Here is a 57671-nt window from a genome sequence, read left to right as displayed (position 1 = left end):
AGCTAACCGCAAATTCCATGATTTGGTTCTAACCTGTGCCCGGTCTCCACGTTTGAGCAAGCTATTGCCGGCGCTGGTTGAGCAACCGGTAGTTCGCAAGACTGCGCATCAATATTCAAAGGCGCAACTGGACCAGTCCGCTCAAGATCATGATGAACTGATTGCCGCTTTTGCGGCCAAAGACGAACGTTGGGCAAAATCGGTTATGACCAGCCATATCCGGCGCGCCTTTCATACGTTCAGCGTTGCCGCCAATCGTAATGACTAGATAACCCCGCGTTTTTCAAGATCGGCCATTTTCGTGCTATCCATGCCGAGCAGCTCACCATAAATGGCCTCATTGTGCGCGCCCAACTCCGGTCCGATAGATTCAATATGCCCGGGCGTTTCCGACAATTTGGGCGCAACATTTTGCATGACGAAATTCTCGTGCTGCGGGTGATCAAATTTCACCAATGCCTCACGCGCCTGATAATGCGGATCAGCTAGCATCTCCGGCGCACGGAACATTTTGCCCGCCGGAACGCCATGCTTTTCACAGAGTTCCAGCACCGCGTCGCTCGATAGCGTCTGCGTCCAGAGGTTTATCAACTCATCCAGTTCTGTCTGGTTTTCGCCGCGCGCCACATGGGTGGCATAGCGCGGATCTTCCGCGAGCTCCGCTTGCCCCATCATGTCCGCCATACGCTTCCACACGCTATCCTGATTGCCGCCAATCAGCACGCTGCCGTCAGTTGTCGTATAGACATTTGAAGGCGCAATTTTTGGGAGGATGGAACCGGTTCGTTCACGAATGTGACCGGCGACGGAATATTCCGGCACGGTCGATTCCATATTCGCCAGCACCGCCTCATAGATCGCCGAATCCACCACTTGTCCCTTCCCTGTGAGATGGCGATGGTGGAGCGCCATCATTGCGCCCAAGCAAGCATAGGTTGCAGCAAGCGAATCGCCAATGGAGAGCCCGACTCTGCTCGGCAGGCGATCCGGTTCGCCAGCAATATAGCGCATGCCACCCATCGCCTCGCCAATGGAGCCATAGCCTGCGCGGCTTGAATAGGGCCCGGTCTGGCCATAGCCCGAAACCCGGATCATGATCAGTGCTTCATTGATCGTGCTTAACCTGTCATAGCCCAGACCCCATTTTTCCATGGTTCCGGGGCGAAAATTTTCTAGCAGGAAGTCACTTTTTGCGACCAGCTGCCGGACGATGTCCTGCCCTTCCTTCTCGCGCAAATTCAAGGTGATCGACTTTTTATTGCGGCCAACAACCGAGAACCACAGCGGAATACCTTGCCCCCAACTGCGCATTGCATCACCGATTTTCGGCGGTTCGATCTTAATAACCTCTGCGCCATGATCACCCATCAGCTGGCCGCAGAAGGGGCCTGCAATAAGCTGCCCCATTTCAATTAATCGCAGTCCGGTTAATGCCCCTTGCGCCATGTTTATCACTCCCGCATGTTGCTTATAGCTATACAAAGCGGAATATGAATTGTATACAATTTATTAATCTGTAAAAGCTTGGTTGAATGGCAAATTAGAGAGAATATCTTATGGGGTACCGATTGGGCGTTGATGTAGGTGGTACGTTTACGGATTTACTATTGTTTAATCAGGACAGCGGCGCGTTTTGGCGACACAAGACGCCATCGACACCCCACGATAGCAGCGAAGGCATATTACACGGCGTCAATGCGCTTTGTGACGAGGCTGGTGTTGCGGCGAGCGATATCGAATATCTGCTACACGGCACGACAGTCGCCACCAATGCAGTTCTGGAAGGCAAAGGCGCGCGGGTTGGTCTGGTCACGACCGAGGGCTATCGCCATGTCATGCAGATTGCGCGGAGTTACGTGCCCGGCGGCCTTGCCGCCTGGATCATCTGGCCCAAACCCCAACCGCTCGCGGCGCTGGAAGATACGGTAACGATCAAAGGCCGGATGGATGCGGATGGTAATGAGTTCCGTCCGTTCGACGAAGATAGCGCACGCGCCGCGCTGACAACACTCAAGGACCAGGGCGTTGAGGCGCTGACGGTCTCACTAGTGAACGCCTATGTGAACGGCGATCATGAGCGCCGTGTTGGCACATTAGCAGCAGAGATACTTCCTGATGTGCCGGTTTCCCTCAGCCATGAAGTGCTGCCGGAAATGCAGGAATATGAGCGCACCTTGACGACGGTAGCCAATGCCGCTGTCCGTCCGGTGGTGAGCAACTATATCTCCAACTTGCGTAACAAGCTGAATGACAAAGGCTTTGCGGGCCGACTTTCTTTGCTGCGTTCAGACGGTGGCTTGATGACGTCAAACAAGGCGGAAGAACATCCGGTCAATATCCTGATGTCCGGTCCGGCTGGCGGCGTGACGGGCGCATTGTGGGTTGGTAAAAATGCGGGCTACAAGAATATTCTCACACTCGACGTCGGCGGCACGTCAACCGATGTAGCGCTGATTGAAAATCTCGAACCGCGCCGCGTGCGCACGACCGAAGTCGGGCATTTGTCCGTCCGCGCCTCTTCGCTGGATGTGAAAACGGTCGGAGCGGGCGGTGGGTCGATTGCTTATGTGCCGGAGCTTACCGGCGCGCTGCGGGTTGGGCCCGAAAGCGCCGGGGCGGTGCCCGGGCCGGTCGCCTATGGCAAAGGCGGTGAAGCGCCAACCGTAACAGACGCCAATGTCGTGCTCGGTTATCTGCCCGAAAACCTGCTGGGCGGCAGTTTCAAACTGGACCGTGAGGGCGCAAAGAAAGCGGTGCAGACAATAGCAGATGCGCTCGGCATTGACCTGATGGCAGCGGCCCGCGGCATCATTGATATTGTGAACGAAAATATGTTTGGCGCGCTCAGAATGATCTCGGTCCAGCAGGGATACGACCCGCGCCACTTTGCGCTGATGGGTTTTGGCGGGGCTGGTCCGCTTCATGTCAATGCGGTGGCCAGGCTGATGAGCAGCTGGCCAGCCATTTCTCCGGTTTCTCCGGGCGTACTCTGCGCATTGGGCGATGCGACTACACGGATGCGGACGGAAACCGCACGCAGCTATTCGAAACTGGCAACGCAAACCGACGTCAACGATCTCACCGCCATATTGACCGAAATGGAAAAGCAGCTCCGCGCTGAATTGGCGCAAGAAGGCGTGCTCGATAGCGATATCGAAATGGAATTTGAAATTGATGTGCGCTATTCGGGACAAGCGTTCGAAGTACCGCTGACAATCACGATGGACGTTCTCAATACAGACGGCGTTCATGGCCTGCTCGACCGTTTTGACGCAGAGCATTTGCGGCTGTTCACCTTCAACATGGAAACACCGCACGAGATTGTGAACGTGCGCGCGGTGGCCCTGGGCAAAGAGCTGGATCTGCCAGCCGCACAATTGCCGAAAGGCAATGGCGATCCGATCGAAGCGAAGATGCGCGATCACACGCTCTGGATGGACGGCAAGGAACGAGCGGCGGTGATCTATGACCGCAGCAAATTGAGACAGGGCGATATTATTCCCGGACCCGCCATCGTGATCGAGATGGATTCCACCACTTTGATCGAAACGGGCTGCGTCGCAAATGTCGATGCAGTGGGCAATATCCTGATCAATCTGGCTGAAGGAGCTTAATCATGACCGCACAAATCATTCAGACAAACGATACGCCGTTCAAGAAGATTGATATCGACCCGGTCACGCTCGACATTATCGAAAACGCGCTCCGCAACGCCCGCATCGAGATGGACGCGACGCTGGTGCGTACCGCCATGTCACCGGGCATAAGAGAGCAGGGCGATGCTTTTCCGCTGATCGCCGATCACACCGGCAAGATGATTGTCGGCCAGTTCGGGAGCTTCATTGGCGGCTTCTTGCAGCAGTTTGACGGTACACTGGAAGACGGTGACATGATCTTCCTCTCCGATCCCTATAGCTGTGAAGGCGCGGTCAGCCATAATAATGATTGGCTGGTGTTGCTGCCGGTGTTCAAAGACGACCGGCTGATCGCCTATACCGCGATGTTCGGTCATATGTCCGACATTGGCGGCAATGTGGTCGGTTCGATGCCGATTGATTCCAAATCAATTTTTGAAGAAGGCGTCCGTATCCCCCCGGTGAAAATCTGGAAAAAGGGCGAATATAATGACGATCTGATGAAGCTTGTCATGCACCAGACACGCAAGCCCGACTGGTGTCAGGCCGATCTAAACGCACTGATCGCCTCCTGCCGTGTGGCCTCGCGCCGCGTTGTCGAAATGGCCGAGCGTTTTGGCGATGATGTCTATATTTCAGCCACGCAGGAATTGCTCGCCCGCAACCATCGCGCGATGAAATCGCTGATCGCGATGGCAATCGGCGAAGACAAGGTGATGTTCGAGGATTACATCTGCGACGATGGGGTCGGTTTTGGTCCTTATAAAATCAAATGCACCATGTGGCGCGATGGTGAGAAGGTCATTCTGGATTTTGACGGCACCGATCCACAAAGCCGGGCATCGATCAACTTCTTCCTGAACGAAAATATGTTCAAGATGTTCTTCGGCATTTACATGATCATGGTCTTCGACCCACAGATATTGTTCAACGACGGATTCTACGACCTTATCGAGGTACGCATTCCGGAAGGCTCTTTACTCAAACCAAGGTTCCCGGCTGCACTATCGGGCCGCACCCACGCATTGGGGCGCATCTTCGACATATTGGGCGGATTGCTCGGGCAGAAAACACCAGAGTTCCTGAACGCTGCTGGCTTCTCATCCTCGCCACATCTCTTTTATTCCGGCAATGACAACCGCGCGGGTAAAAACGGCGACTGGTTCCAGCTGTTCCAGATCGGTTTTGGCGGCATTCCAGGGCGTCCCATGGGAGACGGTCCGGATGGCCACTCCCTCTGGCCCGGCTTTACCAATGTGCCCAACGAGTTTCTGGAGCGTTATTTCCCGCTCCTGATTGAGCGTTATGATACCGCGCCCGATAGCGGCGGTGCCGGCCTGCACCGCGGCGGCAATGGTATTCACATGACGTACCGTTTTCTCGCAGCGGGAACCATCTCGATCCACGATGACCGCTGGTTTGTTCCACCTTGGGGCGTCAATGGCGGCGAACCGGGCGTGCGCGCGCGCAAGATACTGGAAAAGGCCGATGGCACGCAGACGATTCTCGGCAACAAGGTGGAAGAAGTGACGGTGGAAGAAGGCGATCTGCTCCACTTTATCACCTGGGGCGGTGGCGGCTGGGGTGATCCGCTTGAACGCGATCCTGCTTTGGTCGGCAAGGAAATTACACAGGGACTGGTCACCGCAGAGGGTGCCAAAGCTTATGGCGTGATCGCCAATGATGCCGGTGATGTTGACGATGCGGCGACCGCGAAGCTGCGCGATGATATGCGCGGCTCGAGAGGCGAGCTGCCCCTGTTCAACTATGGTCCCTCGATAGATGATTTGCGCAAAAACTGCGAGCAGGACACGGGTCTGCCCGCGCCTGCGCAACCGGTCTGGACCGCCGCATAGAACTGCGGTAGGGACTTGGCGGCCCCTAGCATTACGGCATTGCCATTGCTGCAAAGACTGTTAGACTTGTCCGGACAAATTATTGACCGACGAGGAGCGACGGATGTTATTTACGACCAGCCTGACTATGCTCGCGATGGTGGCGCATCACGAAGAGACCCCCAAGCTGGAAGACCTGTTATCGGGCATTTTCAGCAACGAAGAGCACGTATATTTCGAGAAGGATGCCGGGCGCGACACACCGCCCTGGATGTCCTTTAACATCAGCCATCAGGATGGCGAATGGGCGATCGTCCATATTGATGCCTTTGGCGCGGAAACCGGCAAACGGGAAAATGTGCGCATCACAAACGGCGAACCGCGCGCCATATTGACGGTGGAGAATTGCGCCCGAAATTTTGATCGCGCCACAGAAGGCTGGACCTATAGCGCGCTGCAAAACAGGAAACTCTGTCGACAGGACTATCCTCAATGTATTCTAGCGCCACCGACTCAAATGTATGTTCAGAACCCCGCTTTTCTGACGCCTTCTCTCGCTTACGTTCCAGAAGAGTGTTCCCCGTCAGCGATCGATAGACAGATTAGCGTCATATAATAAGGGAGTATTTTGGTTTCATTGCAGTGACTGTAAGGAACGAAGATGAAAGCAAAATACTCAAAAGCCTCCACAGAGCGGGTGGTGAAAGACATTCGCAGAGCGACCCGCAAGCAATATAGCGCTGAAGAGAAGATACGGATCGTGCTGGAGGGCCTTCGCGGTGATGATAGCATCACGGAGCTATGCCGGCGTGAAGGTATCGCGCAGGGTGTTTATTATAAATGGTCAAAGGACTTCATGGAGGCCGGGAAGAAGCGGCTTGCTGGTGACACGGCTCGCGCGGCAAACAATGAAGAGGTGACAGAGCTTCGCCGTGAGGGCCGTGATCTGAAGGAAGTTGTAGCAGAGCTAACACTTGAGAACCGGCTGCTCAAAAAAAGCATGATCGGGGATGGGGAGTTAGAGGAATGAGATACCCTGCCACTGAGAAGCTGGAGATTATCAAGCTGGTGGAGCGCTCACATCTGCCAGCGAAGCAGACGCTAGACAAGCTGGGCATTGCCCGGCCTACCTTCTACCGATGGTATGATCTGTATCAGCGGTTCGGCGAAGATGCGCTGGAAGACAAGCGCCCTGGACCGCGCCGTGCGTGGAACCGGATACCGGATGATATCCACGACCAGATACTGGAAATGGCGCTGGAACGCTGTGAGCTATCACCCAGAGAGCTTGCGGTGACGTTCACCGACACCAAGGGCTACTTCGTGTCGGAAGCCAGTGTTTACCGACTCTTGAAGGCCCACGACCTGATTACCAGCCCCGCCTTTATCGTGAGGAAGGCTGCAAGCGAGTTTAAGGACAAGACGACTGCACCCAATCAGCTATGGCAGACTGATTTTACGTACCTGAAGATCATAGGCTGGGGTTGGTATTATCTGTCGACCATCCTTGATGACTTTAGCCGTTACATCATCTCCTGGAAGCTGTGCACGACGATGAAAGCTGAGGATGTTACCGATACGCTGGAACTGGCATTAACAGCATCAGGTTGCGATCAGGCCCATGTGTTACATAAGCCCCGGCTGCTATCGGACAATGGTCCCAGCTATGTCGCGGGAGAACTGGCTGACTGGCTCAAAGACAGAAACATCCGCCATGTCCGCGGCGCACCCTTCCATCCACAAACACAGGGTAAAATCGAGCGTTGGCATCAGACCTTGAAGAACAGGATACTGCTCGAAAACTATTATCTACCCGGTGATCTCGAGAAACAGGTCGAGGCGTTCGTCGAGCATTATAACCATCAGCGCTATCACGAGAGCCTGAGCAATGTGACACCTGCCGACGCCTACTTCGGCAGAGCGCAAGCCATTATCAAGCAAAGAGAAAGGATCAAACGCAAAACCATCGAACATCGGCGCTTGCAATACCGCAAGATCGCCGCATAATATCAACCAACCAGATGGTGCCAAACACTCGCCGATCTTAACCGCCCATGTGTCTCAAATTATCTGACGACGGACACATACAACCAAAATCTCGGCTTCATTGCTCATTCGTTCCCACTGAGTTCGATTTCGTCCAACCCAAAGTGTGGGATTAACGCTAATCGACGGAGCTTTGAGTTCAATGTAACCTCTTTGCATTGTTGCGCCACCACGTGTAAGCAGCACTGCGAAATCAGGGCGCGTTCGGCCAAGCGGCGTTTCTCTTATCAAACGAAGCTGTCCCATCCCTTCTTGCAGGGCTAATCCAGTAAAGAGATTAGATACGGGCGTTGTAAGCTGAGCTTCTTGCTCGGCAGCAATCGCAGCGTTCTCCATAGCGTGAATGGCTGCATGATACTCATTAGCCAGTTGTTCAATTGTCATTATCAAAGTGTAACTAGATTTGATGAAATCACAAAGATTTTCCTAAATGAGTAAGCAATTTTGGTTATATTGATCGTAACGAATGACTGGGATGCTAGCCGTATTAATTAGGGTCCAGACCCATTAACGGGATTCCCAAAGTGATATAATTGTGATTCAATGTCTTGAGCAAGGAGGTATTGGATATGTCTGATTTCTTTTGGTTTTCGGATGAGCAGTGGGCGCGGATTGAGCCGCTTTTGCCGACGAAGACGCGCGGCATACTGCGTGTCGATGACCGGCGCGTGCTTTCGGGGATTGTCCACGCGTTACAAAGCGGCGGGCGCTGGAGTGATTGTCCGCCGGTTTATGGGCCGAAGAAGACACTCTATAACCGCTTCGTACGCTGGGCCGAGCGCGGGATATGGGAAGATATCTTCAGTGCTCTGGCTGGAGCCGAGGGCGTACCAGACAGGCTGTTCATCGACAGCAGTTGCATCAAGGTCCACCGGACTGCCGGAGGCGCAAAAGGGGGCCTTGGCCAATGGTATCGGCCAGACACGGGGCGGCCGGAACACCAAGCTCCACGCCATCTGCGATATAAAAGGAAGACCCTGTGTCCTCCTGCTAACGCCCGGGAACGTGCACGATATGAAGGTCGCCAAGCAGTGTATCGCGGCAATGCCACCGTCTGCTGAACTGGTTGGCGACAAAGGATATGACAGCAATGATCTGCGCGACTGGCTCGCCTCTCGTGGTACCACCGCCGTTATCCCGCCCAAGCGGCATCGCAAGGTCAAACTTGACTGCGATCCCGCCATCTACAAACAGCGCAATGTCGTCGAGCGCATGTTCTGCCGCTTCAAGGACTGGCGTCGTGTCGCAACACGCTTCGACCGCAATATCAAAACCTTTATGGCAACCATCGCCATAGCTGCTACCGTAATCTGGTGGCTATAATGAGTCTGGACCCTAGTATATCAGGTTTAATCGCGCTGGCTGTTTCGATTCCATCCCTGCCAGATGCCAGCTTGTTTGCGGAAAGTGGTGCAGCTTTGACCCCAAGGCTTATGACCCCTGCCAACCAGGCCCAGTTCGCGTTCTAAAGCCGCTGGGGCGCATTTAAGCATATAGTGGACCTTGCCCATTATTGCCGTCTCATAAGCCTCTGGATTGTTTACAGCGATATCACCGAAACGGATTTTCTGACACTGGAGAGTCTTGCGGACATAAGCACCCGGCAAACATAGCTTGGTCCATTTTGCGGGCATCGCTTTGAATATCGGATCGAGTTCCGGCGGGACATGCAAAATTAAATGAACATCCGCACCATTTTTCCAACCATGTTCCTGAACCCAAGCCCAAACCAGTCGATCGCCATGCCGCCTTGCCCAGTCGCTTGCCAACTTCACAAAACGTGCCGTCGTTTCGCCATTGCGCCGGGCATCAACCCCGCTCCGTTCCCAAAGTAGCGTGATGAACCGATTAAACGGACACCCGCTTTCCCATGCCACCATTGCTGCCCCGATCAAGTCTCGACATTGCTTTTCCGTAAGCTGATTGCTCGCAACATCGCGCTGTCTTCTGGAACCGCCATGCTGCAACAGCCTTTGCTTACTCTGGCGTCGCTGGATCATGTAATAACCGCCCTATAATAGGGATGCTTCGCAATTCAGGCACAAGCCGTTGAACGCATTCAGAAAGCTTGTGTTCCGGCTGGAACAAGCACGGACATCGGCAAATCGAACCGCGCAAGTTTCAAATGGACGCTGGGGGATATTAGCGAGCGGGTAGCAGGTCGAACCATTTCAGTGCATCGCTTTCCGCAATCCGAGTTGCGCGTCCGATCTTGCGAAAGGGCAAACGCCCTGCCTGATTTTCGCGATATACGGTCGACCGGCCAATGCCATAACGCCCGCAGAAATCTTTGATGGTGATGAGTCTATCCATGTTTGCTTCTCTTCGGTTAGTGATGCACCCCTCTAACCCATGGTAGTGGTTCATTTTTCTAACGCGAAACGAACCAGTCTCGAAAGTTAGCAACTTTAAGCGCGTTGCTTGCGAATTCTTCAGCCACAAGCCGCCAATTGGCGCAACGGATTCCATTCCCATTGCTTTTGCAGTTGAACATCAACTGACCGTGCGGACACGGCATTTCTGCCCAATAATTTTCAATGTGCCCTTGGACTTTCGCAAGCCGGTCATCTCTCTGGTATTCATAATCTAACCACCATCGCTGAACGTTGCGATGCGAAAACGGTCGTCCTTTTGAAGTCCGTCCAGATTCGGTCATGGCATTTGCCATATATTTATAAGCCTGATTTTTCCGATATCCGCCTTCAAGCAAAGACCAAACACCCATGACAATCCAAATCCGGACTTCGGTTTCGGCAACGGTTTCAGAATTTGTCCCGCCAAAGTTATTTGGTTTTGCCCAAGGGTGGCCACTACCGCTTTCCAGCGAATGGATGAAAATAAGGAGATCCTTAAAAGGCACGAGCAAGTCAGTGCCTTTGAACGGAGGGATTTCCTGCAAATGCCCAGCGATACTTCCCATATAGGCCGCCGCTTTATTACGTTTCAGTTCCACGTCCGGTTCAGCGTGATAAATTTTTATGCGTTGCTCCAATTCAGTCACAAGATCTTGCAACCATTCAGTTTGATCCCGCCAATCAGGATTGGAATCTTTGTTCATGGGGCCGTCGAGCCGTTCGCTGGAAAATCAAGTATTTCTGCACCTTTGCGCAAAACATCCAGATAATCACTCCACCATGACGCCATTTCAACGCGCTTATCCCAATATTTGGCTCGATTATATGTGCCGCGAATTTGGTTAGTATCTTTATGAGCTAGCGCCGTTTCAATGACATCATCATCCCATTTTCCGGCTTCATTGAGCAATGTTGAAGCCGTCGTTCTCAAGCCGTGGCCTGTCAACTCATCCTGCGCGTAACCCATGCGCCTGAATGCCGCATTGATTGTGTTTTCACTCATCGGCCTAAGCGGAGTCTGTAGTGAGGGGAATATATAACGTCCTGATCCGGTCAATTCCCGTATATCGGCCAAACTCGCAAGCACCTGCGCAGTCAACGGCACGTCATGGGGCCGCCGTGCCTTCATCTTTCCGGCTGGTATGTGCCAAATGGCATCATCAACGTCTATTTCCAACCATTCCGCGTGCCGCAATTCGCCCGGCCTGACGAAAACATGCGGGGCAATCTGCATGGCATATTTTGTTATGGGACTACCCGTATAACTATCGATCGCCCGCAATAGCTCCCCAACCTTGGCCGGATCGGTAATCGCGGCATGGTGCGTTACCTTTGGCGCTATCAACGCCCCTTGCAACAAGGCCGTTGGATCGGCTTTGCAACGCGCGGTAGCAACGCCAAATCGAAATACCCGGCTGGCAAACGCACGACAACGTTTTGCAGTTTCGAAATTACCTTTACGCTCTATCTTTTTGAGCGGTGCCAATATTTCCGCTGGTTCGATTTCAGCAATAGGCCGGAAACCAATCGCGGGCGTCAACAACTCCAGAAACCATCGCGCCTTAACCAAAGTCCCTTGCGCTTTTCTCTCTCGCACAAGCTTGGTTTCAATATAATCTTCCGCCACACCTGCAAAGGTATTGCCAGAATCCAGCACGGCCTGAATTTTGAGACGTTGCTTCTCCGCTGCCGGATCGACGCCATCTGCAATCTTGGCCCTCGCCTCATTACATTTGGCGCGCGCCTTAGCTAAAGTCACATCGGGATACTTACCCAATGCCAGACGCTTTTCTTTGCCGTTAGAGCGAAATTTGAGTCGCCAAAGCTTTGATCCATTAGGAAAAACTTCAATATACAGCCCTTTTCCGTCCGCCACTTTAAAGGGGGTTAACTTTGGCTGTAAGGCGCGTATTTCTGTGTCTTTTAGGGCCATTTGGGGGCATCACTTTTCGCTATGCCGTTTCATGCCCCCAATTATGCCCCCAAATTAGTCGGATTATGGGGGCATGATGAGAAACACCCTCGGCTGTTGAGAGACACAAAATGCTCTATAACTAGCAGAAAATCAAGCTTTAAGGGACTTTGAGAAACAGTCTAATGGTGCCCAGAAGAGGACTCACACCAATTTTCCCATAGCTGAACATATCCGAATATTTTCCTGTTATATCATAAGGGTATAAACGATCTGAGGTGAACATAGTTGAGCATTGATTTTCACAGTTTCGCATGTCAAAAGGTGGGCTATAGGGTGACCTATATTGTTCGAGTGCCAAAATGCGAAAAGGTGGGCTGGTGTTATATAACGCACTTTCACAGATGAAGGCCAAAAGTCTTGATGCAGGTAAATATGCTGACGGCCAGGGCCTCTGGCTTAACAAGCGTTCAAAGATTGCTGGCAAGTGGACGCTGCGTCTCGTCATCAAAGGCAAACGCCGCGAAATGGGCTTAGGCCGCTGGCCTGATGTATCCATTGCAGAGGCCCGCGAAAGAGCTGCTTCGGCGCGTAAACAACTACGCGACGGCATTGATCCAATCGCAGCGCGGGCACATAAACAAGAAGCGCCAAAGGTTGTTACCTTAGCTGAGGCAGCTCAAGGCTGCTTTGAAGCCAAGAAGGCTGAACTTAAAAACGCAAATGCCCGAAAACGGTGGCTTAGCCTATTAGAACAATACGTCCTTCCAAAAATTGGAACGACGCCGATTGAAAAACTTGACCAACATTTGATCAAGAAAACGCTCGAACCAATCTGGCGTACAAAGGCTGAAACGGCCCGCAAATCGCTTGGGCATATTGGTCAAACCTTAAAATATGCGGCTGCGCTTGGCTTAGATGTCGATATGCAAGCAACACTCAAGGCACGGGCTTTACTCGGCAAGCAAAACCACAAGACAGTCCATATTCCGGCCATGCCATATGCTGACGCGCCAAGGTTCTATAATTGGCTTTGTAGCATCGATCATACCGCCGCTCTGGCCCTGCGTTTCCTTATCATGACTGCCGCGCGAACGAGTGAAGTGCGGCTTGCTACATTTGATGAAATAGAAGGCAATGTTTGGACACTCTCGCCAGAGAGAACAAAAACTGGTCGTGAACACCGCGTCCCATTGACTGATGAAGCATTGGCGGTTGTTGAATGCGCTCGGACCAGATCAGAGAATGAATTCTTGTTTCCAGCTTTGAGAGGCAGGCCCATTTCCGATATGGCAATGTCGGCCTTTATGAAGCGCGAAGGCTATGAGGCGCGTCCTCACGGCTTTCGAACGACCTTTCGAACATGGGCCGAAGAACAAACTGACACGCCATTTGAAGTTAAAGAAGCGGCACTGGCCCATGCCGTGGATGCGGGTGTGGTGGGCGCATATCAGCGATCAGATAGGCTGGATAAGCGCCGCAAGCTTATGGAAGCTTGGTCAAAGACGCTCCTTCAGAAATCAAATTCTTAATCGATTCCATTCGCACAAGCCGTCTTCGGCCTATTTTCACAGTCTCAAGCTGTTCGTCTGCAATCAAGCGGTAGACCGTTGTCCGGCCAAGCGAGAGAATTTTGCAGCACTCAGTAATTGAAACAAGCTTTGGTTCCATTCCGCCTCCTACGCGTATGCTGGCTGACCTTGTTGCATTTTTACGAAACCATAGATGCTATCTGCCATTATTTCGACATCATCGGGCGTGTAGCTGGCGGCCGGAAGGCCAGTTTTATCATCATAAAGAAAATCATATATGCTCTGGCGAAAACCGTCTGAGGTACTTTGTTTTGCAAATACATCTTGAACCTGCTCCATGCGCGATTGGATAAGCTGTAGCAACTCAACGGACACCGCCTTGATTTTTCGAATATCACCCTTCGAAAGCTCTGGCTTGCGGAGCATATCATATATCGTTTTCTGCTCCTGCGTATCGAAGCCTTCCGCCACATATTCCAGCTCCTCTTCCTGCATTTCAGCAGTAAGGCGCATTAACGCCTCAAAGGTTGCTTCAATCGTGTTTTTGTCCTTCTCCTTGTTATAGTCGCGCACTATTTCATCGAAGCGTTCTTGGAAGTCAGTTCGCAGCGGATTTTCCATCAACATTTTTCGCAGACGCTGTGCAATCACATCCTTCAAGTTCTGGACGTCGGTTTTCTTCTGCGGGCTTTTCTCAAATTCCTTGCGGAGAAGCTCAAAATTTATCTTGGAAATATCGAAGACTTTTTCATCCGATTCTGGATCAGCTTTGACATCAATGGCTTCGCTTACGATAGCGTTGAGGCTTTGAATAATCGCCGAAGTATCAGCATTCTCGCGATCCTCCTCCAGCATCTTATAAATAAAACCTATCGCTTCATAATCATGCCGGAAATCCTGAACGCCTTTGAAGGTCAAGCACGCCTTATATTTTCGGAAAACCGCTCGTGCTGAAATTTCAAATTTCTTGCGGCTCTCGTCATCAATATTCACCGCCTCTTTAGCATTCAGCAAAGCCGCATTTTTCGCCATGCCAACCGCTTCATGCAATGTAGCCAGTTCGAAGCCGTTGGCTTGCAGTTGGTCGGCAACAATCCCAATGGCTTCGCGCAGTTCATCCAGCAATTCTTCTTCTGGATGCAGCGGATCGGTTTCACCGCCGCCCTCTCCGGGTTCGCCCTCGCCGGTGTGTCCTGCAAACGTAGCCAGTGCCTTGCGCAAGTTTTTCAGAATACCGCAATAATCCACAATCAGGCCATTATTCTTGCCTTCCTTCACGCGGTTGGCGCGTGCAATCGCCTGCATGAGCGTATGGGCCTGCAACGGCTTATCGAGATAAAGCGTTGAGAGTGAAGGCACGTCAAAACCGGTCAGCCACATTGCGCATACAATCACGATACGGAACGGGTGATCTTCTTTCTTGAAAGCGGTTTCGACATCGAGCCTTTTGATCTGGCCATTTGCATCGGTAACGGTAAAGCCATCCTTCATCAGCTTACGGTGCGGCATGATGTCGAGGTTCCATTTGCGGAATCTGTCCACCTCGCCCTGCTCATCGCTAACTACGACCGCAATTGCCGTTTCCTGCATCCATGCTATTTGCCGTTTTCTCGCCTGCAAGTCCTGTTCATCGACTGCATCTTTCAACTGACGTTCGTGTTCGGCAATTTCGGCATTCCAAGCCTCGCGAACATAATCGTGCATCCGAACCGCGGTGATCTTGTCGATAGCGACAAACATGGCCTTGCCGGTTTCCCAGTTGGTTGAATAATGGGATGCAAAATCTTCCGCGATATGGCGCAGCCGCTTTTCTGCTGTCACCACATGATATTCGCGTTTCAGCTCGTTCTCGAGCTTTGCGGCCACATCGGCGTCTTCAATTTCGGCCTCTTCAATCGCCTTGGCGAGCTTCTCATTGAGGCCTTCTGATGTCAGGCCAAGCTTGTCCCCGCGTGCATCATAATAGAGCGGCAGCGTCGCCTTATCCTCAATCGCCCTCTGGAAATCATAGGTTGAGATATAGCCGCCGAAAACCCTCTGTGTAATTTCATCGCTGGTAAATAGCGGCGTTCCGGTAAAGCCAATGAAGCTCGCATTTGGCAGCGCGTTGCGCATATTCAGTGCCAGCGTGCCATATTGTGTCCGGTGCGCTTCATCGGTCATCACGATGATATTCTCGCGCTGGGAATATCCTTCGCCTTCTTTCACCTCATTATTAAATTTCTGGATCAGGGAGAATACAAAGGCTTTATGCTCGCCGAGCAACTGTTTCAGCTCCCCGCCGCTGTCTGCCCGGCATTTTTCTTTGTCATTATTGGCAAGGCCGACACCTGAAAAAGTCTTGTAGATTTGATTGTCCAGGTCGGTCCGGTCGGTCAAAATCAGGAATGTGAAATCACCGCCCAGCTTGCGCCGAACCTTTTGCGCGAAAAGCGCCATTGAATAGCTTTTGCCCGATCCCTGCGTATGCCAAAACACGCCCAGCTTGCCGTCGCGCTCTTTACGCTCGACCACCGATTGCATCGCGCGGTTGACGCCAAGATATTGGTGGTTTCGCGCCACAATCTTGGCCAGCCCGCCTGCGCTTTCATCAAACAATATAAAATTTTCGAAAATGTCTAGGAAATTGGCTTTGGTGCAAACGCCTTTTAAGAGCGTCTCCATTGCAACAACGCCCTTCTCCCCTTCGGCCAAACGTTTCCAATCGCTGAAATGTTCATAGCGGGCGGTGATCGAACCAATCTTTGCTTCGATGCCATTGGCCAGCATCAATAGCCCGTTGAAATGGAACATATGCGGGATGGTGTCTTTGTAATCCGCGATATTGTCTTCATAGGCGCGACGCAGCGATTTGTCGGGGCGCTTGCACTCCACGAACAGCAACGGGAAACCATTTACAAAGCCGATAATATCCGGGCGGCGGCGATGCGCGACACCGCGCACCCACATTTCGCGAACACACAGGAAATGGTTGTTTTCGGGATTATCAAAATCGAACAGGCGCAGGCGCTTTTTCTTGATCTCGCCACCTTCATGAAAGCTGGCGGTTACGCCGTCGCGGATCAGCTCATACTTCTCGCAATTAGTCGCGACTATCGACTGAAAGCCCAGCGTATCGGTAATCTGGCGCAGCGCATGTGTGTAAGCCTCATCTGGTAGGCCGGGGTTATAACGATGCAATGCCTCGCCAATATAGCGGGTGAGCAGCACATCGCGGTCGCTCTTGCGGCCCAAAGTGCCTTCGTGTCCAAATGTCTCCTGATTATACGCATACACGCTGTCCCAACCGAGCTGTTCGCTCAGATAATCGGCCATTGTCTGCTGGGTCAGCGTGTCTTCGTTATAACTCATACTTCGATTCTACCATCCATTAGGCGCGGGAGTAATAGATCGCGAGCTTTCACGAGTTCATGGTTTGCAAGGGCAAGCGAAGCACATTGCGTTGTGATCGGTTCAATCTGCGCATTAAAGTCGTCTAGTATGCCCGAAGGTGGTGTAGGAATGGAAAACTGCGACAAAACACTCCAATCGGCACGAGGCATCTTCGAACCCTCTTTGACGGTCTTTGATGCAACTGCGACAAAGTAATCACTGGATGTTGCGCAAACTACTAGCGGCCATAATTTAGGGCTTTTGGGGCGCCAGATGAAAGCATCGGAAGACGCTAAACCATCACAGATTGCGAAGCCGACTTTGTGAAAATATGGTCGGATTTTGCCAAAAATCACGTCCCCCTTTTTGAAGCGAAATTTCTGGCTCGCAAGGCCTTCCGTAGTTTCCCAGTCGGCGAGTGTGAATGATCGCCTAGGGATATGTTCAAGGCCGATGTGAACATCTCCCTCAGTAAAGTGCACTGGCTTTACAGTTTCTTTTATCCAATCGACCAAATCAATCAGTTTGGTTTTCTTCCACCCCTCAGGCGCGCCGTCGATGATTTTGATGTGTTCATGTCCGGGGAAACGGAAATGGACAAACCATTCGCGGTAAAGCAGCCGCGCCGCCTCTTCGAGCAAAGCAATCCGCCGCCGGTTATTCTCAATCAAATCATCATAGGTAATAGCAACTTCGACAATTCTCCTCTGTACATCAAGCGGTGGTACTGCAAATTCGAAAAGGCCAAGTGATTTAGCATTCGCGTTTGGTTGAGCGGAGCCTCCTTTCACCCCGTTAACAAAATTTTTATACTGGTCAGATTCCACTAGAAGGCCAACAAAACCAGATTCAAGACGGTCATCATGAACTTTAAACCTCACAAGGTATGACGCAAAAACTGAATTCTGTTCAGACCTAATAAGCTTCGCATGACCTGTCGTTGCGCCAGTCCGTGCAACCACGATATCGCCGGGACTGAGTGCATATTTTGCGTTTAGTTTTTCGTCGATTGGGCAGTACGGAACCTTATCCCAATCAATAAATGGTGGAACGATGTCAGTTATTCTAAGAAATTTTGGCCCTATAGCCTCATCTTGTGCCGATGCTGTGTAGCCATATTGGCTATTCGCGATATCGCATAGCTTTACCCTAGGCCAACTCATACAATCAGCTCTGCAAAATTCTTTTTGATTGTCGCGGCCACGAGCGCCGCTTCCTCATTCAGCCCTTCAATCTCAATATGAATATCGCGCAGCGCCTCTTCAAAATCGAAATCCTCATCCTCTTCTTCCGGTGCAACACCAACATAGCGACCCGGCGTCAGGCTCCAGTCCTTGGCTTCAATCTCTTTGCGATCTGTCAGCTTCACAAGACCCTCGACATCGCACAGTTCGGCATCGGGGAAACGACTTTGCAGCCATTCGGCTTGTCCATTAAAATAACGCGCCTGTTTCAAATGCTCGGTCACAAGGTGACGCTCAGCATCCATCACATTCAGCCGTTTTTTGCCCTCTGCCGCCTTTGCACCGTCCGCCACTTCGGCATCATGCACACGGCCAGCCGTCTTGAAGAAATGGTCAATGCTTTTGGCCAGCGCTTTGGCCTGATCTGCCAGCGGATGCAGCGCTACGGCAGAAGCGAGCATCGCTGCGTTATCGCGCTTTTGACCATCCCAATGCGCTGCCTTCGCTGCTTCTGCGGCCTTGGACAGCGTCGTCATGTCGGCGTTTAACGTTTCTGCCAGCGCAGTAAGCTCCGCATCCTTATGCGCCGCCGTCACTGCGTCCATCGCCGCAATCAGCGGGGCAAAGTCGCAGCTCTGCATTTCCGTAAAAGCAGTTTCGAGATAGCCTTCAACCAGTGCCAAAAAGCGATCTTGCTGCCCGCGATACAGCCAAACAATGGCCGCGATATTCTGCGCTTGTTCGGGGGTGAAATCATAAATCTTGCGCGTGACTTTGCGGAATATATGCCGCGCATCGATCATCAGCACCTTATCGCGCATCGCATCGGGTTTGCCCTTATCCATAAACCAAAGCTCACAGGGCACGGTGCGAGTGTAAAAGAAGTTGGAGCGAATGGCGATCATCACATCCATATCGCCCGTCTTCACCATTGCCTCGCGGACTTTGGCTTCCTGACCGCCCGCAGACGAAGCCTGAGATGACATAACGATGCCAGCGCGGCCTTGCTTGGCCAGATAGCTATAGAAGAATGACATCCAGACGTAATTGCCGTTGGATACCTTGCCGCCTTTATTCACGCCGGGAAGGCCAAAGGTCAGGCGCGGATCGTCCTTAATTTTCTCCGCGTCAATCTCGTCTACGTTGAACGGTGGATTGGCCATCACGAAATCGGCCTTGCCGATCATCGCGTGCGGGTCTTCATAATAAGAAATGGCTTTTTGAATATCGCCCTCCAGCCCGTGAACGGCGAGGTTCATTTTGGCGAGGCGGATCGTGGTCGGGTTTTTCTCCATCCCGTAAAACGTCACCCGTTCATTCGGGTTCTGCTGCATTCGCTCAATAAAATGCGCTGACTGAACGAACATTCCGCCAGAGCCGCAGGCGGGGTCAATGATCTTGCCGTGATCTGGCTCGATCACATTGACGATGGTTTGCACAATGGAAACCGGCGTGAAAAACTCGCCGCCATCATGCGCCTTCTGATCGGCAAATTGCGTCAGGAAATATTCGTAAATCCGCCCGAACACATCGCCATCGGCTTTTTTAAGCGCAGGGTCGTTGAAAGTGCGCAAAAGCTGGCCAAGGTCATCATCGCCCAGTTCCTGATATTCGGTCTTAGGCAGCGAGCCATCTAGCGATTGATAATCTGCTTCGATGCTCTCCATTGCAGCGATGATAGCGCCCGCCCGGTCGCCGCCATCGGGAATGGCAACCAGCGCATCAAACTGCGCATCTGGTTGTAAGAATATCGAACCGCGCTGCGAAAAATCCTCTTTGGTGAGCGGACGTGTGACGCCGCCGCGTGATGGCAGTGTTTCCTCAATCTCGGCCTTCACCCGCAAAAAGCGGCTATAGGCATGACGTAGGAAAATCAGGCCCATGACAGGCATGAAATATTCATTGCTGGCAAAGTTAGAATTGGCCCGCAGGTGGTCTGCTACCGACCAAAGGCGTTTTTCGATTTCGCCGAATTGCTGCAAGTTGTTGCCCCTCAGAGATTCTTTAGTTGCGTGATTAGACATAAAATCGGAATTTGTCTTGGCATTATAGCCTATTTTATAGAAATTCTCTGCCTAATGCTGGTGGGCCTTTTGCAGATTGCCTAACTGTGCGAGACTTTCATATTGCTCGATAAGCGCGTCAAAAGTTCGAGAAGTGGTATTACACTGTTCACTATATGCCGGATCGAGCAATGACTCGATCATCAAGAGCCATTCCGGCGGCTCAATCATTATGTTTTTTCGGTCTACCAAGCGGTTCGAGGTCGCCATTTTCACGATTTCCCGTTTTTGCTCGGCAAGGGCCGAAACATATTGCGTATAAAGGCTTCTCACCAGTTCGAGGAATTTTCGTATCTGCGCCAAACGCTCCCCCTTTTTGGTGGTTTGCGCGGCTAGTGCCTCCCACTTTTTCGTATCGAGCAAAATTTCAGTTTTCTTGGCCTGATAGATTTCGGTATCGATCATCTCGTCAACATATTTGTCGGTCAATCGCGATAACCGCTCTTTGAGCTTGATGATTTCAAACGGTGCCTTTTCCGCTTGATCCAGCACTTGCCCCGCTTCTACCCATGCAACAAATTTCTGATAGATGATTTCAACCTGTCGGTCGCTGAGCACGAAGCGTTTAAGCAGCGACTGAACCTCTGCCTCAATCATGTCTTCGCGAACGGTCTTGGTGATGCAGGGTTTGAGCTGGCAGCGATAATATACTCTCCCCTTTTGTTTCTCAGGGATCATGGCCTGATCGCAATGCATACAGCGGAATAAGCCGCGATAGCGGTGGCCATGCTTGGTCACTTTCTTGTTGTCGCGACCTTCGCGGATATCAGCAACTTTTCGGTAGAGATCAACGCTGATCAAAGGTTTGTGGATGCCAGGATATGATTTGCCTGAACTTTTCACAAACATGATGCCGGCATAAAATGGATTGCGTAGCATCTTCTCGACACCCTGTTTGGAAACAGGTTGTCCGCGCTCGTTACGCAGGCCGCGCCCGTTGATTTCAGGAACCAGTGACCAGAGCGAATAATTGCCGGTCGCATATAGCTCGAACATGGTTTTGACCAATGGCCCTCTGACCGGGTCAATAGTTTTTGGTTTGCCGCCGCCATTGTCGTTGTAGCCAAGCGGGGCTTTGAACGGATAGAAGCCCTGCTTGAGTCGTCCGTTCAAACCTTTGATGCATTCCTCGCGCAGGTTGCGGATATAGTCAGCCGCTACCACTGCCTGCACGTCTGCTGCCAGACGGCCGCCGCGAGAACGAAAATCCAAACTTTCGGTGGCGAAGTGGATATCAAATCCAGCATCGGCAAGCTCGCCAATCCTAGCCCAATCAGCGAAATTGCGCGCTCCTCGATCTATACGATGGGCGATGAGGCCGTTCGCACCGCCTTTCTGCAATTCGGATACCATCCGGTTGAAAATTGGCCTGCCTTTTTTAGCGGCGGTTTCCTTCTCTTCGAACCATTTCGAGATGGCGATGTCATGGCGCTGTGCAAACAGCGTGATCGCTTCTCTTTGTGCCTCCAGCGAAACGCCGTCACCCTGTTTGACGGTTGAGACGCGGATGTAGGCAAAGCAAGTTTTCATGAAGTTTCGGGGTTATCTTCCGAATCTATCAAATTTTCAAAATTTGGCGAATCGGATTCCCACGGCCATGTGCCGTCGCGCTCCATTTGCTCGTAGGTTCGTTTGCAGATTTCAAAATATTGCTGGAGGAAATCTTCTTCCAATTTTGCGATCAATGCCTGTTCTTCTGCTGATAGTTTTTTGTCCATTTTTTCAGTTTACGGGATTGCAGTGGTTCTCAGTAGAACCCGAAAGGCGACAATTACGGAAGGTCTGGTCGCCAAGTTTGAATGCTGAATGCGGGCGTTTTGTGGCCGCCGATCATCAATTGGCAATAGCCGCGATAATTAGGCAAGCTCACCAGAGCATAAGGCGGCAAATCACCAAGCTGCCTTCCCATAAGCGGCGCGTCGTGCGCACCAAGCCTGAAGCTCAGCACGGTTCCGCAGTTACCCAATACGGCCTCAAAGACGGGCTTTTCCATCTGTGAACTGTGCTGGCAAAACAGGTTTATCGAAATCCTGTATTTTCTCATTTCTGAAAGCATCTCTGCGAAGCTCTCAGTGGTGAAATTATGAAATTCATCGACATAAAGGAAAAACGGACGGCGCTTTTCAAGCGGCGTATCATGGCGGGAAAACGCAGCGTTCATGATGCTGGAAACGATCAACCCGCCAAGCACGTTGGCATTGTCAGAGCCAAGCTGGCCCTTGGCCAGATTGATTATCAATATCCGGCCTTCGTCCATGATCTTGCGAAAGCGCAGCGGCTCTTTGGGCTGGCATAATGCCGTTCGCATTATCGGATGCGCCAGAAACGCGCCTAGCTTGTTGGCTATCGGCGCAACCCCGTCAATCGAGGTCATATAGTTCATTTTGGGCAGCTCTTCGGTCCAAAAGGCCCTGACTTGCGGATCAGTAATGCGCGGAACGACAGTTCTGCGAAAATCCTTATCAATATACATTCGCGTGATGTCGCGCATATCGGCTTGCGGCAGCTCCAAGAGCGCCAGAATTGAATAGCGCAGCAGATGCTCCATTCGTGCGCCCCAGCTATCTGACCATTGCTTTTTGAGCGTTTCAATCAGGCCCGATGCAATGAGCGGTCGGTGCTTGGCGGATGCAGGAGTGAGCGGATTATAGCCATAGGGACTAGCAGCATCTGCAACCCGCCAATGAATGTGAGACTGTTTGATTTTACCCGCGAGGCTTTCTGCCATATCACCATGTGGATCGATGATGCAGAAGCCGCGCCCGGCCTCTGCGTCCTGCAATGCCATCTGTTCAATCAGGGTTGATTTACCAGTTCCAGTTTGTCCCATCGCGAAAAAATGATGGAGCCGGTCGGCTTGCTGAATGCCAAATCGCCTTGGCGTAGTGCGATGGAACGCATTGCCTATGATGGTGACGGAGTTTTGCATGGGCGCATTATCATGCGCCTAGCTGCTGGCAAAAAGGCTACGAAAGCGGCTGTGGACATTGAGCTTGCGCACAATACGCCATGAAAGGCATGATATGGCTAGGCGGCCAATGGTGGCCCAGAGGAATTGATAAGCCGTCTTGCATCGGGTGCAGAATTTTAGATATTCTGCCCTTTAGGAAACAAGCATGGCGGTAATTCTAAGAACACATCACCTATGTGGTATGTCGCACTCACCGGAAAGGTTTCACCTTTCCGGCATTAACGGTGCGTCCATACCATATAGGTGGTGTTTTTCGATAGGCACATAAAACAGACAAACTGGGGGCATTGCGCCTGCTAGAGCGGCAGTAGGTCAACATTCTATGCTGATGCGATATTAGTAATCGTAATCAACGCATATGTTAAAACAATTCTCCCACGACCTGCGCCTCGCAAGGCGCAAGGCGGGACTTACCCAAAATGATCTGGCGCATCTGATGGCCACGACCGACAAAGAAATATCGGCGCTGGAACATGGCCGCAAAATTCCGTCACTGCCGCAGATTTGCGAATTATCGCTCATCTATGGCCGGTCCTTTGAAAGCCTATTTGCCGATTTGATGGAGTATGGAAAAAAGAAACTGCGCCACCAGATGCCATCGCTCTCCAATGATGTGCGCAATCATGTAGGCACCATAAACCGTTCTGCGACTCTGGAGCGCGTGACGCGGCGGATGAATGACACAAGATCGCCTTATGAAAGAACTTAGCTTTCTATCGTTCGCGGTGGCGACAGGCCGCGTCGGTGTTGTCTTCTTGGACAGAGGCAGGCTGCGTCATTGGCAAATGTCAATCACCGCGAGCAAAGATGCGAAAAAGGCCTCCAACTTTGCAGATACTCTCATTCGTGATTATTGCCCGAATGTCGTGGTGACGCAAAAGCTGAATGAAAAATGCCGCAAGGGACCAAAATCACAGCAGCTCATTGCCGTTATTGTAGAAAAAGCCACCCAGCATCCGGTGCTTGACGTCGCCGTTGAACGGCCCCGGCGATATGACAATAAATACCTCGAAGCCGAAGCGCTAGTAGCTCGCTTCCCCGAGCTTACGCCTTGGCAGCCGAAACGCGAAAAATGCTGGGACAGAGAACCCCGTCATACTGTCATTTTTGAAGCTTTGGCGATGGCAGAGGCCGCCATGCTTGGCCCTACAGAGCAACTGGCGGCGGCGTTAGGTTAGACTGCCACCGAGATACAAATCAGCCCACCGCTTTGCATAGCTGCCAGCCACCATATCCTGAGCAGCGGCGCGAAGCAGGGCTGATTTGTTAGTGATCCTTAAGTGCAGAATCAGACGGCAAACGCTTCAAGGGCTGGACTTCAAAGGCTAGGTCTTGTCCATCATCGCCTTTTTCCGCCAACCCAATTGCCTGACTGCGAGTTCGTTCTGCTTGGCGTGGTCTCGTTCCAAAAATTTCATCAAATACTTCGTGTGGATCGCATCCGATAGACCGACAAAAGAGCGCGAAATCGACCAAATCTAGCCGCAAATCGCCTTTTTCAAATTTGGAAATGTAAGCCTGAGAACGGTTCGTTTTTTCGGCAATATCAGACTGGCGCAATCCGGCTGCAAGCCGTTCACGTTTCAATATCATTCTGAGCCTTTGATGCTCATCTGAATATATTTCAGTCCTCATTTCGCGTCCCGGAAATCCATTTTCCGGTGCAGATAAATTCCACTTGGAATATATACCGAACAGTTATATACCAATTGGAATATGAACTTGTTTTGAAGTGGAATGAAAAAGAGGGGGTAATATGAAATTATTGAATATCAAACGCATGGCTGCGCTGTCGGCCTTGATGATTGTGACAACGGGAACGCTGTCAGGCTGCGCCATTGGAAGTTTGAGCGGCAACAGCTCGCAATTCAACACGGTTGAGACACTGACGCTTTCCAAACGACCCGACAATTTCTTTGATGGCATGGTCGCTATCGGCAAAGCGCAGGGATACCAATATACAGGTCGTGACGCGTCGATAAATCAGATCAATTTTACTGATCAGCCAAATTTCGGCCAAACAATAATCGGTACATCTTTCAGCATCAATATTATCGTGACGCTCAAGCCCGATGGCCGCACGGTCGAAATGCGCTTTTTCGGCGCAGGAACGGGCAGTAGCAGCGATGCCGAGCGATCTACTCTCCGTATTGAAAAACTGAAATCCGCTATTCGGGATCGGTGGCAATGAGCGCGCAAAGCAAAGAAGACCTGCATAAATGGCTGTCGTTGGTGTCAGCTGCATTGAAATCAGGGCCAGTGTTTTTTGGGCTGTATCTGCTGCTCAATACGCCCACTTATATTCTTCCCTATTTTGGCTCGAACTCTGCCGTTGTGGGCGCGCTCGGGCAAGTTGCAGGTCAAGATACACTACCTGCATTCTGGTGGCATTTATTCTTCCTGACCTGCCTGATTGGGATCACTTGGATACGCGGCGGAATGATTGGCCGGTCTTGGTTGGTGACGCTGCCAGTCTTTGCGGCGCTGTTCGACATGATGCCGGGATTCAACATGATTCCTCTCGTTCCAACAGCCTTTCACGTCACCACGATGGTCATGGGCGTCAATCGCAAACCGGAAGATTATCCCGACGATGATGGCGCTTCACTTCGGACTATGATGGGAACAGGCTTGATAATCGGGATGCTGTTGCTCACGCTTTACAAATCCATGACATGGGAAAGTATTTTGGAACAAGAAGTCAACGAGATGGAAGCAGAGAGAATTTCTGAAACAGCTCGTGAGCCAATGAAAAATGTTTTTAGGCCGGAACGAGCGCAGCCTGCCCAAGACAGGGTGATAAAAGCAGTCGTTGGGGGCCGCTTTACCCTTGCGCCATACGAAGCGATCAGGATTGAAGTCAACGACATACCAAATGGTGGCAAAATTCACCCTAAAACTGTTAAAGATGTTGGCGACTTAAGGACAGCGAGGTGGGACACGAACTTCGTCAATAACACCAACGACCTTCAATATAGGCTCGTATCTGTAGTCGACATTCCGTTGGAGTATGTGATTGGCTTGCCCGAATAGCATCCCATTTTCACCGCCTTTGGTGTACGTTTCAGCAGCTCAATCATCCCGCACACTTAGCTCATGTCAGCAATCATGCTGGCACAGAGCAAGGAGTGCAGATGATGAATATACGCCGCGAAGTGGAAGCGCGCCTAAAGGGCTTCCCTTTATATAGTCAGGAAAAACTGGCCGATCCAATTGTTCATTGCAAACTGTTCCACGCCTATGGCAGCGCAACATGGTACCTGACCGAATTTGATGGTCAGGACATTGCGTTTGGCTATGTCACCGGAATGGTTGCAGATGAATGGGGTTATGTTGCCATATCGGAATTGGAAGCGTTGCGGATTGCTAAAACAATCCCGCGCATTGAATGCGATGTGCATTTCCGCCCGATCATCTTTTCCAAACTCAGAATTCAGGAAGGGTTTTAGTCCCTGCTAGAGCCAAGCATAGTCTTGGCTCTTTTTCTGCTCGTCTCCAGTCTCGATGTAGCAGTGCTGGCATTGGTTTTGGCGGCGTAAACACGGGGCCAAAATCATTCCAGCACTGGAAAAGCTGATAGCTGCAACCGTCGGGAAAATGCCGCTCCGTTACTTTCAACATTTTCTCCAACCGCCTTTCGGTGGTGGTTACATTTAACACCAACATCGGCGCGGTGAGATTGAGATGCTGCTTGTATAAGCCCTGCTCAATATATTGCTGATATTGCAGCAAGTGTCGCCTGAAGCTCTTGCGATTGAAATTTTGCGATGTCGCCGGTTCGGTGGCCCTGTCGGCTTCAACCGCGAAAAATCGGAATCTGCTTCCCTGCTCGCCCAGATACTCAATACCAAATAGCGCGTCGGGAACTAAGTCTTTCCGATATGCCTTGCCGGATACGGGATCGGTCACATTCGTCGGGTAGCGCATTGTCACTTTTGCGCGGCGCAATATTTGGCTTTGCGGAATGTAATTCAGATAAGGATCATCGAGACAAGCCAGCTCTATCGAGGCCGTGATGCAGCTCACCATGAAGTTGTGGAGCCAAGGCCCGGATCGCGTTGGTCTTATGAAATCGTAATCACGGTCACCTGCCAAAGCTTCTATTGCTGCCGGTGCCAGATCATAGACAAGCTGGTTATACCGGCTGTCGATCGTGCGAAATTGTTGAAGCGGTCTTATCAGATATGGACCGCCATGCGGCGTCAGCTGCTCATGGAATAAATCGGTCAGCCGTTCCTTGGCACGTTTTTTTGACGCATGACTGTGATTTGCAAAATCGAGCAAGAATGACGACGGCAGCGGTCCATGCTCGGCAAGTTTGCCGAACCAGAGCATATCGCGCTTGGTTGGACGAACGCATTTGCCGGTTGAAGAGGGCTTCAACCGGCTGCGCCGCCCAAAAATGTCGGGCTGATCGCGCAAGATGCTACGCTGCGAGTGCAATCGGCAGGCTCGGACGGAAAATAGCGACCAGTGAAGGAAAAGGTGCAGATTGTTTGCCATCGCCAAATTTCAGGCGGCCCTTCACAAACCGCAGTTCAGCCTTTCCATAAATCCAGTTATGGAAATAGCGCGTGTCTGTGCGGGAATGCACCAGCAACACCACAGTCGCACCGGCAAGCGAGGCTAGATAGCATTTCTCGGCCCAGTCACCAATATTGCGGCCATAGGGTGGATTGCAGAATACAATGTGATCGCCCCAGTCCTGCTCAAGGCCGTTTTCAGACTTGGTATAGAAAATTTCGCATTTGGCATTTTCCGCTGTTGCACAGGGATCAAGAGTGAAACCAAATTCAGCATTGAGTGAGGCGAAGAAATCCGGCGGTGTCGCCCACTCTTCGCTGCGGCTTGAATATAAAACGCTACTTATTGCCATTTTTCAGTCCTCTTTTTGTCGAAAGGACTCGCTTCATATGCATGGAATAAGCGCTTGTAACCGTGCGGTATTTTCACGAATGAGAAGCAATACGCAGCAGTGATGGAGCATTTTCAAGTAATAATTTTACAATTAAACTTTAAGCGCCAACGTGCGTTATCAAGCCAACGGTCTTTTCTGAGTGCTCAACACCAAGAAGAATCTTGTAGCCATCATCAAAAAACGGAGGAGGGAACAAACTTCTGACAGTATGCATCGCGCCTGATCCAAGCCAAGCTTTTCCATGCTCCAACGAAAATCTCAAGACGCCTGCCACCAAATCGGAATAATCAACTAATCTTCCGCCTTCAGTGCCGCGAGCGCGAAAAAGTAACCCATGCTGTGCATGTGGACGAAGAAAAACCGATGGTGCAGCGATCCGCAAGTCAACTGTTTCGGTGAGCTTGCCTTTTGCTATACCTTTTTTTACCCGCTCTTTCCTACTATCGTCCGTGCGTATCAATAAAATGTAGGCAAATTCTCCATCGTCAGAGGAATTTCGTGCATCAAAGTGCATATATTGATTTTCAAGACCGGTTGACTGAGCGCGATGAACTGCAAACCAAAGAGCCACCCATACATTATCAACCATATCGAGCCATGTAGTTTGAATTCCATAATGCTGCAAAAGCGGCTCCTGAGCGTAATCTGGAATACTTTTAAAAAGCTTACTTGAAGCCGAAAAATCCTCTATTACTTTCGAGAGCTTTCGATGACGTTTATCTTGTGCAGTGTTACTTGAGATTCCTCTATAAAGTGTCGGCCGCATTGAACCGTATAACTTACGTTGGCCACGCACAAATATCCGTTCCCAAGGCTCAGATATATGCTTCAAGTATCCGATTGCTTGCATCAAGGCATGAGGACTATTCACATGGAATACCTTTTGACCTGAGACGTCCGTCTCGAAGCCGCAACCTGCAATAGTAAGTTTGGATAAATCGGCCAATTCTCTCTCCATAATTATTCAGTTTGAGTTAGTTTTACGTGCGCTACTACATTTTGAACCTTCAAATTCACCATTGGTCGCCGGGTTCAATATCAGTCTGGCCAGATGGTTTGGGCTGTTTTGGCGCATCCGATCCGTTTTCTTGAATCATTCCGATGCCAATCAGTGCAGAATGATGGACAGCATATTTCTGCCGCATAATCTGCTGCAAGCGCTGGCGGTCGATTTTGGACATTTTCGGCAGGCCTTCCAAATAGCCGAACGGAAATGTCAGAGGAACTGCGCTTTTGGTAGCGCCTCTGATATGCACTGCAAAACTGCCTTTGCCTTGGGCTTCAATAAACTCGGCTTGCGTATAAAGCATTGGTGCTAAGACCCTTGCATCTTTGGCTGAGACACCGCCTGCAAATTTGATTGCGGTATTGGCGGCAAAGGCTTCTTGCAGCTTGGGTTCCAATTGGCCGAGATACTGGTGGGCCAGCACCATTCCGACATTTTGCTTGCGCGCCTGAGCTAGAATAATGCCGATATTGCGGTCAAAATAATCTTGCGCTTCGTCGATATATACAAAGGTTGGGATACGCTTTTCTGGCGGCAATGTGGCGCGTTCCTGCGCAGCCTGTGCAATCATAGCGATGAAAAAACGGCCAAAGATTTCTGTTCCCTGCTCCTTCAGCAAATCCTTGGCCGTGTTGATCAGGATGATTTTGCCTGCGTTCATTTCCTTGAACAGATCGAGCTTGGATCGTGGATGCGAAAACATTCGTTCGAAGGTCTGATTTTCCAAGATACCCCAAAGACGGCGTAGCACCTGTTTCTTAGTCTGTTCAAATTCGCGGGACGAAAATTCGGTCTCGAAAAAATGTTTGGCCGTGCCGGTCAACTTGGCAATGCTGTCAGCAAATTTCTTCTCGCCGCCCGGCTCCATAAGCTCGCGCAAAGTGTGAATGGTGGCGTCGGGAATATGCAGCATGAGCCGCGTTACATAACGGAAGATCACATTCTGCTTCTGCGTCATTTGGGCATCAAGCAGCGTGCCCAGTACAAAATCATAAAGCTCAAGGATAGAATTGGTCAGCCGTTCGCGCTCCAGCGGCGCATAGCCTTGCAAGCGGTCCATGCCGACATCGAACAGGTTGAGTGATACTGGATACTCAACATCGGTCGGATCAATGATGACAATCTTATCGCGCAGTGCCCCCTCTGGTCCGAAAACGGCCATCTGTGAGATATTGCGGATCAAATCGCCCTGACTATCCAAAACAACAATCGAACGCGGCTCCTGCTCCATTGCAGCCAAATCCTGCGCAATCAAATATTGGAGCGTTTGCGTTTTGCCGTGGCCTGAACCTGCAACGATGTGATGATGCTCGAAACGGGATTTGGTGAGGATCGTGAAATTGAGCCGCTGGTCAAATAGCTCCAACAACGGCGTTCCGGCGAGATAGGTTTCGACCATTTGCTCCGGCGATTTCGCATCGAATTGCTCCGGCATTTTGGGAGCGCGATTGAAGCTCGCTGGATCAGCGGGATTGCCGCCCGATGCTGCGACAACATTGCGCTCAAGCCTGCCGCGCAAACGAGACAGGACGCCTAACTCTTCCAGTTCTTCGTCAAAGGCTGATTGCAGCGTTGCACCAGTCACGCTGCCCAAGTCGGCAATGCTGCGAAGCAAATCGGTTTCAACAGCAATGCCCTCTTGATCTTCACTCGCGTTTCGCAATGCCGGACAGGCAGTGTAGATCGCGCTCAGTATCTGACAGACGGTTTCGCCAAGCTGGCGATAAATTGCATCAAAATTGTCGGCCAGTGTTTGTTGCCGGGTCAGCCCTTCCCGAATGTCCCAAAGCTCGGCAATTGTGCGCTTCTGGCTCCAGTCAATCGCAGGCAGAATATACAGCTCTTCATAATCCAGCAGCAGCCGCACGAACGCGCCGATAATGGCCGCTTGCGAAGGTGGCTTGCCATCTGCCTGACTGTTTGAAATGCTTTGACCGTCGTGCGGAATATCGAGATGTTGGCAAATATCGGCAGTCAGACGATCAATCAATCCAGCGCGGTTATGGTCGCCGTCAATACCGGTTTCGACAAAGGCCTGTTCGGCAGCGCGATATTGTTCGCGAACCAGCTCTTCTTCGCTGGGCCTGAACAATCGATGCCAAAAGGCATGGACACGCGCACCGAACGGTAATTGCATTTAAGCGAGTCGCAATATGAGCTGACGCGCCTCATCCTTTGGCAGCGCATCGATTTCAATAGTTTCTGCGCCGTCCCAGTGCTTGGCGCTTTCGGCCACCTGCCGCAGAACATAAACCATATCGTGCAATCTGGCTTCCTGCTTAGCCAGTTCAATCACGCTGCTGCATTTGAAATTTCGACCCTCCAGCAAATCGCGAACATAGATTGTTTCGCGCTTCTCGTTGATCCACCAATAGGCGGCACCGCCGCCAGCCAACAATCCCAGAACAACTGCCACTTTGGTTCCGGCCATTGCCGACAGAACGACACCGGTCACGATAAATACCGCAAAGCCCAGCGCTGCTGCCGTGCGGATAAGATTTGGCTGTATCACTTCGACCAATGCGCCATTGGCGAAGCTGTATCTGTCCATCAGCGCTTTTTCATCGGCGGTAATTTCCAGCTTCGCCCAAAGCTTAAAATTGATACGCGCTATTTTGCCCGGTGTTTGTTCTCTCTTAAATAATAGATTCATTTCAGTCCCCCTCTGTTTGCTGTGACAAGCAGTTGTATCGTCTTATGAAATAAGAGAGAGGGTCAAGTGTATTCTGACCTTGAGAGATATTTCAGGAAAATTGGGTTCGGGAAATTCTTCATAATTTTATCGAGAAAATTATGAAGTCACGAAAAGCCATTTGGGCGTTCTGTTCAGCTACGGTGTGCGATGCTCAGCTATGAATGGGGATAGGTTCGGGCGAGTTATGGGGATAGTGGTTCGCGTTAAGCAATGGATATCTGCTCTTGCTGAATTAACTTTCTCTCGATCAGCTCGGCCTTTGTCTTTTCTGGCTCAGGCGTAAAAAATAGAATCTTCAAATTCCGTTCTGCACGTGAAAAACACACATAAGCAAGTTTGCGACCGCGCTCCTGCTGCCCCTCAGTTGGTTCGCCCGCAGTTCCCGGCGTTAATAACTTTGAGAAACTGTATTGATTCCAGCTAGCTTCAATATCATCAAATACGACAAGGACGTTCGGATATTCCTCACCCTTCACGCCATGCTGCGTGCTATATGGCGTATTCTCCGAAATGAAATCACGGTATGCGAACAGCTCCGTTGTGGGCATAGCGAATAGGCCATCGGCCAACCAATCTCCCTTCTCCTCATTATGCAACTCTTCGTCGAATTCTTCCGTTCGGGGCGCTCTATCGAGTTGCTCAGCTAGTCGATCAGATACTGGTATCAGCTCACGATCACGGCAATACGTCAGCACATCTTTGATTGATGACGCTTCCCAATGTTCTACCAGCTCTTTGAGTTGGGCTTGAGACTGGTCAATCATATCCTTCAGTTTGCGGTCAGCGTTGGAACCGTGCGGATCGTATGCTGGGCTACTGGTCCTTAGAATGTCGATAATCTTGCGGCTCTCGTTATTTTGAAACGCCTCGATCAGCGGGCAAATAACTGTGAGAAATGGCTTTAGAAGGTGGTGGTCACCTGATTCGTAATCGTCCTGAGCGCGCATTGAAGCAAATTGCCCGGTAAAAAGCTGTTGCAATCCAGAAAATTTCAAACGCCGAGCAATCATCTGCCGGACCAGAAAAAGCCGGATAATATCGGGCTGGTCTGTCCAACCCCAGCCTTCGATAGCCTGGTCCATAGCAGCTAATGCGCGGTCCAGTTGTGCATCTGAGTAACGCTTGCGCTCTCCTTCAGGTGCCTCCGCTCGGACCAACTTTATTTCTACGCTGCCTTCCACATCGGCATTTGGACCCGCCGCTACCTGTTGAACATCTGCACGGAAAGCATTCAAAAACTCGATCACTTGCGGAGAGCAGCGGAAATTCTCAACCTTGGTGATTGATAACCCATCTTCTGGAGGGGCAAAGTCGCCCGCCCTGCCATCATAAATCTGCTGCCAAGGATCGCCGAAGTAACCGACTATGGGTAAACCGGGCTGCGCGCAGGTCTGATTTATGCCTTCAACGATAGGCACAAACGTATCTTGAGCTTCATCCACAAAAATGAATGGATAACGAGCACCAATCAATCGGCGGAAAGTCGCTCGCTCGCGGAAAAGGTAACCGGCGATTTCGATAACATCATCATGGCTCATTTTCCCATTCAAATAGTCGCTGAAAACAGCATCATCGTATGAGAATGACACGACCTCTGGCAAGCCAGCCAGCTCATTCTCCAATCGAGCAACCTTCTCCCTTGCTTTGCGGGCTGTCTTCGTTTCTTTGCCAGTGTCTTGCTCAGCAGCTTTGGCAATCAAGGCGGGCAATCGGTGATTTATAAGCGCGTCTCGGATGTCGTCACCAAATCTGCCGATCTCGCCCCATAGGAAGCTATGGAGCGTTGACACCTTATACAGATCGTCGAAGCCTAGTCGCTCTCCGATAACTGCGACAGCTCGTTTTGTGAATGTGATGCAGGCAACCCGTTGACCATTCTGGCGGAGGGTCTCTCCATGCGTTTTCCGAACTTCACCAAGCGCGTCAACAAGAGAAGTGGTCTTACCAGAACCTGCGCCTGCGATCAGTGCAAAGCTACGATTCGTGGCAAGGCATTCACGGACTGCTTCATCTGCGGCGGTTTGGATGCGGTCTGACATATCTATGCGGGCTCATCGTTGACTGGGCCGTGCAGCCGCGTTTCAAGCCATCGAAGTCCGTCGGAAATATACTCTGGAACCTTCCAAACTGTGTCGCTGGAAAGCATATCCATTGCGAAGTCGGTTTTCTTGAAACTACTTGATTTTATACGATCATATATCGCTTCATAAGCATCATCGAGACCCGCTGGCACAGCAAAACGCAAATTCAGGGTTCCGTCTCGCAAGAGTGGGAAATTTTCGTAAGCAAATGCTTCCTCCAGTGTGCGCGGTCGCATCGTTAGAGTGTCATCGCCATCAGTCACCACAATGTCTTTTTGGAACGTTATGTATCGGTCTCGCTCTTCATCCGTTTTCTGCTGGGGTGTAGCTGCTATCAATTCTGCAATAGAATTCAAGCCAAGCAAGTGCTTCAAAGTTGCGTTAGATGTTAGCGCACCTGCCGTGTCGGCACGGCAAGCTGGATGATGCCCGTCTGGATGGACTGAATCGAGGTCTGTCACGATGATATAGGGAATGTGCAAGAATGCGAGTAACTCATCGAAACGGTGAGCGTAAGCGCCGCCGATCTCCAGAACGGTAAGGTAAGATGTTTTTAATCTGCTTGCGGCTCGGTCAATCATTGTAGGCATCAAAAGTTTCTCGACTGATCCCTCAACCAAAATTGCTGCATCAGCAAAAAAAGGTCGCAATGCGTCAAACGCAGGTAGCGCTTTAAGAATGCCAACACCTCTTCCTTCGAAGCTTCCTGACCTTCCAATTGAACTGACGTAGGTTGGAAGTCGCTGAGGCTGTGAACCTGCGTTGCGTTCAAGACTTTAGCGGTTTCTGGTGCTTCGCCATGCAAGTGACAACGTCGAAAATAGCGCACCTTACCGAACTCAGTCGCGTCTAATATATGCGAGGAATGGGTTGTCACTATTAGTTGGGGAATCCAGTCGCCAGCCTCTTCTGCGATTGCAGATTGCTGAATAACTTCCCAAATATTTGCGATAAACGTCTGCTGCACCTGAGCGTGCAAATGCACCTCTGGCTCTTCGATAAAGATAATCTGGCAAAGCGGACGGTTCTGGGCGGTGCGTACCCATTGGGAATGATAATGCTTGGCTTGAATTGCCATGTAGATGAGGTTTTTAAACCCCAGCCCGTTGTACAGTTCTGGCAGTTGATGCCCGCGTTCAGTGTCAATATACAGAAGATCTGTGCTTCCACGCAACGCTGTTTCAGGATTAAGCGTTGATACGATCTGCAATTCACGATCGTTCATCGATGGAACGCCAATCCCTTTAATCACGACCATAATCCCGGTGAACTGCTGAGCATAATGAGTGGTGAGTTTATCGTTATTCTCATCGATAACGCGGTGCGCCGCTTCTGCTACCTCGGGCCGTTCAAGATTGTTTTTGTAAAAGCCCGCAAACGCGTTCGACAGCTTGTTACTTCGAGAACCTTCCTCATCGTCGATGTTGCGCTGCGCTTCCACAAAGTCAATACGAACGAGAGTGTTGAGCAGATTTCTACCTTCGTCTTTGTCCAATGGTGATGCGACCACTTCCGCATTAGTAGCATCGAGCGAAGCATAGGTGACCTCGAAATGACGATTGAGTTCACTGTCATTCGAAAGAAATGCGGATAGCGTCTTGGTTTGCGGCTCGCCTTCCTCTTGCGGGTGTGCTGCCATGAATGCATCGCGAAGTTTGACGGGGTCGGGTGTCGTATAGCGCAGTCGCACGCCTAGTCGTTCAAAATTGCCTACCAAATTTGGAAGTAGCGTAATCGCTCGTCCATACTCAATCGAGTTGGGATCGATCTTGAACCAAATATCCAATTCAATTGCTGGAAGTGTTTCCGCTTCGCCGTCAACGCCAAATGTGTCGAAATCAACTACCCGTGCGACCGAAAAATCATAAATTTTGAATTTACGTTGTCCAAGGAAACATCTGAAGATTGCTGTCGCTGACGTCTTACCGCTGTTGTTAGGACCAACAAACACCGTCTCTCGCTCTTCAATCCCGGCTGATATATTTTCAAGCCGGCGGAAGTTTTTTATGTCGATGCGGTCGATTTTCATTTCAAGTTATGCCCATTTATTCCGTCTTTTGGATATAGGGTAATAATACTCGAAACTTTACTGATTGTCAGTTGTTTAAATTGGGTGACCGGGCTTGCAAACCCGATCACCCGCTCCTTTAGTAGGAGTGTCGGGCTGGTTCTTCGCGGCTTTTCAATTTGACGGCGAGCCAATCTAGCACCTCGGCCTCAACCCATCCCACTCTGTTCGGGCCTAGCTGTACCCGCTTGGGGAATAGGCCTGCCTTTTCCAGTCGTGCGATGTGCTGGGGTGAGTATAAAACTAGCTCCTTCAACTGACGCTTTGAAAGTATCCTCATCACGATTTCTCCGTTAAGAGAGCATCGCGATGCTCAAGGTTACGACAATACCCCGAGGCATCGACACGCTAGCAGCGAATCCCATTTGAGAGAATAAGTTCTTCAAACCGGAACATTGCCGAGCATAGCATCGCAAGTTTTGAGGTGGCCTATTAGGTGGGCTGAAATTTCAATTTTCTAATTTTCTAATTATTTTCAATAGTTTATTAGAAATCTTGGTGCCCAGAAGAGGACTCGAACCTCCACATCCTTGCGAATACATGCACCTGAAGCATGCGCGTCTACCAATTCCGCCATCTGGGCTTACCGGGCATATTGCCTGATCAGAGGCGCGCGATTAGCGGGTGGCGGGCGATATTGTCAATGATTCATATGGCTATTCTTTTGCAGCTTTGGAATCCGATATTGCGCGCTTGCTCCAGGTAGGGCAAAAGCGTTTTAAATCGGGCTGCAGGCGCAGTCTTCTGGATCACGAAAACAAAATAGGGTAATTATGACGCTCAACGGGCAACTTATATGTGTTTTTGGCGGCGGCGGGTTTTTGGGCCGTTATGTTTCGCAACAGCTTTTGACGCGCGGTGCGCGTGTGCGGATTGCCGAGCGTAACATTAAAAACGCAATGCATATCAAGCCACTGGGTAATCTGGGCCAGACCCAGTTTGCCAGCGCCGATGTCACCAAGAAAGAGAGTGTGGTCCGGGCCGTTTCCGGCTGCGATGCGGTGGTTAATCTGGTCGGTATATTCGGCCGCGGTATGGATGCAGTAAACGGCCAAGGTGCGGCCAATGTTGCAGAGGCAGCGGCAAGCGCGGGATGTTCGGCGCTGGTCCAAATGTCGGCCATCGGCGCGGATCCGGCATCGCCTTCGCAATATGGCAGAAGCAAAGCGGCCGGCGAAGATGCGGTGAGAGAAGCTTTCCCCAGCGCGACCATATTGCGGCCTTCGGTTGTATTTGGTCAGGAAGACGAATTTATCAATCGCTTTGCCGGATTGATTGCGATGCTGCCGGTGGTGCCGATAATCGGGGGTGATACGAAGTTCCAGCCGATCTATGTTGGCGATGTTGCCGATGCTACTGCCGAAGCACTGGAAAATGCGCGCGAACATAGCGGCAAGACATATGAGCTAGGCGGGCCAGAGGTCATCAGCATGGGCGACCTGAACCGCCGGATCGCGCAGATGACCGGACGGGACCGCAGCTTTATAGATATGCCAGATATTACCGCCCGGGTCATGGCGATGATGCCCGGCTCCCCGATGTCGACCGACCAGTATAAGATGCTGCAGCGAGACAATGTGGTTGCCGATGGCGCACTTGGTTTAAGCGATCTGGGAATTGCCGCCACGCCGCTTGCGGCCGTCACCCGTGGATGGATTGAGAAATATATTAATCATGGCCGCTTTGGCGCGAAAGCCAAAGTTAGCTAGCGCAAACTCTTCATAAACTAGAACCAGATCAAGAGCGCCACGCCCATTAGCACCCGGTAGACGACGAAAACCATCATTGATGCTTTGCGTAAAAACTGCATCAGGAAGGTCATGGTAGCAAACGCCGCAATAAAGGTCAGTACGCCAGTGATCAGCGCCTCTTTCAGCAGTTCGCTATTGGCGTCCATAAGATCTGGGACGATCAATATTCCGGCACCAGCGACCGCCGGAATAGACAGCAGGAAAGAAAAGCGGGCGGCTTCCACGCGGCTATACCCGAGAAAGCGCGCTGCCGTCATGGTCACGCCGGAACGGCTGGTGCCAGGGATGAGCGCCAGCGCCTGAGCGAGGCCGACGATGATGCCGTCTTTCAGAGTCATATCCTCGAATGACTTGACTTGCCGACCGAGCCGGTCCGCTACTCCCAGCAATATACCGTAGATGATAAGATTGATGCCGACGAGCGTTGTACTGCGAAAACCTTCCAGGTAGCCGCCTGTTTTCAGAAAAAGCCCGACGATCACGGCCGGTATTGTGCCGATGATAATCCACCAGAAGAGACGGCGTTCTGCCGGAGCCTGACCGATACCGATGGACGCCAATCCGCCTTTTCCCAGTGCGATCACATCTTTGAAGAAATAGGCGATGATGGCCAATAGCGAACCGACGTGCACGGCAATATCAATCATCGGGCCCTGATCGGCATAGCCGGTAAAAACCGGCAGCAAGATCAAATGCCCCGAGGAAGAAATCGGCAAAAATTCGGTTACGCCCTGAACGATCGCGAGCAGCAACATCTGGATGAACGTCATAAGTTAAGCCTTGCAAAATTTGATGCGGATTTTGCCGGGGCAATAGCGATCTTGCGATATAATGTCGTGCAGAAAATATATGTCCGTTTCGAGACTTTTATACGCATTCGATATGTCAATCTGACTAACAGCATAGCCTCCAGCAATTTATAAGGCAGTTATTCTGTCCTATATTGCCGTTTCTCCGTGACTCTCTCACAAATTTATTTTAGATAACGCCGGTAATGCACACGCTGGAGGGCGTATCATCACATCAATAATCACTGGAAATGAGCGATTGGCATGACAAAGGCTCCGCAGAAACTGGATATGCTGAAATTTGTAGAGGATGGGCAGGCCTATCCCGAAAAGCGTGAGCCGACGTTGCGCGCAGAAGATTTCCACGAAATTGCTGATCGTTTTCCGCCTGAAAAGGCCGCCGAACAGGCTGCGCGTTGTTCACAATGCGGCGTGCCCTATTGTTCGACCCACTGCCCTTTGCACAATCATATTCCCGATTGGCTGAAACTCACTGCCGAAGGGCGTCTTCGTGAAGCCTATGAAATGTCAAACCTGACATCGACCATGCCCGAGATTTGTGGCCGCATTTGTCCGCAAGACCGCCTCTGTGAAGGCAATTGCGTAATCGAATTTTCCGGCCATGGCGCAGTCACAATTGGCGCTGTGGAAAAATATATTACCGACACCGCATGGGAAGAAGGCTGGGTTGAACCACTCGAGCCGGGAGCACCGCGCGGGCAATCGGTTGGCATAGTCGGAGCCGGACCTGCGGGTTTGACCGCAGCAGAATATATGCGTGTCGCGGGCTATGATGTGCATGTCTATGATCGCCACGATCGCGCTGGCGGTCTGCTGACATACGGTATCCCCGGCTTCAAGCTGGAAAAGCATATCATCATGCGGCGGGTTCAGCGATTGAAAGATGGCGGCATCGTTTTTCATGAGAATTTTGAAGTTGGCAAAGATGCTACGCTGGATGAACTGCGCAACAAGCATGCTGCGATCCTGATTGCAACCGGCGTCTACAAGGCACGAGAAATCAAAATGCCGGGCGCCGGCGCGCCGGGCGTCGAGGAAGCGCTGGATTTCCTGATTGCTTCCAACCGCAAAAGCTTTGGCGATGACGTGCCGGAATTTGGGCCTGATTCCGGTGGAGGCCGCTTTAACGCCAAGGGCAAAAACGTCGTTGTGATCGGCGGCGGTGATACTGCCATGGATTGTGTCAGGACATCGGTGCGGCAAGGGGCCAAATCCGTGAAATGCCTTTATCGCCGGGACCGTGCCAACATGCCAGGCTCCCCCAATGAAGTGAAGAATGCCGAGGAAGAAGGCGTCGAATTTGTCTGGTTATCCGCGCCGAAAGCGTTTGAGGGCACCGATCATGTCACCGCCGTCAAAGCCACCCAAATGCGTCTCGGCTCGCCCGATGCCAGTGGCCGCCGTTCGCCGGAGGTCCAGCCCGACAGTGACTTTACGCTGGAGGCTGATCTGGTGATCAAGGCGCTGGGCTTTGATGCCGAAGAATTGCCAGCGCTTTTTGATTGCCCCGACCTCAGCGTAACCCGCTGGGGCACGTTGCGCGTCGATCACAAGTCCATGATGACCAATCTGGACGGCGTGTTCGCGGCTGGCGATATCGTGCGCGGAGCCAGTCTGGTCGTCTGGGGCATCAGGGACGGCCGGGATGTTACCGAACATATGCACCGGTATTTGCGCGAGAAGAATCAGGTTGAAAAAGTAGCAGCCTGAACGCTGCACTGCATATTGCAAAAACGGAGACCAAGACGTGAAAAAACTTTTTCTGACAGCAATTGCTTCTTTGGGCATGGCCTTTTCGGCACCCGCGCTAGCACAGGAAGAAGCCGCGACCGCCCCGAACGCAGAGGCGGGTGCCAAAGACCTCGAAGCCTTTACCAAGATGTTCCAGAATATGTTCGAAAAGGACGAAACACCAATTGACCCGGCGCTTTTGTCAAAAGGCGAGCGCGTCGCGGCGGCGGTTGTGCCCAAGGGCAGCTATCGCAAGATAATGGCTGAGACATTTAAAAAGGTCGTTGAACCAATGATGGAAGGAATGGACCAAATTCCGCTCTCGGTCATTGCAACATTTGCTGGCGTTGATGAAGATGACATCACATTGAAAGAAGGCGCAAATCTCGCTGATATGATGGCCATTATCGATCCCTATTACAAACAACGCAACCGCACGATGATGACCAAGCTCTCCGATATCATGATCGATTTGTCTGATGATATTGAACCATCCATCCGCAAGGGCATGGCAAAAGCTTATGCCCGCCGCTTTTCAGCTGACGAACTGGAATCGGTAGCGCAATTTTTTGAAACCGAGTCCGGCGCGAAATTTGCGGGAGAAAGCCTTGCGATCTTTGCCAGCCCGGAAGTCATGTCCGCCTCGATGGAAATGATGCCGCAGTTCATGGAACGGTTTTTCGGTGCGATGGAAGAAATCACCACGGGCTCGGGCGACATTCCGCCACCGAGAAAACTGGAGGACTTGAGTGATGCAGAGCGCAACACGCTAAGCGAGCTCATGGGCGTTGACCCCAACGAAATGACTGGTTCAGCAACAGACGGGCTTGCTGAGCTTGCAGAAGAAATGGCCGAAGACGTGGATGAGGAGGCAGCATGGAACCAGCGCGAAAACTGGACTGCCGCAGACCGGGCCGCTGTTGAGAAAGCCGAAGCACAATATGATGCCGCTTTTGATAGGTTCTTCGATGCCGAAGAAAAGGCCAAGGAAAAGGCCAAAAAACGGCTGAAGAAAGACGGACCTTGATGACCCACCATTACCCTACCCCGGAACATAAACGTCTCGCCGAAACCGGCATGTACCGGCCCGAATTTGAGACCGATGCCTGCGGCGTTGGTCTGGTCGCGGCAACCGACGGCAAGCCATCGCGGCGGGTGGTGGCATCGGCGATTGATGCGTTGAAAGCTGTTTGGCATCGCGGCGCGGTTGATGCGGACGGAATGACGGGCGATGGTGCGGGGCTCCATGTCGATTTGCCAGCGCGCTTCTTTGATGATGCGATTGCCGATAGCGGCCATAAAGTTCTGCCCAACCGTCTCGCCGTTGGCATGATATTCCTGCCGCGCACCGATCTCACAGCGCAGGAAACCTGCCGCACCATAGTCGAGGCGGAAATCATAGAGGCGGGTTACAGGATTTACGGCTGGCGTCAGGTGCCGGTCAATGTTTCGGTTATCGGCCAGAAAGCGCAGAATACGCGGCCCGAAATCGAGCAGATCATGATCGCTGGGCCTTTGCCTGACACGCATGATATCGCCGAGTTTGAAAAAAACCTCTATCTCATCCGGCGGCGGATCGAGAAGAAAGTCGTTGCAGCGCAAATTCAGGATTTTTATATCTGCAGCCTGTCTGCGCGGAGCATAATCTACAAGGGCCTGTTCCTCGCTGAATCTCTCTCCGTCTTTTATCCCGACCTTACCGATGAACGCTTCGAAAGCCGGGTCGCCATTTTTCATCAGCGCTATTCGACCAATACCTTCCCCCAATGGTGGCTGGCGCAGCCGTTTCGTTGTCTCGCGCACAATGGCGAGATCAACACCATTCGCGGCAATAAAAACTGGATGAAGAGCCACGAGATCAAGATGGCAAGCCTCGCTTTTGGCGATCATTCCGAAGATATTAAACCGGTTATACCGGCAGGCGCTTCGGACACGGCGGCGCTTGATGCTGTGTTCGAAACCATCTGCCGTTCGGGTCGCGATGGCCCGACGGCCAAGCTGATGCTTGTTCCAGAAGCATGGCAGAACAACGGCGAGATCGACCCGGCGCACAAGGCGATGTATGAATATATGGCGAGTGTGATGGAGCCGTGGGATGGCCCCGCCGCGCTGGCTATGACCGATGGCCGCTGGGCGGTTGCCGGGGTGGACCGCAATGCGCTGCGTCCGCTGCGCTATTCCAAGACGGCTGATAATCTACTGATTATAGGCTCGGAAACCGGCATGGTTGTGGTGCCGGAAAGCCAGATTGTCGAAAAGGGGCGGCTTGGCCCAGGGCAAATGATCGCCGTCGATCTGGACCAGGGGATCACTTATTCGGACAAGGAGATAAAAGACAGGATCGCCGCCGAAGAACCCTATCCGGAATTGGTCAAAGGCTTTCTCACGGCAGAAGATTTGCCGCCAGCTCCCGTCACCAGCGAGATGGATTTTTCAAAAGAGCAGTTGATCCGCAGGCAAACCGCCGCTGGCCACACGCTGGAGGATATGGAGATGATCCTCGCGCCGATGGTCGAGGATGCAAAAGAGGCGATCGGCTCAATGGGCGATGACACGCCGCTTGCTGTGATCAGCGCCAAACCGCGACAGATCAGCCACTTCTTCCGGCAGAATTTCAGTCAGGTAACCAACCCACCGATTGACAGCTTGCGCGAACGCTATGTGATGAGCCTGCGCACGCGCTTTTCCAATCTCGCCAATATTCTGGAAAAAGACAGCCAGAACGAAAATGTCATGGTTCTGGGCAGCCCAGTCCTCAGCTGCGAATTGTGGGAGCGGCTGAAGCTGGGCTTCGGTGATGCCGTGGCTGAAATAGATTGCACGATGACGAACACCGGCGGAGCCGTGGAATTTCGCGAGGCCATTGCGCGCATACGGAACGAAGCCGAGCAAGCGGTGCGCGCTGGCAAAACCGAAATTTTCCTGACTGACGAAAATATTGACGAAGACCATATGGCGATCAGCATGATTATCGCGGTCGCCGCCGTGCACACCCATCTCGTGCGCAAGGGATTGCGATCCTACGCATCGGTAAACGTCCGCGCCGCCGAATGTCTCGACACCCATTGCTACGCCGTGCTGATCGGCGTCGGTGCGACCACCGTAAATGCCTATCTCTCGGAAGCCGCCATATATGATCGCCACAAGCGCGGGTTGTTCGGCGATCTTACGCTGGATGAATGCATCGCTCGTCATAAAAAAGCCATCGATGGGGGCTTGCTCAAGATCATGTCGAAAATGGGCATCGCGGTTATTTCAAGCTATCGCGGCGGCTATAATTTTGAGGCCGTCGGCCTCTCGCGCGCACTATGCAATGATCTCTTCCCGGGCATGCCGACCAAAATCTCCGGCGAAGGTTATGCTTCGCTTTTCCTTAATGCGCAGGAAAAACATCAGGCGGCTTTTGAACCGGCCATCGTGCGCTTGCCCGTTGGCGGTTTTTACAAGCAACGCGATGGCGGCGAGGCGCACGCTTATTCGGCCCATTTGATGCACTTGCTGCAAACCGCCGTCGCGCAGGACAGCTATTCGTCCTACCTGCAATTCTCCCAAGGCGTTCGCGAACTGGAACCGATTTATCTGCGCGACCTGATGGAATTTAACTTCGCGCCCGAACCCATCCCTATCGATGAAGTCGAAGCGATTACCGAAGTGCGCAAACGCTTCAATACACCGGGCATGTCGCTCGGCGCGCTTAGTCCCGAAGCGCATGAAACCCTCGCCATCGCGATGAACCGGATTGGCGCGAAATCCGTGTCCGGTGAAGGCGGCGAAGAAAAACGTCGCTACACGCCCTTCCCCAATGGAGACAATGCCTCCAGCCCGATCAAGCAGGTTGCCTCCGGTCGTTTTGGTGTCACGGCGGAATATCTGGGGGCTTGTGAAGAATTAGAAATCAAGGTCGCGCAGGGGGCAAAACCCGGTGAGGGTGGACAACTGCCCGGTTTCAAGGTGACGGAATTTATCGCAAAACTGCGTCACTCGACACCCGGCGTGACGCTCATTTCGCCACCGCCGCATCATGATATATATTCAATCGAAGATCTCGCGCAGTTGATTTATGATCTCAAGCAGATCAACCCGCGCGCGCGCGTTTGCGTAAAGCTGGTGTCGTCTGCGGGCATCGGCACAATCGCAGCTGGCGTGGCCAAGGCCCATGCCGATGTCATTCTGATCTCCGGCAATACTGGCGGCACCGGAGCATCGCCGCAGACGTCGATCAAATTCGCTGGCACCCCGTGGGAAATGGGATTGAGTGAAGCCAATCAGGTGCTCACGCTCAACGGCCTGCGTCACCGCGTCAAACTGCGCACGGATGGCGGGCTGAAAACCGGACGCGACATCGTGATTGCCGCGATTCTAGGCGCGGAGGAATTTGGCCTCGGCACGCTAAGCCTCGTCGCCATGGGCTGCATCATGGTGCGCCAGTGCCACAGCAATACCTGCCCTGTCGGGGTCTGTGTGCAGGATGAAAAATTGCGTGAAAAGTTCACTGGCACACCGGAGAAGGTTATCAATCTGATGACCTATATGGCCGAGGAAGTGCGTGAAATTTTGGCGCGCCTTGGCTTCCGGTCGCTCGATGAAATTATTGGCCGTACCGAATTGTTGCGGCAAGTCAGTCGAGGTGCGGAGCATCTTGATGATCTTGACCTCAACCCGATCCTTGCCAAGGTCGATGCACCGGATGCGATGCGCAGTTTCAATCTGCCGACGCACCGCAATGAAGTACCGGATAGTCTGGACGCGCAAATGATTGAAGACGCCAAGCCGGTTTTCGAGCGGCGCGAGAAGATGCAACTGACCTATACGGTGCGCAACACCCACCGCGCGGTTGGCACGCGTTTCTCGGCGGAGGTGACCGCAAAATATGGCATGATGGATCTGCCCGAAGACCACGTCCATGTCCGTCTTCGCGGCAGTGCCGGCCAGTCGCTGGGCGCATTCCTTTGTCAGGGACTCACGCTGGAAGTTTTCGGTGATGCCAATGATTATGTCGGCAAAGGCCTGTGCGGTGGAAAGATTATCGTCCGCCCGATGGTGAGTTCACCACTCGATAGCAAAGCGAACACCATAGTTGGCAACACCGTGCTCTATGGCGCAACTGCCGGGCAGCTCTTTGCATCGGGACAAGCGGGCGAGCGTTTTGCGGTTCGCAACAGCGGCGCGAATGTGGTGGTCGAAGGTTGCGGCGCCAATGGCTGCGAATATATGACCGGCGGCAATGTCGTGGTCCTGGGCGCAGTCGGCAATAATTTTGGCGCAGGCATGACCGGCGGCATGGCTTTCATCCTGGATGTTGATCGTAATTTTGAGAAGCTGGCCAATCCGGAGAGCATCATCTGGCAGCGGCTGGAAAGCGATTATTGGGAAGAGCATCTCAAAGCGCTGGTTGAAGCACATCACAAAACCACAGACAGCAAGTGGTCCGAAACTATCCTGCGCGACTGGGACCGCTGGCGGGAACGCTTCTGGCAAGTCTGCCCGAAAGAAATGGTCAGCCGGTTGGAACATCCACTATCGGACACAGAGGCGATTGAGGCGGCAGAGTGATTTTGAAGTGACAGTAATTAAAAACCGACGGTCTGCATTACAGTTATTTAGTAAAGCAAATTGCGTTAACCATTATCCATCGCGTTAACCCTTTGTTTCCCATATATGGCATTGAAATTGCTTGGTTTCCTTGAACGGGAGACCTTTATGTTAAAAATCGCAGCATCAGCAGCGCTTGGGCTACTCACGTTCACCTCAGCGGCCTCGGCAGCGTTGATTGATCCCCAGTTTCAGCGGCTTGAACTTACCTATTCCGGAATAATAACAAATCCGGCGGCAGAGCAGATAGAATTGCGCGACTATGACGGCTTTCCGGCCCAAACATACACTGGCCCCGCTCCCGATTATCCCTACAAGATCGGCGATCCATTCAAATATTCGGTTCAGGTGGAAGTTCCGACAGCAGCGTTTATCGATTTCATCAAGGATCGCACGGGCAGTATCCTGACGGATGCTGATGGAAACTACAGGTTTACAGGCACAGATAATCTGTCTGGTACACTGCCAACCGGCAAAACTTCAGGCCTTGATATTACCGGAAGTATAACGCCAGGCTACCTGAATAGCCCGGGTGACGGCAATCGTATCAAAGGTATCGATATCGTATTTAATCCGGCGGCTAACAGCTACAAGCTAGCATTGGACGAAAACGGCTGGGGCCGAACTTTACTTGTCGGCCCTCAATTTATCTTTGATGAAGCCACCGGAACAATAACCGGCGGTGAAAATTGTTTCCCGGCGCCATCTCAATTTGATTGTACGCATTCCTATACCAGCTTCTCCGGAACCGCGACGTCTCTGATCCTTGATCGCATTGCTGTAACGGACTCGCGCGATGGCCGAATATGGCGCGGGTTGGCGGACGGATTTGAAGTGACAGGCGGTTGGAATTTGCCGTTGTTTGGCGCAGACCCAACCGAGGTTCCAGCGCCTCCCGCGCTATTGCTGTTCGGCATGGGTGCAGGCACGTTGGCATGGCGGCGGCGCAAGCAACGCGCAAACTGAATTTCGGCAGCGCCAAGGAACATTGTTCTTGCACTGATAATCTAGGCGCTTAGCTTTGACTTATGACGACTCGGCGAGATTTGGTTTCAGGTATTGGATTGTTCGGGCTTGGCGGCCTGACATCTTGTGTGCCTGCAACCGCCCCCACATCAGCGAGCAATCGGCAGGAGCCAAAGTCATGACCAAAATCACCCCCAATTATCTTGAAATGAAAGCAGCGGACTTGCCCGCCAGCAAAGCCTTCTACGAAAAGGCCTTTGGATTTGCATTCACCGATTACGGGCCGGAATATGCTGCTGTGGAAGGTGGCCCGGTACAGATTGGTATTGCCGCCGGAGATGAACCCGCCGCGCCAATGCCTGTTTTTGAGGCAGATGATCTGGAGGCGGCCTATGTGCAGGTCAAGGGGACCGGCGCGCAAATTGTTGCGGAAATATTTGCGTATCCCGGCGGGCGGCGCTTTGAGTGTCTGGATCCATCAGGCAACCGGCTGGCTGTGTACAAACCGGGATAATCGCTGTCGTTACAGGTGTTTACGAGTCTTTCGCTAGCCCGGCTGTTCAGTTCAGCTTTGGCTAAGGACAGCTCTGCTAGACGACAGTTGTCGCCGGTAATACGCGACCTTGTTTCAGGAGGACCATTATGCGCCGCTTCATTTCTATACCAGTTGTCGCCGTTGCATTGACGGTGGCAAATCCCGCTTTGGCAAATTCCGGAGATGACCCGGATAACTCTTCCGAATCCGAAATGATCGAGCAACTGAATGATCCTGTGTTTCAGGACGGTCTCGCTGATATGTTCGGCGGATTTATGGCAGCGATGATGGATGTCCCCATCGGGCCGTTCGTTACCGCAGTTGAAAAGGCCATACCCGGCGGTGCCGGTGCGTCCGATATTGATCCCGATGCCACAGTTGGCGACCTCGCGCGCCGCGATGATCCGGATTTTGACCGGAATATGACCGATGGTGTCCGCAAGGGTACTGCGATGATGGGTATCACGGCTTCCGAATTCGGAGCCTTGCTGCCGCAGCTCAAAGCCATCACTGAGAAGATAAAGCGGCGGATGGACGATATCGATTGATCGGTAATTTGACGTCCTGCGACTTATTTAGACCGGCCTTGCATCAAGCCCCTTCCCACAAAACCGAATCCCGATTAACAGCATAGCTATGTGGCAGTTGTTCCAGTTCCCTCTATGTCCGTTTTCGCGCAAAGTCCGCCTGCTTATGGGCGAAAAGTCGGTCGCCTATGAACTGGTGCGCGAATCGCCGTGGCTGCAGCGTGATGCATTTCTGGATATGAACCCGGCCGCGCGCACTCCGGTGCTCAAACATGGCCAGCGCGATATTGTCCTCGTCGATAGCGTGGCGATCTGCGAATATCTTGAAGAGACGGTCGAAAAAGCGCCGATGATTAACGGCACTGCAACCAATCGCGCCGAGATCCGCCGCCTCGTGGCCTGGTTTGATGAACAATTTTACGGCGATGTGACCGCGCCCATGCTCTATGAACGTATGCATAAACGCATCGTCCATCGCGCTCCGCCAGACGCCAAGGTGCTGCGCGAGGCCATGCGCCGCGCCAATGTTCACCTCGACTACATCGATTATCTGATCGATCACCGTAGCTGGCTGGCTGGCGCAACCATGAGCCTGGCTGACCTTACCGCCGCTGCGCAAATTTCCGTCGCCGATTATCTCGGCGGGATCGACTGGACCGGGCACGAGCAAACCAAAGCATGGTATCAAATGTTCAAATCGCGGCCATCCTTCCGGCCTTTGCTGTCGGAACGCATGGAAGTGATTGCCCCGCCCGAGCATTACGAGAAGGTGGATTTTTAATGGTGCGGGGATGGTATCTATTGCCGGTGGCAGCGATGTTTCTTGCGGGCTCCCCGGTCTTGGCGGACGACATATATATGCAAACGGCGAGCGGCGATTTCGAAGTTGAAATGAAACCTGTCTCCGGCGAAGGCGAAGACCCCGCACGGATGTCGATTGGCAAAACATTTACCGGCGATCTGACTGGCACCAGCACGGGTCAGATGATGATGGGCGGCACAGAAGAAACCGGTGCGCGCGTCTATGTGGCCCTGGAAACAATCACTGGATCACTTGGCGGCAAAGACGGTAGCTTCATCGCTGCCCATCGCGGTACAATGTCGCCCAAGGGTCAAGAACTTTCGATCATCATCGTTCCGGATTCAGGAACCGGTGCGCTGGCCGGAATTACAGGCACGATGGAAATCGACAATGTCGATGGCGCGCATAGCTATACCGTGACCTATAATTTGCCTGAATAGCTTTTGCTCTGGCTAATTCGCCCTAACGATATTTCCAGTTGCGATCCTTGCCCTCGGCCATCCATTCGACCGCTTGCTTGATACGCTTCTGCCGGGTTTCATCGCGTTTTGCATCAATTACCCATTCCAGATAATCGCGCTTGTGGCTTGGAGCAAAGCCATCATATGTTTCCTGCGCTTTGCTTTTGGCAGCAATCGCAGCCGCAAAATCATCGGGCATTGGCGGCACTTTGACCGGCCTCTTTATGGGCTTTGCTTTGGCCTTTTCCGGATGCTCCATTTGCTTGATAACAGATCGGATCATCGCCAGCATTTCTTTGTCTGATGGTAAATCATCAAGCGACCGGATCCGTCCCAAATGCCCCATCGCATCCTTGGACTTTGGAATTTCGACGTTAAGCCCCTCCCAAAAACCAAAAACCGCATGCCCCTTAAACGCGGCAATATTGCATAGGTTTTTCCCGTTCAGCGTGAAAAATGGCATACCCCATTTCACTGCTTCCTCGATATCCGGCCGCGCCTCATGAATCAATGCGCGCAAATGGATGAGGATCGGCTTGGCAAAATCCTGTGCTTTCTCGACATAGGCATCAATAAGGGGATTTGCTGAACCCACGCCGGTTATCCTTTAACAACCGTCATCAGATAATTAAGCTTCAGATCATCCGAGAGCGAAAAGCCGCTTGCCGGACTGTAGCTGATGCCGGTTGTGTCGATCACTTCCAGTCCCGAATCACCCAGCATGGCTGTAAGCTCTGTCGGCGTGAAAAATTGATCATGGTGATGTGTGCCTTTGGGTATCCGCCCGGTCATCTCGGCCAGATCAACCAACATCAGTTTCGACATGGTCGTGCGATTGGGGGTTGAGAGGATCATCAGGCCGTCATCCGCCAATGCGGTTGCTAGTCCTGCCATAAAGCCAGCCGGATCATCAACATGCTCGATCACTTCGAGCGAGGTTACAACATCAAATCCCGTCCGATCAAATTTCTCAATCGCCTCATTGCGATAATCAATCCCCAATCCCAGCGGCTCAGCATGGGCTTTTGCCGCCGCGATGTTTTCCGGCGCAGCGTCCAGCCCCGCGACCTCCGCCCCCATCCGCGCCAGCGGCTCGCACACCAGCCCCGCGCCGCAACCAACATCGAGCGCACGCTTGCCTGCCAGCGGTTTCAGATCCTGGGTATCAGTGCCAAAATGCGTGTTAATCGCATGCCTGATATAGCCCAATCGCACCGGATTAAGCCGGTGGAGCATCGCAGAAGATCCCTTGGGATCCCACCAGTCTGCGGCCAGCGCACCAAAATGCGCAGCTTCATCTGGATTGATCGTGGTCTTGCCAGAAGAACTGGCGGTACTTGCCTTTGTCATAGCCTCTCTTTATCAGGCTTTTGGTTCCAGTTCAGGCACTTTTTAGCGAAAGATTCAAACTACCCATCATGGCACGCATAGTGATGAAATTTGGCGGCACGTCCATGGCCGGAATTGAGCGCATCCGCCGCGTGGCGCAGATCGTCAGGCAACAGGCGGACGCCGGGCATGAAGTAGCGGTAGTTGTGTCCGCTATGGCGGGCGACACCGACCGGCTGGTGAATTTCTGCCGCGAGGCGAGTACGCTTTCGGATCCGGCGGAATATGATGTTGTGGTCGCCTCGGGCGAGCAGGTTACGGCTGGCTTGCTGTCAATCGCCTTGCAATCGCTGGGTGCAAGAGCGCGCAGCTGGCTGGGTTGGCAAATGCCCATCCGCACCATTGAGGCCCACAGCAAAGCCCGAATCGATGACATCGACGGCAGCGCGCTTGTCGCTGCCATGCAATCGGGCGAAATCGCTATCATCCCGGGGTTCCAGGGAATCAGCGAAGCGGGCCGGATTACCACATTGGGGCGCGGCGGATCAGACACCAGCGCAGTTGCGATAGCCGCTGCGGTGAAAGCGGATCGCTGCGATATTTATACCGATGTCGATGGTGTCTACACCACCGACCCGCGCATCGTGACTAAAGCAAAAAAACTGAAAACCGTAACCTTTGAGGAAATGCTGGAGCTCGCCAGCGTTGGCGCAAAAGTGTTGCAAACCCGTTCGGTCGGACTTGCGATGAAGGAAGGCGTGCGCATTCAGGTACTTTCGTCGTTCACCGACGACGGCGCACCCAGCGCAGATGAACTGCCCGGCACAATGATCATCAGCGAAGATGAAATGGAGAAAAGTGATATGGAGCGCCAACTGATAACCGGCATCGCCCATGACAAGAACGAGTCCAAAATTACGCTCACCCGTGTGCCGGATAAACCCGGCGCCGTGGCGAACATCTTCGGCCCGCTCGCCGATGCTGCGATCAACGTCGATATGATCATTCAGAATGTTGGCCGCGAAAAAGGCGAGACGGATGTCACCTTCACCGTGCCAACCAGCGATCTCGACCGGACGATGCAGGTGCTCGAAGCCGCCAAGGAGAGCATTGGTTATAACCGCCTGATTTCTGACAGTAATGTCGCGAAAATTTCCGTTGTCGGTGTGGGCATGAAAAGCCACGCCGGTATCGCCTCCACCATGTTCAAGGCGCTGGCGGATCGCGGCGTCAATATTCAGGCGATTACGACATCAGAGATTAAAGTGAGCGTGTTGATCGAGGAAGATTATACAGAGCTGGCGCTGCGGGTGCTGCACACAGCCTACGGGCTTGATGCCGAGGATGCGGCTTGATTTGAAATAGAAATCCCGTTCGTGCTGAGCCTGTCGAAGCATGAGTGGCAATCGTCCTTCGACAGGCTCAGGACGAACGGAAAAAGTGATGCAATCCCAATCCAAACTCTCCCACCTCATGAAACGCGGCACTGACCTGCTAGGCAGTGAAACCGCGATTATGTGCGGGGCGATGTCCTGGGTGTCGGAGCGCAATCTGGTGAGCGCTATCTCCAATGCGGGTGGATTTGGTGTGATTGCTTGCGGCGCGATGACGCCGGATTTGCTCGACACGGAAATTGCCGAGACCAAGAAGCTAACCAGCAAGCCGTTTGGCGTGAACCTGATTACCATGCATCCGGATTTGATGGCGCTGATCGCTGTGTGCGGTAAACATGAAGTCACGCACGTTGTTTTGGCCGGCGGTCTGCCGCCCAAGGGCAGTCTGGAGGCGATCAAGGCAACCGGCGCAAAAGTGATTTGTTTTGCGCCTGCATTGTCCTTGGCGAAAAAATTTCTCCGCTCGGGCGTCGATGCGATTGTGATCGAAGGCATGGAAGCGGGCGGGCATATCGGGCCGGTATCGACCAGCGTGCTGGCGCAAGAAATTTTGCCGGAACTTGCGAAAGAAGTGCCGATATTTGTCGCAGGCGGCATCGCGCGCGGTTCGGCCATTGCAGGTTATCTGGAAATGGGAGCAAGCGGTGTCCAGCTCGGGACGCGCTTTGTTTGCGCGCATGAATCCATCGCCCATCCCAATTTCAAGAAAGCTTTCATTCGCGGCAATGCGCGGGATGCGATAACCAGCGTGCAGGTCGATGCGCGCCTGCCGGTCATTCCGGTTCGGGCGCTGAAAAACAAGGGCACGGAAGAGTTCACCAAAAAGCAGATCGAAGTTGCCAAGTTGCTGGACGCAGGCGAAATAGAAATGGGCGAGGCGCAATTGCAGATCGAGCATTTCTGGGCCGGGGCATTGCGCAAGGCGGTGATTGACGGTGATGTCGAGAATGGCAGCGTGATGGCCGGGCAATCTGTGGGCATGGTGAAGGCAGAAGAAAGCGTGGCCGAAATTGTCAAATCGCTGACCGACGAGGCGGAAGCTGCGCTCGCTCGCTAAGTATCAATAGCTGCGCTAGGTATTAGGTGCAGCGCTCGTATCGACAAGCTATCTGTCTTGCCTAAACAACACAGTAAGGGCATAGAAAAAATATGACCGAACAAGCCTCCATGTCTTCCACGCCGCTGGCCGCAGCCGATCCATTGGAACAGATGGAAACCGACCATTTGCGCGCCTATAATCAGGGCCTGACACCGCTGCATCCACCGCAAAAGTCACTGATGCGACTCAATGTTATATTTGGCGTTTTGCCGCTCGTTATCGCGTCTTTTGTGGCCGCCTATTTCCTGCAAACACAATTGGGCATTGCTGCGACTTACCTGCTGGTGCCGTTCAACGTCTTCGCATTTCTGTTGATCGTGATGCTGCCGTATCGCAAGTTTCGCCGCTGGGGCTATGAGATGGGCGATGAGCAACTGCGCGTGCTGCGCGGGTTTTTGTGGCGGACGGACACCATCGTCCCGTTCAACCGTATCCAGCATATTGATGTCGCGCAGGGGCCTTTGCAGCGCTGGCTCGGGCTCTCCACTCTGGTGGTCCACACCGCCGGCACGCATAATAGCATCGTCACCCTGCCCGGTCTCGCGACTGCCGATGCCGAGGCGATGCGCGAGACGATCAAGGGCCATATTCGCAAAGACATGATATGATCGAAAATGCGGTGACCGAAGCTCAGGGCGGTGTCGATTCCGCAGAAGGTCCGGTAAGTCACCGGTTGCACCCACTCACCTTGCTGATTAACTTTATCGGTCTGCTGCCCTCGGTTGGCTTCGCTCTTGTCGCACTGACCTGGTCGAACTTCGATAAGGCGCTGGATGCGGGTTTCCTATGGCTGGCACCGCTCATCATTCCACTGATATTTGCCATCCCGATGTTCTTCACCTGGCTCGCCTGGTCGCGCTTTTCCTATACTGTCGGGGCAGAGGATTTGCGGATTCAAAGCGGCGTCTTATCGCGCAACAATCGCTCGATCCCCTACGAACGTATTCAGGATGTGAATGTCGAACAAAAGTTGATCGCCCGCTTCTTGGGATTGGCAAAAGTGAAAATCGAAACAGGTGGATCCGGCGGTGATGAAGATTCTCTTGATGCAGTGTCACTGCTTGAAGCGGAGAGATTGCGGGATATTATCCGTGATCGCAAAGCCGGATTGATCGCCGGGACTGGTTCCCAAACGGACGCAGTTGAAGGCGTTGCGGACGAAGAAGATAGCACTCCGGTTTTCGCAATGAACAACACGCGCGTTTTTGTCGCCGGGCTGTTTGATTTCTCGTTCATTTTACTCGCCCTGCTCGGGGCCGCTGCGCAAAACCTTGATTTTTTGCTTCCGGGGGAAGTTTTTGACCCGCGATACTGGGCGGGCCTCTGGATGGATCAGGAGTTCGTCAATGGTCTAAGCTTCGGAACGCGAGTTCTGGGGATATTGGGCGCTATCGGATCGCTGGTCTTCATCGGTGTCGCCAGCGGCGTCATCCGCACCTTTGTTCGCGAATACGGATTTCGACTGGACCGGGTGAAGGCCGGTTTCCGCCGCCGACGCGGCCTTTTTACGCTGACCGATATGGTCATGCCAATCCAGCGGGTACAGGCGGCGATCATTAAGACCGGACCGATTCGCGAGCGCTTTGGCTGGTATCACCTGAAGTTTCAATCGCTGGCCAGCGATGTTGGCGGAGAGAGCGATCACAGCGCTGCGCCTTGCGCCAAGCCTGATGAAATTGAACCGATAATGGAGGAAACCGGCATCCGCAACGCGGCGCCGGAACTCATATTCGATAATGTGGATTCGGCCATGTGGTGGCGGGATGCTTTGATCCTCGCGCTGGCGCTGGCGGCAATAGCCTGGGCACTTTCGCATTTCTTGCATCCGGCATTTTTTGCCCTGATTTTGCTTTGGATACCCGTCACGGCGTCAATGATTTTAAACTGGCGGCGTCACCGGTACGCGCTGACCAAGGATCAACTGTTTGTCCATACGGGATGGTGGAGCCGCAAGCTCACCATCTTGCCGTTGCGCAAAATCCAATCGGTTGATCTGGAACAATCGCCACTGGATCATCCGCTGAATTTGGCCACGCTAACAATCGGCGTCGCTGGCGGATCAGCTTTAACACCGCTCAAGATTAATCACATCGACTATCAGCGGGCGATGGATTTGCGTCTGAACCTGCTTGGCCCTTCCAGCGGTCTGATCTCAACAGCCAAGCAACACTAGCCAATAATAGTTTCCTGCGTTATCAAATCGGAAAATATCGAGAGGAAAACCATGCGCCACTTGTCCCCAGCCCTCAATGCTATCGCCGCTATCTTGCTCGTTTCCACCCCCTTGCCTGCCCACGCGCAGGATAATAGCGCGCTCAAGCAAATAGCCGATGATTATTGGTCTTATACGCTGGATCAATTTCCTGAATTTGCTTCATCGCTCGGGGTTGATGATCCTGAAGGGCGGATCAGCGATGCGAGCCTGGAGGCCGAAGACAAGCGGGTTGAGAAAGCCAAAGCGTGGCTCAAGCAACTGGATGCGCTCGACCAGCGCGGGTTCACGGAAGACGACCGCACCAATTTCGGTATTTTACGGCGAACATTGGGGGAGCAGATAGAAGCCAATACATATCCGCAGCGGGTGATGAATTTTACGAGCTATTCCGCCTGGCACCAGAATTTTGCAGGCATGCACAATAATCTGCCATTCAAAACCATCGCCGATTATCGCAGCTACGGAAACCGGCTGAAGCGCTACGGCGATATGCATACCAAAAATATCGCCATCGCCAATCAGGCGATTGCTGGCGGTTTCGCCCAGCCTTGCGTCGCGCTGGATGGCCATGAGAAAACCATATCCGGCTTGATCGTCGAAGATCCAACAGAATCGCGCTTCTACGAACCCTTTAAAAAGCCGATCCCGCAGGGGGTCGATCCCGAGGAATTTGAGGCGGTGGCCCTGCGCGCTGCCGCCACGATCGGGATGCTGATCAACCCGCTGCTGCAAGAGCAACTTGACTGGTACAACACACAATATAAACCAAAGTGCGCCACTGCGCCCGGCGTATCAGCGCAGCCCGGCGGCGATACATATTATAATTTCAAGGTCCGTCAGATGACCACCACGGACAAAACGGCCGACGAAATCCATAAAATCGGTTTGAGCGAAGTCGCCCGCATCCGTGCTGAAATGGTCACGGTAGCGAAGGAAGCGGGCTATGATACACGCGAGGCGTTTATCGAGCATCTGCGCACCGATCCGCAGTATTACGCCAAGACGCCGGAAGAATTGATGGAAAAGGTCGCGCGCGTGACCAAGATGATAGACGGCAAAATGCCGACGATCATCGGCAAGCTGGCGCGGCTGCCTTATGGCATCAGGGAAATTCCTGCCGAGACAGCAGAAGGCACAACCACAGCCTATTATAACGGCGGCTCTCCAGAGGTCGGCATTTCCGGCACCTATTACGTCAATACATCCAAGCTTGACCAACGGCCGTTCTGGGAAATTCCTGCGCTCAGCGTGCACGAAGCCGTGCCCGGTCATCACCAGCAGATAGCCTTGCAGCAGGAACTGGATATGCCCGATTTTCGCAAAAACGGAGCCTTCTTCACCGCCTTTGTGGAGGGCTGGGGGCTCTATTCGGAGCGCCTTGGCATTGAGATGGGGCTCTACGATACACCGGCCAAAAACATGGGTCGCCTCTCTTATGAAATGTGGCGGGCGACCCGGTTGGTGGTCGATACGGGCATCCATTCCAAAGGCTGGAGCAAGCAGCGCGCGATTGATTTCATGACTGACAACACGGCGCTTACGGCGGGTAATATAGAAGCGGAAGTCAATCGCTATATCTCATGGCCGGGGCAAGCGCTGGCCTATAAAATGGGCGAGCTCAAGATCCGTGAACTGCGCACCAGAGCCACCGAGACGCTCGGCGAGAAATTTGATCTACGCGAATTTCATGATGTAGTGCTGGGGCAAGGCTCAGTGCCGCTCGATATGCTGGAGGCGCAAGTGAACCGCTGGATTGAAGCGAAGAAAACTAGCTAGCGCGAAGCCTAGTTTGGCCCGGGTGCCTCGTCAGCTTCGGGCGGTCTCGCCAGCTCGTTAGTAGCGCGGTTTTTCGCGGTTTCCGCAGCAGCATCCTGTGCTTCAAGGCGTTCCAGCGCTTCGGCCGCCGCACGCTCCTGTTCATCACGCTGGGCTTCGATTTCTCGGACCCGCGCCTCGACAACGGCGGATTCCGCATCGATAGATGCGAGGCGTTTTTGGCGCTCTTCTTCAATCAACTGGCCCCAGTTCACCGTGTCATCAATGCTTTTTTCGGCATAGGCTTGAGAAAGTAGTTTTTGGGTACAGCCGGTAAAGCCGCCAGCCCCGGTTGGAGAGCAGCTATTGGTGCCGGACTTGCCTACATATTCGTAGGATTTCACGCGCTCTGACCAAGCCTGGTTTTTTGCCTCACCAAGCTCGCCGCCGCGCAGGGTTTCAGGAATTCTGTAGCGCTCGCTCTCGTCTTTGCGCGCGCAAACGACGATCTCGCCTTCCGTGCTCTGCGGACAGGGATCATCGCCGTATATGACCAACTGGTTAACCCGGTCGCCAGCAGCATCCTGTGCCAACACTGGCGTTGCGGCAAAACTTGATGCAGCCAAAGCGGCAGCTGATAAAATTGCGATGTTTTTCATGTCAGTTCCTTTGCCATTTGCGGAATGAACCCGCCGTGAAGCAATCTGTTCCTTTTAAATCCGTTTGGACAACCCGATCGCGACCCTGCATCCCAAACGGATGGCTGCGCTGAGCGCGGGATAACCGGGCGTTTCTTCTGCACCCGCCGCTATCGCTGTTGCCTTATGCTCCAGCTCTTCTTCACGGAACTCCGTAATCATACGGGTCAGCTCGGGATCATTTTCCGATTCCAGGGCGTCAAGCTGCTCCTTGTAGTGGGCGTCTATTTCCGTTTCGACCGCCGCGGTGCAAGCCATTGCAGCGCGCGGGCCCATTGCAGCAGTCGTGGCACCCAGCGCGTAGCCTGCAACTTTCCAGAATGGTTGCAAAAGTG

The 57671-nt window shown here is 52.5% G+C and carries 54 protein-coding genes and 1 tRNA gene (2 of these 55 only partly in view); 26 read left to right on the top strand and 29 right to left on the bottom strand.

Annotated features, from left to right (window positions below; genetic code table 11):
- Nucleotides 1–268, top strand: the 3' portion of a protein-coding gene (locus HF685_RS11825) for a GntR family transcriptional regulator (protein ID WP_168820152.1). Its footprint begins 380 nt before the window's first position; only the last 268 of its 648 coding nucleotides appear in the window; the start codon falls outside the window, past its left edge; the stop codon is at nt 266–268.
- Here HF685_RS11825 and HF685_RS11820 read toward each other — a convergent pair.
- Nucleotides 265–1446 (bottom strand): CaiB/BaiF CoA transferase family protein, encoded by a 1182-nt coding sequence (locus HF685_RS11820; protein WP_168820151.1) that lies wholly within the window; start codon nt 1444–1446, stop codon nt 265–267. The genes HF685_RS11825 and HF685_RS11820 overlap by 4 nt on opposite strands.
- A 110-nt stretch (nt 1447–1556) precedes the next feature.
- On the opposite strand from HF685_RS11820, the gene HF685_RS11815 reads away from it, so the two are divergent.
- The 4 genes from HF685_RS11815 (at nt 1557) to HF685_RS11800 (ending at nt 7477) form a co-directional block, all read left to right on the top strand.
- Nucleotides 1557–3614 carry a hydantoinase/oxoprolinase family protein gene (locus HF685_RS11815; RefSeq protein ID WP_168820150.1) on the top strand — a complete coding sequence of 686 codons (2058 nt, stop codon included), beginning with the start codon at nt 1557–1559 and terminating at the stop codon, nt 3612–3614.
- A 2-nt stretch (nt 3615–3616) separates the two neighbouring features.
- Complete coding sequence (locus tag HF685_RS11810; RefSeq protein ID WP_168820149.1) at nt 3617–5491, top strand: hydantoinase B/oxoprolinase family protein; 1875 nt, start codon at nt 3617–3619, stop codon at nt 5489–5491.
- A gap of 103 nt (nt 5492–5594) precedes the next feature.
- On the top strand, nt 5595–6086 hold the full coding sequence (locus tag HF685_RS11805; protein ID WP_168820148.1) for a hypothetical protein: 492 nt from the start codon (nt 5595–5597) through the stop codon (nt 6084–6086).
- Between the two features lie 45 nt (nt 6087–6131).
- Nucleotides 6132–7477, top strand: a protein-coding gene (locus tag HF685_RS11800; RefSeq protein WP_168820147.1) for an IS3 family transposase whose coding sequence is annotated in 2 segments (ribosomal slippage) — nt 6132–6462 and nt 6462–7477 — 1347 coding nt in all. Because the reading frame shifts where the segments join, the coding sequence is not laid out codon by codon here.
- A 54-nt stretch (nt 7478–7531) separates the two neighbouring features.
- Here the strand turns inward: HF685_RS11800 and HF685_RS11795 are convergent.
- Nucleotides 7532–7900 (bottom strand): hypothetical protein, encoded by a 369-nt coding sequence (locus tag HF685_RS11795; RefSeq protein ID WP_168820146.1) that lies wholly within the window; start codon nt 7898–7900, stop codon nt 7532–7534.
- Nucleotides 7901–8085: 185 nt separating this feature from the next.
- Here HF685_RS11795 and HF685_RS11790 point away from each other — a divergent pair.
- Nucleotides 8086–8839, top strand: a protein-coding gene (locus HF685_RS11790) for an IS5 family transposase (RefSeq protein WP_168818399.1) whose coding sequence is annotated in 2 segments (ribosomal slippage) — nt 8086–8417 and nt 8416–8839 — 756 coding nt in all. Because the reading frame shifts where the segments join, the coding sequence is not laid out codon by codon here.
- A 26-nt stretch (nt 8840–8865) separates the two neighbouring features.
- Here HF685_RS11790 and HF685_RS11785 read toward each other — a convergent pair.
- From HF685_RS11785 to HF685_RS11770, 4 genes are all read right to left on the bottom strand, one after another.
- Nucleotides 8866–9516, bottom strand: coding sequence for a hypothetical protein (locus HF685_RS11785; RefSeq protein ID WP_168820145.1), 651 nt, complete (start codon nt 9514–9516; stop codon nt 8866–8868).
- 142 nt (nt 9517–9658) lie between these two features.
- Nucleotides 9659–9829 carry a helix-turn-helix transcriptional regulator gene (locus HF685_RS11780; RefSeq protein WP_168820144.1) on the bottom strand — a complete coding sequence of 57 codons (171 nt, stop codon included), beginning with the start codon at nt 9827–9829 and terminating at the stop codon, nt 9659–9661.
- 58 nt (nt 9830–9887) lie between these two features.
- Nucleotides 9888–10574, bottom strand: a complete 687-nt coding sequence (locus HF685_RS11775) for a hypothetical protein (protein ID WP_168820143.1) — start codon at nt 10572–10574, stop codon at nt 9888–9890.
- Complete coding sequence (locus HF685_RS11770; protein WP_343040048.1) at nt 10571–11746, bottom strand: tyrosine-type recombinase/integrase; 1176 nt, start codon at nt 11744–11746, stop codon at nt 10571–10573. Before HF685_RS11770 ends, HF685_RS11775 begins: the two co-directional genes overlap by 4 nt.
- Before the next feature lie 416 nt (nt 11747–12162).
- Here HF685_RS11770 and HF685_RS11765 point away from each other — a divergent pair, with 416 nt between their 5' ends.
- On the top strand, nt 12163–13314 hold the full coding sequence (locus HF685_RS11765; protein WP_211051170.1) for a tyrosine-type recombinase/integrase: 1152 nt from the start codon (nt 12163–12165) through the stop codon (nt 13312–13314).
- On the opposite strand, the gene HF685_RS11760 is transcribed toward HF685_RS11765, so the two are convergent.
- From HF685_RS11760 to HF685_RS11730, 7 genes are all read right to left on the bottom strand, one after another.
- Nucleotides 13268–13453 (bottom strand): helix-turn-helix domain-containing protein, encoded by a 186-nt coding sequence (locus HF685_RS11760; RefSeq protein WP_168820140.1) that lies wholly within the window; start codon nt 13451–13453, stop codon nt 13268–13270. The two genes, HF685_RS11765 and HF685_RS11760, sit on opposite strands and share 47 nt — an antisense overlap.
- Before the next feature lie 8 nt (nt 13454–13461).
- Complete coding sequence (locus HF685_RS11755) at nt 13462–16665, bottom strand: type I restriction endonuclease subunit R (protein WP_168820139.1); 3204 nt, start codon at nt 16663–16665, stop codon at nt 13462–13464.
- Nucleotides 16662–17849, bottom strand: coding sequence for a restriction endonuclease subunit S (locus tag HF685_RS11750; protein WP_168820138.1), 1188 nt, complete (start codon nt 17847–17849; stop codon nt 16662–16664). The genes HF685_RS11755 and HF685_RS11750 overlap by 4 nt, the downstream gene beginning before the upstream one ends.
- Nucleotides 17846–19852 carry a class I SAM-dependent DNA methyltransferase gene (locus HF685_RS11745; protein ID WP_211051167.1) on the bottom strand — a complete coding sequence of 669 codons (2007 nt, stop codon included), beginning with the start codon at nt 19850–19852 and terminating at the stop codon, nt 17846–17848. Before HF685_RS11745 ends, HF685_RS11750 begins: the two co-directional genes overlap by 4 nt.
- A 93-nt stretch (nt 19853–19945) precedes the next feature.
- The gene (locus HF685_RS11740) at nt 19946–21463 is read right to left on the bottom strand and encodes a recombinase family protein (protein WP_168820136.1); all 1518 of its coding nucleotides are present in this window, start codon (nt 21461–21463) and stop codon (nt 19946–19948) included.
- The gene (locus HF685_RS11735) at nt 21460–21651 is read right to left on the bottom strand and encodes a hypothetical protein (RefSeq protein ID WP_168820135.1); all 192 of its coding nucleotides are present in this window, start codon (nt 21649–21651) and stop codon (nt 21460–21462) included. Before HF685_RS11735 ends, HF685_RS11740 begins: the two co-directional genes overlap by 4 nt.
- Before the next feature lie 53 nt (nt 21652–21704).
- Nucleotides 21705–22862, bottom strand: coding sequence for a type IV secretory system conjugative DNA transfer family protein (locus HF685_RS11730; RefSeq protein ID WP_168820134.1), 1158 nt, complete (start codon nt 22860–22862; stop codon nt 21705–21707).
- Nucleotides 22863–23262: 400 nt separating this feature from the next.
- On the opposite strand from HF685_RS11730, the gene HF685_RS11725 reads away from it, so the two are divergent.
- Both HF685_RS11725 and HF685_RS11720 read left to right on the top strand, forming a co-directional pair.
- Nucleotides 23263–23613 (top strand): helix-turn-helix transcriptional regulator, encoded by a 351-nt coding sequence (locus HF685_RS11725; RefSeq protein ID WP_168820133.1) that lies wholly within the window; start codon nt 23263–23265, stop codon nt 23611–23613.
- Between the two features lie 76 nt (nt 23614–23689).
- Nucleotides 23690–24082: a hypothetical protein gene (locus HF685_RS11720; RefSeq protein ID WP_211051164.1), complete on the top strand. Its 393-nt coding sequence runs from the start codon at nt 23690–23692 to the stop codon at nt 24080–24082.
- An 88-nt stretch (nt 24083–24170) separates the two neighbouring features.
- On the opposite strand, the gene HF685_RS11715 is transcribed toward HF685_RS11720, so the two are convergent.
- Nucleotides 24171–24464: a helix-turn-helix domain-containing protein gene (locus HF685_RS11715; protein WP_211051162.1), complete on the bottom strand. Its 294-nt coding sequence runs from the start codon at nt 24462–24464 to the stop codon at nt 24171–24173.
- Between the two features lie 196 nt (nt 24465–24660).
- Between HF685_RS11715 and HF685_RS11710 the strand changes: the two genes are divergently transcribed.
- The 3 genes from HF685_RS11710 (at nt 24661) to HF685_RS11700 (ending at nt 26353) form a co-directional block, all read left to right on the top strand.
- On the top strand, nt 24661–25095 hold the full coding sequence (locus tag HF685_RS11710; protein WP_168820130.1) for a hypothetical protein: 435 nt from the start codon (nt 24661–24663) through the stop codon (nt 25093–25095).
- Nucleotides 25092–25937, top strand: a complete 846-nt coding sequence (locus HF685_RS11705; RefSeq protein WP_168820129.1) for a hypothetical protein — start codon at nt 25092–25094, stop codon at nt 25935–25937. Before HF685_RS11710 ends, HF685_RS11705 begins: the two co-directional genes overlap by 4 nt.
- Nucleotides 25938–26038: 101 nt before the next feature.
- Nucleotides 26039–26353, top strand: a complete 315-nt coding sequence (locus tag HF685_RS11700; protein ID WP_168820128.1) for a DUF2958 domain-containing protein — start codon at nt 26039–26041, stop codon at nt 26351–26353.
- Here the strand turns inward: HF685_RS11700 and HF685_RS11695 are convergent.
- The 10 genes from HF685_RS11695 to HF685_RS11655 all read right to left on the bottom strand — a co-directional run bounded on the left by HF685_RS11695 (nt 26331) and on the right by HF685_RS11655 (nt 36255).
- On the bottom strand, nt 26331–27326 hold the full coding sequence (locus tag HF685_RS11695; protein WP_168820127.1) for a replication-relaxation family protein: 996 nt from the start codon (nt 27324–27326) through the stop codon (nt 26331–26333). The genes HF685_RS11700 and HF685_RS11695 overlap by 23 nt on opposite strands.
- Before the next feature lie 4 nt (nt 27327–27330).
- Complete coding sequence (locus HF685_RS11690; protein ID WP_168820126.1) at nt 27331–27780, bottom strand: DNA N-6-adenine-methyltransferase; 450 nt, start codon at nt 27778–27780, stop codon at nt 27331–27333.
- Nucleotides 27781–27919: 139 nt separating this feature from the next.
- Entirely contained in the window at nt 27920–28768 is an 849-nt protein-coding gene (locus HF685_RS11685; protein WP_211051159.1) for an FRG domain-containing protein, read from the bottom strand.
- Between the two features lie 67 nt (nt 28769–28835).
- Entirely contained in the window at nt 28836–30965 is a 2130-nt protein-coding gene (locus HF685_RS11680; protein ID WP_168820124.1) for a type IV secretory system conjugative DNA transfer family protein, read from the bottom strand.
- Nucleotides 30966–31481: a hypothetical protein gene (locus HF685_RS11675; protein WP_168820123.1), complete on the bottom strand. Its 516-nt coding sequence runs from the start codon at nt 31479–31481 to the stop codon at nt 30966–30968.
- Nucleotides 31482–31726: 245 nt separating this feature from the next.
- Nucleotides 31727–33562, bottom strand: coding sequence for a UvrD-helicase domain-containing protein (locus HF685_RS11670; RefSeq protein WP_168820122.1), 1836 nt, complete (start codon nt 33560–33562; stop codon nt 31727–31729).
- A 2-nt stretch (nt 33563–33564) separates the two neighbouring features.
- Nucleotides 33565–34185, bottom strand: coding sequence for a TOPRIM nucleotidyl transferase/hydrolase domain-containing protein (locus HF685_RS16115; RefSeq protein WP_211051156.1), 621 nt, complete (start codon nt 34183–34185; stop codon nt 33565–33567).
- Nucleotides 34186–34193: 8 nt separating this feature from the next.
- The gene (locus tag HF685_RS11665; RefSeq protein ID WP_211051153.1) at nt 34194–35633 is read right to left on the bottom strand and encodes an ATP-binding protein; all 1440 of its coding nucleotides are present in this window, start codon (nt 35631–35633) and stop codon (nt 34194–34196) included.
- 118 nt (nt 35634–35751) lie between these two features.
- Complete coding sequence (locus tag HF685_RS16725) at nt 35752–35952, bottom strand: helix-turn-helix transcriptional regulator (RefSeq protein WP_168820121.1); 201 nt, start codon at nt 35950–35952, stop codon at nt 35752–35754.
- A gap of 216 nt (nt 35953–36168) precedes the next feature.
- A tRNA-Leu gene (locus HF685_RS11655) sits at nt 36169–36255 on the bottom strand.
- 190 nt (nt 36256–36445) lie between these two features.
- Here HF685_RS11655 and HF685_RS11650 point away from each other — a divergent pair.
- Nucleotides 36446–37381 carry a complex I NDUFA9 subunit family protein gene (locus HF685_RS11650; protein WP_168820120.1) on the top strand — a complete coding sequence of 312 codons (936 nt, stop codon included), beginning with the start codon at nt 36446–36448 and terminating at the stop codon, nt 37379–37381.
- A 17-nt stretch (nt 37382–37398) separates the two neighbouring features.
- On the opposite strand, the gene HF685_RS11645 is transcribed toward HF685_RS11650, so the two are convergent.
- Nucleotides 37399–38193, bottom strand: coding sequence for an undecaprenyl-diphosphate phosphatase (locus HF685_RS11645; RefSeq protein ID WP_168820119.1), 795 nt, complete (start codon nt 38191–38193; stop codon nt 37399–37401).
- Nucleotides 38194–38475: 282 nt separating this feature from the next.
- On the opposite strand from HF685_RS11645, the gene HF685_RS11640 reads away from it, so the two are divergent.
- The 8 genes from HF685_RS11640 (at nt 38476) to HF685_RS11605 (ending at nt 48825) form a co-directional block, all read left to right on the top strand.
- The gene (locus HF685_RS11640; protein ID WP_246218600.1) at nt 38476–39942 is read left to right on the top strand and encodes an NAD(P)-dependent oxidoreductase; all 1467 of its coding nucleotides are present in this window, start codon (nt 38476–38478) and stop codon (nt 39940–39942) included.
- 37 nt (nt 39943–39979) lie between these two features.
- Entirely contained in the window at nt 39980–40990 is a 1011-nt protein-coding gene (locus HF685_RS11635; protein WP_168820118.1) for a DUF2059 domain-containing protein, read from the top strand.
- Nucleotides 40990–45516, top strand: a complete 4527-nt coding sequence (gene gltB / locus HF685_RS11630; RefSeq protein ID WP_168820117.1) for a glutamate synthase large subunit — start codon at nt 40990–40992, stop codon at nt 45514–45516. Before HF685_RS11635 ends, gltB begins: the two co-directional genes overlap by 1 nt.
- Nucleotides 45517–45663: 147 nt before the next feature.
- Nucleotides 45664–46521 carry a PEP-CTERM sorting domain-containing protein gene (locus tag HF685_RS11625; RefSeq protein WP_168820116.1) on the top strand — a complete coding sequence of 286 codons (858 nt, stop codon included), beginning with the start codon at nt 45664–45666 and terminating at the stop codon, nt 46519–46521.
- A gap of 178 nt (nt 46522–46699) precedes the next feature.
- On the top strand, nt 46700–47035 hold the full coding sequence (locus HF685_RS11620; protein WP_168820115.1) for a VOC family protein: 336 nt from the start codon (nt 46700–46702) through the stop codon (nt 47033–47035).
- Nucleotides 47036–47163: 128 nt separating this feature from the next.
- Entirely contained in the window at nt 47164–47604 is a 441-nt protein-coding gene (locus HF685_RS11615; RefSeq protein ID WP_168820114.1) for a hypothetical protein, read from the top strand.
- Nucleotides 47605–47692: 88 nt separating this feature from the next.
- Nucleotides 47693–48364, top strand: coding sequence for a glutathione S-transferase family protein (locus tag HF685_RS11610; RefSeq protein ID WP_168820113.1), 672 nt, complete (start codon nt 47693–47695; stop codon nt 48362–48364).
- Nucleotides 48365–48441: 77 nt separating this feature from the next.
- Nucleotides 48442–48825 carry a DUF3224 domain-containing protein gene (locus tag HF685_RS11605; protein WP_168820112.1) on the top strand — a complete coding sequence of 128 codons (384 nt, stop codon included), beginning with the start codon at nt 48442–48444 and terminating at the stop codon, nt 48823–48825.
- Between the two features lie 22 nt (nt 48826–48847).
- On the opposite strand, the gene HF685_RS11600 is transcribed toward HF685_RS11605, so the two are convergent.
- Nucleotides 48848–49441, bottom strand: a complete 594-nt coding sequence (locus HF685_RS11600; RefSeq protein ID WP_168820111.1) for a YdeI/OmpD-associated family protein — start codon at nt 49439–49441, stop codon at nt 48848–48850.
- A 5-nt stretch (nt 49442–49446) separates the two neighbouring features.
- Nucleotides 49447–50196 carry a bifunctional 2-polyprenyl-6-hydroxyphenol methylase/3-demethylubiquinol 3-O-methyltransferase UbiG gene (gene ubiG / locus HF685_RS11595; RefSeq protein ID WP_168820110.1) on the bottom strand — a complete coding sequence of 250 codons (750 nt, stop codon included), beginning with the start codon at nt 50194–50196 and terminating at the stop codon, nt 49447–49449.
- 68 nt (nt 50197–50264) lie between these two features.
- Here ubiG and HF685_RS11590 point away from each other — a divergent pair, with 68 nt between their 5' ends.
- The 5 genes from HF685_RS11590 (at nt 50265) to HF685_RS11570 (ending at nt 56659) form a co-directional block, all read left to right on the top strand.
- A complete protein-coding gene (locus tag HF685_RS11590; protein WP_168820109.1) occupies nt 50265–51530 on the top strand; it encodes an aspartate kinase in 1266 nt (421 codons plus the stop codon).
- Between the two features lie 88 nt (nt 51531–51618).
- Nucleotides 51619–52626, top strand: a complete 1008-nt coding sequence (locus tag HF685_RS11585; RefSeq protein WP_168820108.1) for an NAD(P)H-dependent flavin oxidoreductase — start codon at nt 51619–51621, stop codon at nt 52624–52626.
- A 92-nt stretch (nt 52627–52718) separates the two neighbouring features.
- Nucleotides 52719–53276: a PH domain-containing protein gene (locus tag HF685_RS11580; RefSeq protein ID WP_246218599.1), complete on the top strand. Its 558-nt coding sequence runs from the start codon at nt 52719–52721 to the stop codon at nt 53274–53276.
- Nucleotides 53273–54841, top strand: a complete 1569-nt coding sequence (locus tag HF685_RS11575; protein ID WP_168820107.1) for a PH domain-containing protein — start codon at nt 53273–53275, stop codon at nt 54839–54841. The genes HF685_RS11580 and HF685_RS11575 overlap by 4 nt, the downstream gene beginning before the upstream one ends.
- 51 nt (nt 54842–54892) lie before the next feature.
- Nucleotides 54893–56659 (top strand): DUF885 domain-containing protein, encoded by a 1767-nt coding sequence (locus tag HF685_RS11570; RefSeq protein ID WP_168820106.1) that lies wholly within the window; start codon nt 54893–54895, stop codon nt 56657–56659.
- 8 nt (nt 56660–56667) lie between these two features.
- On the opposite strand, the gene HF685_RS11565 is transcribed toward HF685_RS11570, so the two are convergent.
- On the bottom strand, nt 56668–57297 hold the full coding sequence (locus HF685_RS11565; RefSeq protein ID WP_211051150.1) for a hypothetical protein: 630 nt from the start codon (nt 57295–57297) through the stop codon (nt 56668–56670).
- Nucleotides 57298–57351: 54 nt separating this feature from the next.
- On the bottom strand, nt 57352–57671 hold the 3' portion of the coding sequence (locus HF685_RS11560) for a demethoxyubiquinone hydroxylase family protein (protein ID WP_246218598.1). 220 nt of this gene lie beyond the right edge of the window; 320 of the gene's 540 nt are visible here — the last part of the coding sequence; its start codon lies beyond the right edge, outside the window; its stop codon occupies nt 57352–57354.

Source organism: Parasphingorhabdus halotolerans (genome assembly GCF_012516475.1).
Classification (GTDB): Bacteria; Pseudomonadota; Alphaproteobacteria; order Sphingomonadales; family Sphingomonadaceae; genus Parasphingorhabdus; species Parasphingorhabdus halotolerans.
The sequence above is the reverse complement of the archived record's forward strand: the minus strand, read 5'-3'. Positions and strand labels throughout refer to the sequence as shown.

What these genes read in the sequence shown, in the direction of transcription:
- HF685_RS11820 (WP_168820151.1), bottom strand. Translation starts at nt 1,446, where the DNA reads ATGGCGCAAGGGGCATTAACCGGACTGCGATTAATTGAAATGGGGCAG.
- HF685_RS11815 (WP_168820150.1), top strand. Translation starts at nt 1,557, where the DNA reads ATGGGGTACCGATTGGGCGTTGATGTAGGTGGTACGTTTACGGATTTA.
- HF685_RS11810 (WP_168820149.1), top strand. Translation starts at nt 3,617, where the DNA reads ATGACCGCACAAATCATTCAGACAAACGATACGCCGTTCAAGAAGATT.
- HF685_RS11805 (WP_168820148.1), top strand. Translation starts at nt 5,595, where the DNA reads ATGTTATTTACGACCAGCCTGACTATGCTCGCGATGGTGGCGCATCAC.
- HF685_RS11795 (WP_168820146.1), bottom strand. Translation starts at nt 7,900, where the DNA reads ATGACAATTGAACAACTGGCTAATGAGTATCATGCAGCCATTCACGCT.
- HF685_RS11785 (WP_168820145.1), bottom strand. Translation starts at nt 9,516, where the DNA reads ATGATCCAGCGACGCCAGAGTAAGCAAAGGCTGTTGCAGCATGGCGGT.
- HF685_RS11780 (WP_168820144.1), bottom strand. Translation starts at nt 9,829, where the DNA reads ATGGATAGACTCATCACCATCAAAGATTTCTGCGGGCGTTATGGCATT.
- HF685_RS11775 (WP_168820143.1), bottom strand. Translation starts at nt 10,574, where the DNA reads ATGAACAAAGATTCCAATCCTGATTGGCGGGATCAAACTGAATGGTTG.
- HF685_RS11760 (WP_168820140.1), bottom strand. Translation starts at nt 13,453, where the DNA reads ATGGAACCAAAGCTTGTTTCAATTACTGAGTGCTGCAAAATTCTCTCG.
- HF685_RS11755 (WP_168820139.1), bottom strand. Translation starts at nt 16,665, where the DNA reads ATGAGTTATAACGAAGACACGCTGACCCAGCAGACAATGGCCGATTAT.
- HF685_RS11750 (WP_168820138.1), bottom strand. Translation starts at nt 17,849, where the DNA reads ATGAGTTGGCCTAGGGTAAAGCTATGCGATATCGCGAATAGCCAATAT.
- HF685_RS11740 (WP_168820136.1), bottom strand. Translation starts at nt 21,463, where the DNA reads ATGAAAACTTGCTTTGCCTACATCCGCGTCTCAACCGTCAAACAGGGT.
- HF685_RS11735 (WP_168820135.1), bottom strand. Translation starts at nt 21,651, where the DNA reads ATGGACAAAAAACTATCAGCAGAAGAACAGGCATTGATCGCAAAATTG.
- HF685_RS11730 (WP_168820134.1), bottom strand. Translation starts at nt 22,862, where the DNA reads ATGCAAAACTCCGTCACCATCATAGGCAATGCGTTCCATCGCACTACG.
- HF685_RS11725 (WP_168820133.1), top strand. Translation starts at nt 23,263, where the DNA reads ATGTTAAAACAATTCTCCCACGACCTGCGCCTCGCAAGGCGCAAGGCG.
- HF685_RS11720 (WP_211051164.1), top strand. Translation starts at nt 23,690, where the DNA reads ATGTCAATCACCGCGAGCAAAGATGCGAAAAAGGCCTCCAACTTTGCA.
- HF685_RS11710 (WP_168820130.1), top strand. Translation starts at nt 24,661, where the DNA reads ATGAAATTATTGAATATCAAACGCATGGCTGCGCTGTCGGCCTTGATG.
- HF685_RS11705 (WP_168820129.1), top strand. Translation starts at nt 25,092, where the DNA reads ATGAGCGCGCAAAGCAAAGAAGACCTGCATAAATGGCTGTCGTTGGTG.
- HF685_RS11700 (WP_168820128.1), top strand. Translation starts at nt 26,039, where the DNA reads ATGATGAATATACGCCGCGAAGTGGAAGCGCGCCTAAAGGGCTTCCCT.
- HF685_RS11690 (WP_168820126.1), bottom strand. Translation starts at nt 27,780, where the DNA reads ATGGCAATAAGTAGCGTTTTATATTCAAGCCGCAGCGAAGAGTGGGCG.
- HF685_RS11680 (WP_168820124.1), bottom strand. Translation starts at nt 30,965, where the DNA reads ATGCAATTACCGTTCGGTGCGCGTGTCCATGCCTTTTGGCATCGATTG.
- HF685_RS11675 (WP_168820123.1), bottom strand. Translation starts at nt 31,481, where the DNA reads ATGAATCTATTATTTAAGAGAGAACAAACACCGGGCAAAATAGCGCGT.
- HF685_RS11670 (WP_168820122.1), bottom strand. Translation starts at nt 33,562, where the DNA reads ATGTCAGACCGCATCCAAACCGCCGCAGATGAAGCAGTCCGTGAATGC.
- HF685_RS16115 (WP_211051156.1), bottom strand. Translation starts at nt 34,185, where the DNA reads ATGATTGACCGAGCCGCAAGCAGATTAAAAACATCTTACCTTACCGTT.
- HF685_RS11665 (WP_211051153.1), bottom strand. Translation starts at nt 35,633, where the DNA reads ATGAAAATCGACCGCATCGACATAAAAAACTTCCGCCGGCTTGAAAAT.
- HF685_RS16725 (WP_168820121.1), bottom strand. Translation starts at nt 35,952, where the DNA reads ATGAGGATACTTTCAAAGCGTCAGTTGAAGGAGCTAGTTTTATACTCA.
- HF685_RS11650 (WP_168820120.1), top strand. Translation starts at nt 36,446, where the DNA reads ATGACGCTCAACGGGCAACTTATATGTGTTTTTGGCGGCGGCGGGTTT.
- HF685_RS11645 (WP_168820119.1), bottom strand. Translation starts at nt 38,193, where the DNA reads ATGACGTTCATCCAGATGTTGCTGCTCGCGATCGTTCAGGGCGTAACC.
- HF685_RS11640 (WP_246218600.1), top strand. Translation starts at nt 38,476, where the DNA reads ATGACAAAGGCTCCGCAGAAACTGGATATGCTGAAATTTGTAGAGGAT.
- gltB (WP_168820117.1), top strand. Translation starts at nt 40,990, where the DNA reads ATGACCCACCATTACCCTACCCCGGAACATAAACGTCTCGCCGAAACC.
- HF685_RS11625 (WP_168820116.1), top strand. Translation starts at nt 45,664, where the DNA reads ATGTTAAAAATCGCAGCATCAGCAGCGCTTGGGCTACTCACGTTCACC.
- HF685_RS11620 (WP_168820115.1), top strand. Translation starts at nt 46,700, where the DNA reads ATGACCAAAATCACCCCCAATTATCTTGAAATGAAAGCAGCGGACTTG.
- HF685_RS11615 (WP_168820114.1), top strand. Translation starts at nt 47,164, where the DNA reads ATGCGCCGCTTCATTTCTATACCAGTTGTCGCCGTTGCATTGACGGTG.
- HF685_RS11610 (WP_168820113.1), top strand. Translation starts at nt 47,693, where the DNA reads ATGTGGCAGTTGTTCCAGTTCCCTCTATGTCCGTTTTCGCGCAAAGTC.
- HF685_RS11605 (WP_168820112.1), top strand. Translation starts at nt 48,442, where the DNA reads ATGCAAACGGCGAGCGGCGATTTCGAAGTTGAAATGAAACCTGTCTCC.
- ubiG (WP_168820110.1), bottom strand. Translation starts at nt 50,196, where the DNA reads ATGACAAAGGCAAGTACCGCCAGTTCTTCTGGCAAGACCACGATCAAT.
- HF685_RS11590 (WP_168820109.1), top strand. Translation starts at nt 50,265, where the DNA reads ATGGCACGCATAGTGATGAAATTTGGCGGCACGTCCATGGCCGGAATT.
- HF685_RS11585 (WP_168820108.1), top strand. Translation starts at nt 51,619, where the DNA reads ATGCAATCCCAATCCAAACTCTCCCACCTCATGAAACGCGGCACTGAC.
- HF685_RS11580 (WP_246218599.1), top strand. Translation starts at nt 52,719, where the DNA reads ATGACCGAACAAGCCTCCATGTCTTCCACGCCGCTGGCCGCAGCCGAT.
- HF685_RS11575 (WP_168820107.1), top strand. Translation starts at nt 53,273, where the DNA reads ATGATCGAAAATGCGGTGACCGAAGCTCAGGGCGGTGTCGATTCCGCA.
- HF685_RS11570 (WP_168820106.1), top strand. Translation starts at nt 54,893, where the DNA reads ATGCGCCACTTGTCCCCAGCCCTCAATGCTATCGCCGCTATCTTGCTC.
- HF685_RS11565 (WP_211051150.1), bottom strand. Translation starts at nt 57,297, where the DNA reads ATGAAAAACATCGCAATTTTATCAGCTGCCGCTTTGGCTGCATCAAGT.